55 protein-coding genes (1 of these 55 cut by a window edge) are annotated in these 56731 nt (G+C 65.4%); 23 read left to right on the top strand and 32 right to left on the bottom strand.

Going from position 1 to position 56731, the window contains the following annotated elements:
• The 3 genes in view from HH308_RS12355 to HH308_RS12345 are tightly spaced (at most 31 nt apart) and all read left to right on the top strand, a layout consistent with a single transcriptional unit that may run on beyond the window.
• On the top strand, positions 1-340 hold the final stretch of the coding sequence (locus HH308_RS12355; protein ID WP_170194512.1) for a type 1 glutamine amidotransferase. The gene continues 380 nt to the left of window position 1, outside the view; only the last 340 of its 720 coding nucleotides appear in the window; its start codon lies off the left edge, out of view; the stop codon is at positions 338-340.
• On the top strand, positions 337-1077 hold the full coding sequence (locus HH308_RS12350; RefSeq protein WP_170194511.1) for a gamma-glutamyl-gamma-aminobutyrate hydrolase family protein: 741 nt from the start codon (positions 337-339) through the stop codon (positions 1075-1077). Before HH308_RS12355 ends, HH308_RS12350 begins: the two co-directional genes overlap by 4 nt.
• Positions 1078-1108: 31 nt before the next feature.
• The gene (locus tag HH308_RS12345) at positions 1109-2371 is read left to right on the top strand and encodes a cytochrome P450 (RefSeq protein WP_170194510.1); all 1263 of its coding nucleotides are present in this window, start codon (positions 1109-1111) and stop codon (positions 2369-2371) included.
• 115 nt (positions 2372-2486) lie between these two features.
• On the opposite strand, the gene HH308_RS12340 is transcribed toward HH308_RS12345, so the two are convergent.
• Positions 2487-3953 carry an aldehyde dehydrogenase family protein gene (locus HH308_RS12340; protein WP_170194509.1) on the bottom strand — a complete coding sequence of 489 codons (1467 nt, stop codon included), beginning with the start codon at positions 3951-3953 and terminating at the stop codon, positions 2487-2489.
• A 46-nt stretch (positions 3954-3999) separates the two neighbouring features.
• Positions 4000-4674, bottom strand: a complete 675-nt coding sequence (locus HH308_RS12335; RefSeq protein ID WP_170194508.1) for a GntR family transcriptional regulator — start codon at positions 4672-4674, stop codon at positions 4000-4002.
• 162 nt (positions 4675-4836) lie between these two features.
• Here HH308_RS12335 and HH308_RS12330 point away from each other — a divergent pair, with 162 nt between their 5' ends.
• Positions 4837-6075: an aspartate aminotransferase family protein gene (locus HH308_RS12330; RefSeq protein ID WP_170194507.1), complete on the top strand. Its 1239-nt coding sequence runs from the start codon at positions 4837-4839 to the stop codon at positions 6073-6075.
• 85 nt (positions 6076-6160) lie between these two features.
• Here HH308_RS12330 and HH308_RS12325 read toward each other — a convergent pair whose 3' ends face one another.
• Entirely contained in the window at positions 6161-7300 is a 1140-nt protein-coding gene (locus tag HH308_RS12325) for a CaiB/BaiF CoA transferase family protein (RefSeq protein WP_170194506.1), read from the bottom strand.
• Positions 7301-7445: 145 nt separating this feature from the next.
• On the opposite strand from HH308_RS12325, the gene nrdF reads away from it, so the two are divergent.
• Positions 7446-8447 carry a class 1b ribonucleoside-diphosphate reductase subunit beta gene (gene nrdF / locus HH308_RS12320; RefSeq protein ID WP_170194505.1) on the top strand — a complete coding sequence of 334 codons (1002 nt, stop codon included), beginning with the start codon at positions 7446-7448 and terminating at the stop codon, positions 8445-8447.
• A gap of 70 nt (positions 8448-8517) precedes the next feature.
• Here the strand turns inward: nrdF and HH308_RS12315 are convergent, their stop codons facing one another.
• Complete coding sequence (locus HH308_RS12315; protein ID WP_170194504.1) at positions 8518-9591, bottom strand: ABC transporter permease; 1074 nt, start codon at positions 9589-9591, stop codon at positions 8518-8520.
• 72 nt (positions 9592-9663) lie between these two features.
• On the opposite strand from HH308_RS12315, the gene HH308_RS12310 reads away from it, so the two are divergent.
• Positions 9664-11049: a DUF2252 domain-containing protein gene (locus HH308_RS12310; RefSeq protein ID WP_170194503.1), complete on the top strand. Its 1386-nt coding sequence runs from the start codon at positions 9664-9666 to the stop codon at positions 11047-11049.
• A gap of 31 nt (positions 11050-11080) precedes the next feature.
• Here HH308_RS12310 and HH308_RS12305 read toward each other — a convergent pair whose 3' ends face one another.
• From HH308_RS12305 to HH308_RS12275, 7 genes are all read right to left on the bottom strand, one after another.
• A complete protein-coding gene (locus HH308_RS12305) occupies positions 11081-12007 on the bottom strand; it encodes a VOC family protein (protein ID WP_170194502.1) in 927 nt (308 codons plus the stop codon).
• A gap of 26 nt (positions 12008-12033) precedes the next feature.
• On the bottom strand, positions 12034-13077 hold the full coding sequence (locus HH308_RS12300; RefSeq protein WP_170194501.1) for a quinone oxidoreductase family protein: 1044 nt from the start codon (positions 13075-13077) through the stop codon (positions 12034-12036).
• Positions 13078-13136: 59 nt separating this feature from the next.
• On the bottom strand, positions 13137-14033 hold the full coding sequence (locus HH308_RS12295) for a fumarylacetoacetate hydrolase family protein (protein ID WP_170194500.1): 897 nt from the start codon (positions 14031-14033) through the stop codon (positions 13137-13139).
• Between the two features lie 32 nt (positions 14034-14065).
• Positions 14066-14809, bottom strand: a complete 744-nt coding sequence (locus HH308_RS12290; protein WP_170194499.1) for an SDR family NAD(P)-dependent oxidoreductase — start codon at positions 14807-14809, stop codon at positions 14066-14068.
• 11 nt (positions 14810-14820) lie between these two features.
• The gene (locus HH308_RS12285) at positions 14821-15585 is read right to left on the bottom strand and encodes an SDR family NAD(P)-dependent oxidoreductase (RefSeq protein ID WP_170194498.1); all 765 of its coding nucleotides are present in this window, start codon (positions 15583-15585) and stop codon (positions 14821-14823) included.
• Entirely contained in the window at positions 15578-15946 is a 369-nt protein-coding gene (locus HH308_RS12280) for a nuclear transport factor 2 family protein (RefSeq protein WP_170194497.1), read from the bottom strand. The genes HH308_RS12285 and HH308_RS12280 overlap by 8 nt, the downstream gene beginning before the upstream one ends.
• 161 nt (positions 15947-16107) lie before the next feature.
• Positions 16108-16578, bottom strand: a complete 471-nt coding sequence (locus HH308_RS12275; protein WP_170194496.1) for an SRPBCC family protein — start codon at positions 16576-16578, stop codon at positions 16108-16110.
• Between the two features lie 210 nt (positions 16579-16788).
• Here HH308_RS12275 and HH308_RS12270 point away from each other — a divergent pair, with 210 nt between their 5' ends.
• The 5 genes from HH308_RS12270 to HH308_RS12250 all read left to right on the top strand — a co-directional run bounded on the left by HH308_RS12270 (position 16789) and on the right by HH308_RS12250 (position 22425).
• On the top strand, positions 16789-17883 hold the full coding sequence (locus HH308_RS12270) for an aromatic ring-hydroxylating dioxygenase subunit alpha (protein ID WP_170194620.1): 1095 nt from the start codon (positions 16789-16791) through the stop codon (positions 17881-17883).
• A 19-nt stretch (positions 17884-17902) separates the two neighbouring features.
• On the top strand, positions 17903-18901 hold the full coding sequence (locus tag HH308_RS12265) for a PDR/VanB family oxidoreductase (protein ID WP_170194495.1): 999 nt from the start codon (positions 17903-17905) through the stop codon (positions 18899-18901).
• A gap of 92 nt (positions 18902-18993) precedes the next feature.
• On the top strand, positions 18994-20394 hold the full coding sequence (locus HH308_RS12260; RefSeq protein WP_170194494.1) for an aldehyde dehydrogenase family protein: 1401 nt from the start codon (positions 18994-18996) through the stop codon (positions 20392-20394).
• 7 nt (positions 20395-20401) lie between these two features.
• Positions 20402-21646: a flavin-dependent oxidoreductase gene (locus tag HH308_RS12255; protein ID WP_170194493.1), complete on the top strand. Its 1245-nt coding sequence runs from the start codon at positions 20402-20404 to the stop codon at positions 21644-21646.
• Positions 21643-22425 (top strand): SDR family NAD(P)-dependent oxidoreductase, encoded by a 783-nt coding sequence (locus HH308_RS12250; RefSeq protein WP_211188437.1) that lies wholly within the window; start codon positions 21643-21645, stop codon positions 22423-22425. The genes HH308_RS12255 and HH308_RS12250 overlap by 4 nt, the downstream gene beginning before the upstream one ends.
• 26 nt (positions 22426-22451) lie before the next feature.
• On the opposite strand, the gene HH308_RS12245 is transcribed toward HH308_RS12250, so the two are convergent.
• The 4 genes from HH308_RS12245 to HH308_RS12230 all read right to left on the bottom strand — a co-directional run bounded on the left by HH308_RS12245 (position 22452) and on the right by HH308_RS12230 (position 27424).
• Positions 22452-23201 (bottom strand): GntR family transcriptional regulator, encoded by a 750-nt coding sequence (locus HH308_RS12245; RefSeq protein ID WP_170194492.1) that lies wholly within the window; start codon positions 23199-23201, stop codon positions 22452-22454.
• A 220-nt stretch (positions 23202-23421) separates the two neighbouring features.
• A complete protein-coding gene (locus tag HH308_RS12240; RefSeq protein ID WP_170194491.1) occupies positions 23422-24162 on the bottom strand; it encodes a hypothetical protein in 741 nt (246 codons plus the stop codon).
• Positions 24159-26987 carry a DEAD/DEAH box helicase gene (locus tag HH308_RS12235; RefSeq protein ID WP_170194490.1) on the bottom strand — a complete coding sequence of 943 codons (2829 nt, stop codon included), beginning with the start codon at positions 26985-26987 and terminating at the stop codon, positions 24159-24161. The genes HH308_RS12240 and HH308_RS12235 overlap by 4 nt, the downstream gene beginning before the upstream one ends.
• Positions 26988-27025: 38 nt before the next feature.
• The gene (locus tag HH308_RS12230) at positions 27026-27424 is read right to left on the bottom strand and encodes a PPOX class F420-dependent oxidoreductase (protein ID WP_170194489.1); all 399 of its coding nucleotides are present in this window, start codon (positions 27422-27424) and stop codon (positions 27026-27028) included.
• 54 nt (positions 27425-27478) lie between these two features.
• On the opposite strand from HH308_RS12230, the gene HH308_RS12225 reads away from it, so the two are divergent.
• Positions 27479-28003 carry a DinB family protein gene (locus HH308_RS12225; protein WP_170194488.1) on the top strand — a complete coding sequence of 175 codons (525 nt, stop codon included), beginning with the start codon at positions 27479-27481 and terminating at the stop codon, positions 28001-28003.
• A gap of 222 nt (positions 28004-28225) precedes the next feature.
• On the opposite strand, the gene HH308_RS12220 is transcribed toward HH308_RS12225, so the two are convergent.
• The gene (locus tag HH308_RS12220; RefSeq protein WP_170194487.1) at positions 28226-28930 is read right to left on the bottom strand and encodes a phosphatase PAP2 family protein; all 705 of its coding nucleotides are present in this window, start codon (positions 28928-28930) and stop codon (positions 28226-28228) included.
• Between the two features lie 77 nt (positions 28931-29007).
• Here HH308_RS12220 and HH308_RS12215 point away from each other — a divergent pair, with 77 nt between their 5' ends.
• Positions 29008-30399 carry a sensor histidine kinase gene (locus HH308_RS12215; protein ID WP_312870559.1) on the top strand — a complete coding sequence of 464 codons (1392 nt, stop codon included), beginning with the start codon at positions 29008-29010 and terminating at the stop codon, positions 30397-30399.
• 35 nt (positions 30400-30434) lie between these two features.
• Here HH308_RS12215 and HH308_RS12210 read toward each other — a convergent pair whose 3' ends face one another.
• Together HH308_RS12210 and HH308_RS12205 are read right to left on the bottom strand one after the other, a co-directional pair.
• Positions 30435-31109 (bottom strand): response regulator transcription factor, encoded by a 675-nt coding sequence (locus HH308_RS12210; RefSeq protein ID WP_170194486.1) that lies wholly within the window; start codon positions 31107-31109, stop codon positions 30435-30437.
• 12 nt (positions 31110-31121) lie between these two features.
• Complete coding sequence (locus HH308_RS12205) at positions 31122-32060, bottom strand: ABC transporter substrate-binding protein (RefSeq protein ID WP_170194617.1); 939 nt, start codon at positions 32058-32060, stop codon at positions 31122-31124.
• A 405-nt stretch (positions 32061-32465) separates the two neighbouring features.
• Between HH308_RS12205 and ctaD the strand changes: the two genes are divergently transcribed.
• Genes ctaD through HH308_RS12185 form a run of 4 tightly spaced genes read left to right on the top strand, consistent with a single transcriptional unit; the run spans position 32466 to position 36952 of the window.
• Positions 32466-34166, top strand: a complete 1701-nt coding sequence (ctaD, locus tag HH308_RS12200) for an aa3-type cytochrome oxidase subunit I (RefSeq protein WP_170194485.1) — start codon at positions 32466-32468, stop codon at positions 34164-34166.
• 21 nt (positions 34167-34187) lie between these two features.
• Positions 34188-35435 carry a phosphoserine phosphatase SerB gene (gene serB, locus HH308_RS12195; protein WP_376767218.1) on the top strand — a complete coding sequence of 416 codons (1248 nt, stop codon included), beginning with the start codon at positions 34188-34190 and terminating at the stop codon, positions 35433-35435.
• A gap of 7 nt (positions 35436-35442) precedes the next feature.
• Positions 35443-36210, top strand: a complete 768-nt coding sequence (locus tag HH308_RS12190) for a septum formation family protein (RefSeq protein WP_170194484.1) — start codon at positions 35443-35445, stop codon at positions 36208-36210.
• A 1-nt stretch (position 36211) separates the two neighbouring features.
• A complete protein-coding gene (locus HH308_RS12185) occupies positions 36212-36952 on the top strand; it encodes a peptidyl-tRNA hydrolase (RefSeq protein ID WP_376767217.1) in 741 nt (246 codons plus the stop codon).
• Between the two features lie 272 nt (positions 36953-37224).
• On the opposite strand, the gene HH308_RS12180 is transcribed toward HH308_RS12185, so the two are convergent.
• Both HH308_RS12180 and HH308_RS12175 read right to left on the bottom strand, forming a co-directional pair.
• The gene (locus HH308_RS12180) at positions 37225-38232 is read right to left on the bottom strand and encodes an aldo/keto reductase (protein WP_170194483.1); all 1008 of its coding nucleotides are present in this window, start codon (positions 38230-38232) and stop codon (positions 37225-37227) included.
• A 20-nt stretch (positions 38233-38252) separates the two neighbouring features.
• On the bottom strand, positions 38253-38690 hold the full coding sequence (locus HH308_RS12175) for a MerR family transcriptional regulator (RefSeq protein ID WP_170194482.1): 438 nt from the start codon (positions 38688-38690) through the stop codon (positions 38253-38255).
• Between the two features lie 107 nt (positions 38691-38797).
• Here HH308_RS12175 and HH308_RS12170 point away from each other — a divergent pair, with 107 nt between their 5' ends.
• Entirely contained in the window at positions 38798-39559 is a 762-nt protein-coding gene (locus HH308_RS12170) for an ankyrin repeat domain-containing protein (RefSeq protein ID WP_170194481.1), read from the top strand.
• On the opposite strand, the gene HH308_RS12165 is transcribed toward HH308_RS12170, so the two are convergent.
• Positions 39521-40549: an LLM class flavin-dependent oxidoreductase gene (locus HH308_RS12165; protein ID WP_170194480.1), complete on the bottom strand. Its 1029-nt coding sequence runs from the start codon at positions 40547-40549 to the stop codon at positions 39521-39523. The two genes, HH308_RS12170 and HH308_RS12165, sit on opposite strands and share 39 nt — an antisense overlap.
• Before the next feature lie 114 nt (positions 40550-40663).
• Between HH308_RS12165 and HH308_RS12160 the strand changes: the two genes are divergently transcribed.
• The 3 genes from HH308_RS12160 to HH308_RS12150 all read left to right on the top strand — a co-directional run bounded on the left by HH308_RS12160 (position 40664) and on the right by HH308_RS12150 (position 43779).
• Positions 40664-41512 carry an ABC transporter ATP-binding protein gene (locus HH308_RS12160; protein ID WP_170194479.1) on the top strand — a complete coding sequence of 283 codons (849 nt, stop codon included), beginning with the start codon at positions 40664-40666 and terminating at the stop codon, positions 41510-41512.
• A gap of 43 nt (positions 41513-41555) precedes the next feature.
• The gene (locus HH308_RS12155; RefSeq protein ID WP_170194478.1) at positions 41556-42845 is read left to right on the top strand and encodes an amidohydrolase; all 1290 of its coding nucleotides are present in this window, start codon (positions 41556-41558) and stop codon (positions 42843-42845) included.
• Between the two features lie 130 nt (positions 42846-42975).
• Positions 42976-43779 carry an NUDIX hydrolase gene (locus HH308_RS12150; protein ID WP_170194477.1) on the top strand — a complete coding sequence of 268 codons (804 nt, stop codon included), beginning with the start codon at positions 42976-42978 and terminating at the stop codon, positions 43777-43779.
• A 91-nt stretch (positions 43780-43870) separates the two neighbouring features.
• Here HH308_RS12150 and ligD read toward each other — a convergent pair whose 3' ends face one another.
• The 9 genes from ligD to HH308_RS12105 form a co-directional block, all read right to left on the bottom strand.
• Positions 43871-44824, bottom strand: coding sequence for a non-homologous end-joining DNA ligase (gene ligD / locus HH308_RS12145; RefSeq protein WP_170194476.1), 954 nt, complete (start codon positions 44822-44824; stop codon positions 43871-43873).
• A 622-nt stretch (positions 44825-45446) separates the two neighbouring features.
• Positions 45447-46826 carry a cryptochrome/photolyase family protein gene (locus tag HH308_RS12140; protein ID WP_170194475.1) on the bottom strand — a complete coding sequence of 460 codons (1380 nt, stop codon included), beginning with the start codon at positions 46824-46826 and terminating at the stop codon, positions 45447-45449.
• A 4-nt stretch (positions 46827-46830) separates the two neighbouring features.
• Entirely contained in the window at positions 46831-47559 is a 729-nt protein-coding gene (locus tag HH308_RS12135) for an anti-sigma factor (protein WP_170194474.1), read from the bottom strand.
• On the bottom strand, positions 47552-48130 hold the full coding sequence (gene sigK / locus HH308_RS12130; protein WP_246284563.1) for an ECF RNA polymerase sigma factor SigK: 579 nt from the start codon (positions 48128-48130) through the stop codon (positions 47552-47554). Before sigK ends, HH308_RS12135 begins: the two co-directional genes overlap by 8 nt.
• Positions 48131-48176: 46 nt before the next feature.
• A complete protein-coding gene (locus HH308_RS12125; RefSeq protein ID WP_170194472.1) occupies positions 48177-48962 on the bottom strand; it encodes a DUF1295 domain-containing protein in 786 nt (261 codons plus the stop codon).
• On the bottom strand, positions 48955-50289 hold the full coding sequence (locus tag HH308_RS12120; protein WP_312870556.1) for a class I SAM-dependent methyltransferase: 1335 nt from the start codon (positions 50287-50289) through the stop codon (positions 48955-48957). Before HH308_RS12120 ends, HH308_RS12125 begins: the two co-directional genes overlap by 8 nt.
• A gap of 11 nt (positions 50290-50300) precedes the next feature.
• On the bottom strand, positions 50301-51563 hold the full coding sequence (locus tag HH308_RS12115) for a class I SAM-dependent methyltransferase (protein ID WP_170194471.1): 1263 nt from the start codon (positions 51561-51563) through the stop codon (positions 50301-50303).
• Positions 51560-52306 carry a DUF1365 domain-containing protein gene (locus HH308_RS12110; protein ID WP_170194470.1) on the bottom strand — a complete coding sequence of 249 codons (747 nt, stop codon included), beginning with the start codon at positions 52304-52306 and terminating at the stop codon, positions 51560-51562. Before HH308_RS12110 ends, HH308_RS12115 begins: the two co-directional genes overlap by 4 nt.
• Positions 52303-53613, bottom strand: coding sequence for an NAD(P)/FAD-dependent oxidoreductase (locus HH308_RS12105; RefSeq protein WP_170194469.1), 1311 nt, complete (start codon positions 53611-53613; stop codon positions 52303-52305). The genes HH308_RS12110 and HH308_RS12105 overlap by 4 nt, the downstream gene beginning before the upstream one ends.
• Positions 53614-53672: 59 nt before the next feature.
• On the opposite strand from HH308_RS12105, the gene HH308_RS12100 reads away from it, so the two are divergent.
• Both HH308_RS12100 and HH308_RS12095 read left to right on the top strand, forming a co-directional pair.
• Positions 53673-54461, top strand: a complete 789-nt coding sequence (locus HH308_RS12100) for an enoyl-CoA hydratase/isomerase family protein (protein ID WP_170194468.1) — start codon at positions 53673-53675, stop codon at positions 54459-54461.
• A gap of 36 nt (positions 54462-54497) precedes the next feature.
• Entirely contained in the window at positions 54498-55472 is a 975-nt protein-coding gene (locus HH308_RS12095; RefSeq protein WP_170194467.1) for a class I SAM-dependent methyltransferase, read from the top strand.
• 668 nt (positions 55473-56140) lie between these two features.
• On the opposite strand, the gene HH308_RS12090 is transcribed toward HH308_RS12095, so the two are convergent.
• Both HH308_RS12090 and HH308_RS12085 read right to left on the bottom strand, forming a co-directional pair.
• Positions 56141-56521 carry a type II toxin-antitoxin system death-on-curing family toxin gene (locus tag HH308_RS12090; RefSeq protein ID WP_170194466.1) on the bottom strand — a complete coding sequence of 127 codons (381 nt, stop codon included), beginning with the start codon at positions 56519-56521 and terminating at the stop codon, positions 56141-56143.
• Complete coding sequence (locus tag HH308_RS12085) at positions 56518-56715, bottom strand: antitoxin Phd (protein ID WP_170194465.1); 198 nt, start codon at positions 56713-56715, stop codon at positions 56518-56520. Before HH308_RS12085 ends, HH308_RS12090 begins: the two co-directional genes overlap by 4 nt.
• Positions 56716-56731 lie beyond the last annotated feature (16 nt).

Below are 56731 nucleotides of genomic sequence, written 5' to 3'. Positions count from 1 at the left end.
CATGCTCACCTTCGACGTCGAAGACGGCTGCCCGGTAGCGGCCGGACCATGGTTCTCGTGGCATAGCGACATCGTGTCGATTCCCGACGGCGCGACGCGGTGGGCGTCGAGCACGGTCGGTCCGCAGGTGTTCACCCACGGCACCGCGCTCGGCATGCAGTTCCATCCCGAGGTGTCCCACGAGCTGGCGTTGGAGTGGATCGACGCCTGGCCGAACAGCCTGCCCGACGACGTGTCGCCCGAACAGTTCCGTGAGCAGGTGGCGGCACGCGTGGAGGAGTCCCAGGCGGGGTGCCGAGCGATGCTGGACTGGGCGCTCGACGGCGCACGCGTGTCATGAAACCGCCGCGTACCAGGCCGATCATCGCAATGCCCGGACGCTTCAGCCGTTCGGCGTCGGCGCTTCGCTACGAGGCGGTCGTCAATGCCCGCGCCTTGCTGCAGGCCGTCTACGACGCGGGCGGCGACCCGGTCACGGTTCTGCCGACGCCATTGGACCCCGACGATCCGGCCGGTGACATCGCCGGCCGGCTCGCCGGTTTCGACGGCGTGTTGATGCCCGGCGGCGCCGACGTCGATCCCCATCTCTACGGCCAGGAGGCCGACGGTCACACCGATCCCGCCGACGCCGTGCAGGACGAGTTCGACCTGGCGGTCCTGCGGCACGCCGTCGACACCGCGTTGCCGCTGATGACCGTCTGCCGGGGGACCCAACTGCTCAACGTCATGCTGGGCGGCACACTCGAGCAGGACATGGCCCGGCCGCACCAGCACACCATCGTGAGCCTCGAACTGCCCGCGCATTCGGATCTCACCGCACGGCTCGGCTCGGCCGATCTGGACGTGCCGACGACCATGAACGTCAGCTGCTACCACCACCAGCGGATCGCCGAGCTCGCCACCGGCCTGACCGCGATCGCGACGTCGGACGACGGGACCGTCGAGGCCGTTCGCGCACCCGATCTGCCCGGTTGGGTGCTCGGTGTGCAGTGGCATCCCGAAGACACCGCCGTCGGCGACGTCTATCAGCGAAGGTTGTTGGAGACCTTCATCGCCGCGTGCCGAGCGGCCGCCTGACCTCAGCCACCATCACGACGTAAGGATTGTCATGAAACTCGAGGACATCGACCTCACCGACCTGGACCAGTTCTCCGGCGGCATCCCGCACGAGGCGTTCAAGCTTCTGCGCGCCGAGGAACCGCTGTTCTGGAACGACGAAACCGACGGAAACAAGGGCTTCTGGTCGGTCACCCGGCACGCCGACGTGTGGGCTGTCGACAAGGACCCGGAGACCTTCTCCTCGGCGCAGCAGAACACTCTCGAAGAGCTCGACGAGGAGAACTTGATCATCCGTCGATCGATGATCGACACCGACGGCGCCCGGCACTGGGCGCTGCGGCGACTGTTGATGCGCGAGTTCAGCCCCCGGGCGGTCGCCAAGTACTCCGAGTTCCTACACGCGCTCACGGCCTCGGCGCTCGACGAGGCGATCGCGCTGCGCGAATTCGACTTCGTGGAGCAGGTCAGCGCCGACATCCCGATCCGTGTCTTGGCGCGGATGCTCGACGTCCCCATCGACGACACCGACAAGCTGATCGACTGGGGCAACCAGATGATCGCCAACTCCGACCCGGACTACGCCGACGTGTTGGCCGGCAGCGAGGAATCCGAGAAGTACAAGCACCTGCCGTTCCGGTCGCCCGCCGCGTTGGAGGTGTTCGAGTACGGCTTCCGGCTGGCCGCGCAACGGAAGGGCGGCAACGGCACCGACCTGGTGTCGAAGCTGATCAACACGACGCCCAGCGACGGCATCCCGCTGTCGGATCTGGACTACCAGAACTACTTCGCGCTGCTGATCATCGCAGGCAACGAGACCACCCGCCACACGATCTCGCACACCGTGAAGGCGCTGGCGCAGCACCCCGACCAGTGGGCGATCCTGAAGAAGGACCCGTCGTTGGTCCCGAATGCGGTCGAGGAGTTTCTCCGGTGGGCCTCGCCCATCCAGTACTTCCGCCGTACCGCGACGCGCGACGTCGAATTGCACGGCAAGACCATCAAGAAGGACGACAAGGTAGTCATCTGGTTCTCGTCGGGCAACTACGACGAGCGGGTGTTCGACAATCCGTACGAGTTCAACGTGCTTCGGCAGGACGTCGACCACGTCAGCTTCGGAAAGGGCGGTCCGCACTTCTGCCTGGGCAATCAGCTAGCCCGGCTGGAGATCCGCATCGTCATCGCCGCACTGCTGGAACGGCTCGAGTCGATCGAGCTGCTCGCTGAGCCGTCGCTGGTCCGGGCCAACCTGGTGCACGGCATCAAGAAGATGCCGGTCCGCCTGCACCCGGATCCGTCGTACTCGCCTGCCTGAGGTAGGTGGCGACCCGGCACCCCGCTGGTTGAGCCGGGTCGCCCGCACTGCCAGACGACGATGGCCGCGACCCCGTTCGGGTCGCGGCCATCGTCGTCGGTGCGGGCTGTGCGCCTCAGCGCAGCACGAAGGGGTCACCCACTGGCGAGTCGTCGGCGTTGATCCACACCGACTTCGGCTGCGTGAACTCGGCGAATCCGTCCATTCCGTTGACCCGCCCGTAGCCCGACGACTTGGTGCCGCCGAACGGCATGGCGAAGTTCATCGCGCGGTACATGTTGACCCACGCGGTGCCCGACACGAGCCCGCGGATCACCCGGTGCGCTCGGGTCAGGTCGTTGGTCCAGACGCCCGCCGCCAGGCCGAACTCGGTCGAGTTGGCCAGGCCGACGACCTCGTCCTCGTCGGAGAAGGTGGTGACCGCGAGGACCGGACCGAACAGCTCGGATCCGAAAACGTCCATCTCCGGCGTCACCGATCCCAGAACGGTCGGGGAGTAGAACCAACCCTGTTCGGGAGCTCCGCCGTCGGGACCGCCGGCACGCAGGTCGGCACCCTGCGCGAGTGCCGTGTCGACGCCGTTGCGGACGCCGGCGAAGATCTTCTCCTGCGAGATCGGTCCCATTTCAGTTGCCGGATCGGTCGGGTCGCCGAGGTTGATCACCTTCGCGCGGGCTACGACGGCGTCGACCAGCTGGTCGGCGATCTTCTCGTGGACGAGCAGTCGGGAGCCGGCGACGCAGGTCTGGCCGGCTGCGGCGAAGATGCCCGCGATGACGCCGTTGGTCACCTTGTCGACGTCGACGTCGTCGAAGAAGATGTTGGCCGACTTTCCGCCGAGCTCGGTGACGACCGGCTTGAGGTGTTCGGCGGCGCGCTTGGTCACGATCTTTGCCGAGTCGGGGCCACCGGTGAAGAAGATCTTTCGGACGTCGGGGTGCACGACGATCGCGTCGCCCGCTTCGGCGCCGTACCCGTGGACCACGTTGAGCACGCCGTCGGGCAGGCCGGCATCCTTGGACAGTTCGCCGATCCGGCCCAGCGACAGGCCGTTGACCTCGGGTGTCTTGACGACGACGGTGTTGCCGGCGGCGAGCGCCGGTCCGATGCTCATCGCGCCGAGCAGGACCGGCGAGTTGAACGCGGGAATCACGCCGACGACGCCGAACGGTTCGCGGATCGTGAAGCTGGTGATCGACGGCGAGTCCATGGGCACCTGGCGACCCTCGTTGTGCATCGCGAGCGAGGCGAAGTAGTGGAACCAGCCGCGCATGCTCAGGTGCTGGCCGCGAACCTCGCGGATCACCTTGCCTGCGTCGCGCGATTCGAGGGCGGCGAGTTCGTCGGCGTGGTCGGCGATGAGATCGCCCAGGCGCCACAGCGCCTCGGCGCGCGCCGACGGTCCGGCACGCAACCAGCCCGGTTGTGCTCGTGCGGCGGCGTCGACGGCGGCCGCGACGTCGGCCTCGGTGCCGCGGGCCAGCTCAGCCCAGGGGGCGGTGGTCATCGGGTCGAGGGTGGGCAGGTACTCGCCGGACACCGAGGCGGTGCTCCGTCCATTGATCCAGTGATCCGCGCGCATCGCGGTAAACCTCCGTCAGGTCATGGCGCGCGGGTCTGATCACCGTCTAGGTAGTGAAGTAACCCGCGCTTTCGAGGGCGTCGGCGGCCTTGCGGCCGTTGACGATGAGATGCTGCTCCATCGCGGTACGGGCAGCTTCTGCGTTGTTGTCGGTCAGGGCAGCCAGGACGGCGTCGTGTTGATCGGCGGCGTCGCTGTGCCAGTCCGGGATGAGGTTGCCGAAGTGGTCCATACCGCGGGACATCGGGCGAAGGACCGAGCGCAGCCGGCGAGAACCTCCGATGAGGTTGATCATCCCGTGGAACTCCTGATTGAGAGCTTCCTGTTCCTCGGGGTCGAGGCTGGATCGCATGCGTTCGTTGGCGGTCCGCAACTCGTCGAGCTGGGTCGGGGAGATGACCTCGGCCGCGCGAGCTGCCGCGATGCCTTCGATCTTGCCGCAGATCTCGAAGTAGTCGAGCACGTCCATCCGGTCGATCGTCTCGACGTAGTAGCCGCGTCGTGCCTCGGTGCGGACGAGCCCTTCGGCAGTCAGGGCGATCAGCGCTTCACGGACCGGCAGCTGGCTGACGCTCATGTCGCCCGCGATCGCCAGGACGTCCAAGCGACTCCCTCGGGGGAGTTCGCCGACGAGGATGGCGTTGCGGATGACATCGGCGACCTCTTCGCGCATTACCGGGCGAGGAGGAAGCTTGCGAGCATTGGACAGCGGGCCAGTCATATTTATCAACTATAGGGGGTGGGCGTGCGACGGCCCGGTCAACCCGGCGTGGATTCAACTGTCGGTTCCTTTCAGATCTCCATTGATTTTTTATCGTAGATCAAATAGCGTCGGCTGTCGACGGATTCTTGTTTCGAACAGACGGAAAGTAGGCATGAGCTGATGAGCGATTCGGTTTTGGCCGGCGTGTGGGCCCGAATCACTGACCTGACCATCGAACGCGGTGAGGGAACGTGGGTCGAGACAGCAGACGGCCGGCGCTACCTGGACGCGACCGCGGGGATCGCGGTCTGCGCGACCGGCCACTGCCACCCGAAGGTCGTCGAAGCCATCCGCGAGCAGGCGGGCCGGATCATTCACGCGCAGGTGAACTGTTATCACCACGATCTGCTCGAACCGCTCGGTCGCCGCCTGCGCGACCTGACGCCGCCGTCGATCGAGAAGTTCTTCTTCAGCAACTCCGGCGCGGAAGCGGTCGAAGCGGCGATCAAGCTCGCCAAACAGTTCACCGGCCGAACCAACGTCATCGTCTTCACCGGATCGTTCCACGGACGCACCCACCTGACCGGGGCCATGACGACGTCGAAAGCCACCTACCGGCTCCGCACCCAACCGGTACCGGCCGGCATCTTCGCGGCACCGTTCCCCGACTTCGTCCGCTATCCCGACGAGGACGCCGAGATCGACCGGTGTCTGGAACAGCTGGACTTCATCCTCGACGCACAGTCGGCGCCGTCGGACACCGCCGCGATGATCATCGAGCCGGTGCAGGGTGAGGGCGGCTACCGTCCGGTGCCACAGCGGTTCATGAACGGCATCGCCGAGATCTGCCGGGCGCACGGCATTCTGCTGATCATCGACGAGGTGCAGACCGGCTTCGGTCGTACCGGCACCACCTTCGCCATCGAGCAGTTCGACGTCGAGCCCGACATCTTCCTGATGGCCAAGGGCATCGCCTCCGGCATGCCGATCAGCGCGGTGGGGGCGCGCGCCGAGATCATGGACTCCTGGGTGCCCGGCTCGCACGGCGGCACCTATGGCGGCAACCCGATCGCCTGCGCCGCGGCACTGGCGACGATCGACGTCGTCACCGACCCCGAGGTGATGACCGGCGTCACCGCCCGCGCGGCGCAACTGCGCGGCGCGCTGGACGAACTCGCCGCGCGCTACGACGGCATCGTCGACGTCCGCGGACTCGGGCTGATGCTGGCGATCGAGTTCGCAGATCCCAGCACCGCGCCGACGGTCATGAAGGAATGTTTCGAACGCAAGCTCATCGTGACCACCGCCGGACGCAACGGGGCCGCCATTCGCTGGATGCCGCCGCTGGTCATCACCGCCGCCGAACTCGCGCAGGCGATTTCGATTTTCGTCGACGCCGTCGACGCAGTGCTCGGCTGACCCCAACCAGCCGACGACGCCGGGGCGAGTGGAGAACTCCACTCGCCCCGGCGTTCGCGCGTCCGATTCTGCTATCCGGCTCAGCTCAGGTCAGCTCGACGCCGAGCTCGGCCAACACCGCGTCGGTGTGCTGGCCGATGGCGGGAACCGCTCCTATCGCGTGGTCCAGGCCGTCCATCGTGACCGGCGGGATCAACGCTGGCGCGTCACCGCTCGGCGTCGACACCGTGCGCCACCGGTTGCGGGCCCGCAGCTGCGGGTGATCGGCGAACTCGATCATGTCGCGCATCCGTGCGTTGGCGATGCCGATGGCGTCGAGTCGCGACATCAGGTCGTCGACGCTGTAGCCGCGGGTCGCCGCCGATACGGCCTCCTCGACTGCGGGGCGATTGGCCACACGCTCGGGATTGGAGGCGAACCGTGGATCGTCGGCCACCGATTCGTCGCCGATCAGCTCGGCGCACAGCTTGACCCATTCGCGTTCGCTCTGCACGGCCATGAAGACGGTGCCGTCGGCGGCCGGGAACGGACCGTACGGTGCGATGGTCGCATGCCGCGGGCCCGAACGCGGTGGCTGTCCCATCCCGGTGGCGTAGTACATCGGCTGTGTCATCCACTCGCCGAGTGCCTCGAGCATCGACACTTCGATGGTCGCGCCGTCGCCGGTGCGCGCCTGTCGGAGCAGTGCGGTCAGCACCCCCGAGTACAGGTACATTCCGGCGCAGATGTCGGCGACGGAGATCCCGACCTTCGCCGGCTCTTCTCCGCCGGTCACGCTGAGCAGGCCGGCCTCGCATTGCAGCAGCAGGTCGTAGGCCTTGCGTTGTTCGTCGGGACCGCCGCGTCCGTACCCGGTGAGCGACGCGTGGATCAGCCGTGACTTGCGTGCCCGCAGGGCGTCGGCGCCCAGGCCCATCCGATCCAGCGCGCCCGGCGCCAGATTGCCGACGACCACGTCGGCCCGGTCGCACAGGGCCAGTGCCGCGGCGTGCCCGACGTCGGACTTGAGATCGAGGACCACGCTTTCCTTGCCGCGGTTGAGCCAGACGAAGTACGACGACTCGCCGCCGACGCTGCGGTCGTATCGTCGGGCGAAATCTCCTTCGGCGCGTTCGACCTTGATGACTCGCGCACCGAGGTCGGCGAGCTGCCGAGTCGCGAAGGGCGCCGCGACCGCCTGCTCGAATGTGACGACGGTCAGCCCGGTCAAAGGTAGGTCGGACACTTCTGCTCCCTCAAGTTGATGAACGATAAACTATCGTAAGGCACGCGAGCGGCGGACGGAAGGTGGCCGATGTTGGTGTGGGGAGTCGAAGACCTCGACGGGTAGTGTCGAACGCGAAATCGCACCCAATCTAGATTGAGGGACCATGACTGAATCTGCCCACAGTCCGGCCGGCGGCGCGCCCATCAAGCTGGTCAGCCGGGTGTCGGCCATCAACTGGAATCGCGTCCCCGATGAGAAAGACGCCGAGGTCTGGGACCGGTTGACCGGCAATTTCTGGTTGCCGGAGAAGGTGCCGGTGTCTAACGACATCCCTTCCTGGAACACCCTGACCGAGCATGAGAAGCAACTCACCATGCGGGTCTTCACCGGCCTGACGCTGCTCGACACCATTCAGGGCACCGTTGGCGCGGTGTCGTTGATCCCCGACGCCACGACTCCCCACGAGGAGGCGGTCCTCACCAACATCGCCTTCATGGAATCGGTGCACGCCAAGAGTTACAGCTCCATCTTCTCCACGCTGTGTTCGACCAAGGAGATCGATGAGGCGTTCCGCTGGTCGGAGGAGAGCGAACACCTGCAGCGCAAAGCCCACATCGTCATGGACTATTACCGTGGCGAGGACCCACTCAAGCGCAAGGTCGCCTCGACGTTGCTCGAGTCATTCCTGTTCTACTCCGGTTTCTATCTGCCGATGTACTGGAGCAGCCGCGCCAAGCTCACCAACACCGCCGACCTGATCCGGCTGATCATCCGCGACGAGGCCGTACACGGCTACTACATCGGCTACAAATATCAGCGCGGTCTGGAGACCCAGTCGCCGGAGCGTCGAAATGAGTTGAAAGACTACACCTTTGAACTCCTGTTCGACCTCTACGAGAACGAGACCGACTACACCGAAGCCCTCTACGACGAAGTCGGCCTGACCGAGGACGTCAAGAAATTCCTGCGCTACAACGCCAACAAGGCGTTGATGAATCTCGGCTACGAGGCGATGTTCCCGCGCGACGAGACCGACGTGAACCCGGCGATCCTGTCGGCATTGTCGCCCAACGCCGACGAGAATCACGATTTCTTCTCCGGCTCGGGCAGCTCCTACGTCATCGGCAAGGCCGTCAACACCGAAGACGAGGACTGGGACTTCTAGAGTTCCCGAACTTCAGTTGTAGGTGGCTTGGGCCGCCGGATCCGACCATGGACTCGGCGGCTCGCGGCGTCTAGGTCTTGCGGTACACGATCATCTCCCGATCCACCGCCCGACGCAGCTCCTGAGTCTCGATGCATGCCGCGGCGAAGACGGTGAGCAGCAACCACAAGACGATCGCCGACATCAAGACGAGCACGAATGCCGCCCAGGTGCCGCCGGTGATCTGGTTGCTCGCCGCCTGGCGCGCCCACAACTGCCAGAAGATGATCAGGTTGACGGTGAGGCCGACGCCGTAGGACACCCCGAACGAGACCAGATACGGCAGCCACGTGCCGTCTTTGAGGCGGGCCGACACCGGCTCCTGACGCAGTGGCGATACGACCGAGAGCACGTTCGCGATACCCGTCCAGGTGAACATCATCACCAAGAACTGGTCGATCAGCGGGATGAGCTTCAGATCACTGGGACCCAATGCCAACAGCGCGATGGCGGGGATCCCAGTGATCGACATCAGCCCGATCATCGTCAGATTCTTCACCACCAGAATTCGCCAGACTCGCTCCCCCGACCACAGGAGCAACCGCGTGCGGCCAGCCTCGAAACACAACGCATTGGTGCACACGACGCTGCCGATCATTGCCGAGTAGAGATACAACATCAGTTGTGCCGCAGTGTAATTCGACCATCCGCTGAACTCATAGAAAGCAACCATGCCGACACTGATGCCCAAGGTGATGACCAGCCGGAGCAAGATGGAGTGCGGCTTCTCGGCGACCACGTGACGCAGCTCGCCGCGCATCCGGCGAGGCAGGTCGAGCAGGCCCGCCCAAACCCGTGCGGCGATGGTCTGCAGTTCGACGCTGTGACCGTTGCCGATTCGGGGCGGCTTGCGGGCCGGTGCGTCCGCCGACGGCGGATTCTCCGCCATCGCCACGATCGCACGCGCGGTGGCGACCCGCGCCGCGTGGGCTGCCGCGAACGCTGGATCGTCCGGCCCGTCGAGATCGTCGGACTCGACGACGGCGCGTGCCTCGTCGACGACGGCAGCGAGGTTCGCGAGATTGTTCCACGGCGCTCCGCGTTGCGCGGAGTCGAACCTGTTCGCCAGCGAGACGAGCCGGCGCACCTCTTCGATTGCGGTCATCGGTCGATCTTTTCATGCGCCACACCGCAGTTCGCGTGTCGATGGGCATGGTCGGGGGCGATAATGAACCCCATGAATTTGTGGCAGGGTGACACCGCGTTTGAGTCGCGACCGAACAAGATCGTCACGCTCGACGGCGCGGCGCGGCGCAAGGTGGTCGGGCGGAGCTCGCTCGGAAAGTGGGACCCCGACAAACGCGGACACGATTCGCTGCAAACGATATTGGCGCAGAACAGCATTCGCGATCAGAACCTCTTGCCGCTGCGTCATGGCCGGATGGCGGCGACGCCGTGGACCTACTACCGCGGAGCCGCCGCGGTGATGGCGGCGGACCTGGCGTCGGCGCCGCACACCGGAATCATGGTGCAGTTGTGCGGCGACGCGCACGTGTTGAACTTCGGTCTGTGGAACACCCCGGAACGCAATCTCGCATTCGACCTGCGCGACTTCGATGAGACGCTCCCGGGACCGTTCGAATGGGACGTCAAACGATTCCTGGCCAGTCTGGTGATTCTGGCTCGGGAGAACGGTGTACCCGACGTTGCGCAGACTGCGGTAACCGCTGCCTACGACGGGTATCGGGAATGGATCGGCAAATACGCGACGTGGCCGGAGCTCGATATCTGGTACGACAGCGTCAGCACCGAGCAACTCGTCGGTTACGCCACCACCGACGACGACCACCGCCTCGACGAGCTGATCGAGAAGCGAGCGGCGAAACGGTCCAGCCGCGGCGCTTTCAAGAAGCTGACCAGCGTCGTCGACGGTGTGCGGCGAATATCTGAAGACCCGCCGTATCGTACCCACGCCCTCGCCGAGCATTACGACGAACTCGAGGCGATCGTCAGTCAATATCAGGATTCGATTCCCGACCACATCTCCAGCCTCTGGTCTCGATTCGACCTCGTTGACGCGGTACAGCAGGTGGTCGGCGTCGGGAGCGTCGGAATGCGTGTGTTCCTCACCCTCAGTGAAGAGCGACGCACGCAGGATCCGATCTTCTTGCAGATCAAACAGGCGGGTCCATCGGTCTACGAACAATTCCTCGGCCCCAGCCAGTACGAGAATCACGGATCGCGCGTCATCCACGGCCAACGGATGATTCAGAGCGCGACGGACATGTTCGTCGGCTGGACGTCGATCCACGGTGTCGCCGACGCCGGGCCGCTCGACTTCTACGTCCGCCAGTTCCGCGACGGCAAGGTGATTCCGAAGGGCGACATGATCGCGCCCCGTCTGGCGCAGTTCGCATCTGCGTGCGGGCATGTTCTCGCTCGCGCGCATGCCCGCAGCGGCGACGCCAAAGCGATCGACGACTACCTCGGTAAGTCGGTCAAGGCCGCAGATGCGTTCTCCGCCTTCGCTTTCGCGTACGCCGACCAAAACAATCGCGATCATGCTCAACTGGCGAAGGCTGTCCAAGACGGTGAGGTTCCCGCGGTCGAGGGCTGGCCATGAGTCGGCGGTGGTGTGCAGGCGGCCGGGACCGTCAGTGTTTGATTTCTTCCTCGTTGACCGGGCCCCAAATGTTTATGGTGGCGATGTCGACTTCCCAGGTCCTCGGGTACTGCGGGTAGGTCTCGTGCCATGGGCGGGGTTCCCAATAGCCTTTGGATTCGTCGTGGATGACGTCGAGCTGGGTGAAGAGTTCGATCGTGTTACCGTCGGGGTCTTTGTGATAACTGAATAGGTTGTGGCCGGGCCCGTGCCGGCCGGGCCCCCAATGCAGTCGGAAATTATTCTTGGCGAGGTGATCGATCATCGTGATCAGGTGATTCGGGTCGCGCATTTCGAAAGCTATATGATGCATGCCCGTTTTGATGGTGCTTTGCAAGAAGTTCGCTGCGTGATGGTCTGCGTTGCACCGGAGGAATACGAAGAAATCGCCGATTGTGTCTGACCATCGAAAGCCCAATAGGTCCTGGTAAAACGACTGCATTTGTTCGAGTCCGGTAGTGAACGCGGCAACATGGCCAAGTTTGGTGGGGCGCAAGGTCGCCCGTCCGTCGACACCACTTTCCGTTTGGTTCTCGAATAAGTGGAGGTCGACGCCGGTTGCCGGCTCCTTCAGGACCACTACGTCAGGGGTTCCTGGGGCGATGTCTGATCGTCGTTCGACTTCGTAGCCAGATTCGCGAAGATTCCGGTACGCGTCGTCGAGCGGGCCGCGTACTTCATAGCCCACGTTGCTGCGTGCCTTGGTCTCTCCCTTGCGGATCACAATGCTGTGGTGATCGGCGCCGGTCGTCAGGTATGCATACTCCGGTGACTGCTCGACGACTGCGAAGTCGAGCAAAGATGTGTAATACCAGACCATGCGTTCGACATCAGGCGTGTCAAACGTGACGTAGCCGAGCTTAGACACTGGAGCCGCGGGGCGTGATATCTGCTCGGCTGAACTGCTCTCGGTGGACATAGGGGTGCCTTTCTGGTGGCTGCTGCTTATTGAGTGGGCTCGGTGAGGAGTGCGACTCGGCCCACGTTGCCGCTGGATCCCACGTATTCGTGTGCCAGCGCGGCGTCGGTAAGGGAGAAGGTTCGGTCGACGACGCTGCGGAATCCAGCCCGGACCTCAGCCCACAGTCGTCCCGCGGCGATGAGGTCACCTGATCGAACGCCGATGACCCGCTGGCCGAAGGTATAAAGACGTCGAAGGTCCAATTGGACGAGTCCGCCCAAGAACGCCCCGGAGGTAACCATGGCTCCACGCGGAGCCAAGGTGGACATTCCCTTGTCCCACAATTGTGGATCGCCGAGGTTGTCCACGATCAGATCGGCTCCGTGTCCGCCGAATGCGGCGTGTGCGTCAGCGACGAACGACGGTGAGTCCGAGTCGAGGACCATATCAAAGCCCAATTCGCGCAGCCGTGCACGTTTGACATGGTGCCTCGACGTCACGATTACCTCTGCCCCGAGATGTTTGGCGAGCAGAGCCGTAGTCGAGCCCAGGGCTGAACTCGCGCCCTGAACTACGACACGCTGGCCGGCTTCGAGACCGGCCCGGGTGAACTGATTCATCGCCACCACGCCGGCGAGTGCCAGCGCGACGGCCTCGGCGGGGTCTAGCCCGTCGGGAACAGCGAACACATTCGTGGCCGGAACCGCTATGTAGTCGGCGTCCGCACCGGGTGTATGAGTGCCGATGATACGCGCTGTGGGGGACAGTTCCGCGTAGCCGGATTTCACGTAGGGGCAGTCGGGGTCGGTGATCACCGGGAACGTCGCAACGTGGTCACCGATTGCGAACCCCTGCACATCGGACCCGAGCGCGGCGATGATACCGGTGTGCTCGGCACCAAGTATGTGCGGAAATGTGAACGCCGCATAGGGGTGTTTTCCCGAACGCGCCACCAAATCGAGAAGGCGACCCACACTGACTGCAGCGACCCTGATCAAGACCTCGGCGGGGCCCGGCCGAGGTGTCGGTAGGTGTTCGAGGCGAAGTACCTCAGGTCCACCGAACTCGCGAAGAGTGACGGCACGCATGGTAGAAGGTACCGGGCGTACCGTCGGCCAGGGACGGATTTGGTCTGCTGCAGTTGTGATCATTTGCGCACCACCTTATTTGAGATGCGGCCGATACCTTCGATCTCCACGGCGACGACGTCACCGGGCTTGAGGAAGTCCTTTCGCGGCATCCCAACGCCGGCGGGGGTTCCGGTGAGAACGATATCGCCGGGCTCCAGTGTAAGAAGACGACTGGCCGCAGCAACGACCCGGAATACGTCGACGACCATCTGTGAGGTGTTCGAGTCCTGCTTGGTGACGCCGTTGACGTCCAGCCGGATCGCGAGAGATTGGGGGTCGGGGACGAGCCAAGAAGGAACCAGTCCCGGTCCGATCGGACAGAAGCCGTCTTGACTCTTGTGTCCGAGCCAGTCCCAGTCGAAGGCCGGAAACACCGAGCCGTCGCGATGGAAGACCCCACGGTCAGAGATGTCGTTGGCCACAATGTAACCGGCTATCACGTCAGTGACTTCGGTGTCGGCCAAATCGGCGCACCGGCGCCCGATCACGACGCCGAGTTCGGCTTCCCAATCGACCTGTGAATAGCCGTTGTCAGCGATCGCGATCGTCGCATGAGGACCTACGATCGTCGTCGTCGGGGTCTTGAGGAAGAAGAAGGGCTCAGCGGCCGGGTCTGGGCGTTCGGTACCCATCTCCTCGGCGTGGTCGTAGTAGTTGGCTCCCGCGCAGATTACTTTGTGGGGGTAGGTCAGCGGCGCGGTGACTTGCGCATCCGCTATCTCGGTCAGACTGGTGGGGTCGAGTTGCCGAAGTTCTCGGGACCAACGTTCCCAGTCCTGCACCAGGTCCAGCACGCTGAGCCCGGACATCGGTTCGGGAACACCGAAGGTGCGCCCGTCGACGTGAATCCCGGTAGCCACCGTGTCACCGGGGGTCTCGCGATACTGTACCAATGCCCACGCGGCGGTGATCATTGTTGAACCTTCGGCATGGGGCAAGTGGGTGGTCATGCGGCCAGCCACCCGCCGTCAACAGGGACAACCGCACCATTCAAGTAGGACGCTTCTGACGAACACAGCCACGCAACGACCTTGCCTATTTCGTCGGGTTGCCCGTAGCGACTGAGGGTTGTTCGACTCACCACAGACTCCATGATCTCGGTGGGCACCGACGCCGTCATCGCTGTCGCGATTGGACCGGGCGCGACAGCGTTGACTCGGATTCCTCGTTCGCCGTAGTCAATGGCGGCGGTCCGAGTGAGTCCTACAACTCCGTGCTTACTTGCGCTGTAAGCAGACTGGTTTGGAGCCCCGGCCATCGACCACACCGATGCGGTGTTGACGATGGCCCCGGAAGTCTCCACGAGATGGGGTATTTGGTACTTCATGCACAAGAACACCCCGGTCAGATTGACTGCGATGACCTTGCGGAAATCCTCCTCACTGACGTCGGCCAGAGGTGCCGGACTGAATGTGCCGGCGTTGTTGTGCGCGAAGTCTAAGCGCCCATACTTTTCGAGCACGTGCGCGACCGCCGATTGAACCGATCGGCCGTCGGAGACATCGGTGTGGATTGAAATCGCGGCGCCTCCGCCCCGGCGTATCGCTGCGGCCGTTTCTTCGGCGTCATCGTCGAGTACGTCGCAAATCGCAACTGCCGCCCCGGCATCGGCGAACACCCGTGCTGTCGCGGCACCTATGCCGCGCCCAGCGCCGGTGATCATGGCGACTTTACCAGTGAAGTCGTTCATGTGAGTTCCTTTCACGCGGCACTGTAGCCGCCGTCGACAACCAGCGCGCTGCCGGTTACAAACCCTGACGCCGAGGAGGCGAGCCACAGCACGCTTTCGGCGATTTCGTTGACTTCCGCAATTCGCCCCAATGCATGCATGGAGTACATCTTGTCCATGAATCCCGAATCGGTGGCAGCGACCTCTTCAATCATCGCGGTGCGCACGACGCCGGGACAGATTGCGTTGATCCGGATGCCGAGCGCCGAATATTCAAGCGCTGCGGCTTTAGTCAGACCGATGACGCCATGTTTGGAGGCGACATAGGACGCTTGGAACGGCAATGCGACCTGTCCTAGCGCTGAAGCCGTATTTACGATCGATCCACCGCCGCGTGCCAGTAGGGCCGGTATCTCGGCGCGCATGCACTGCCATACGCCAGTCAGGTTGACATCGATAACGCGTTTCCAGTCGTCATCGGTCATATCGGCTATCGCGCGGCCGGCGGCTTCGACGCCTGCGTTGTTATGTGCGATATCCAAGCCCCCGAAGTTGTCGTGAGCAGCGCGAACCATTGATGCGACCGAATCGGCATCGCACACATCGGTAAGCTGGAAAACCGCGGCCGATCCTGGCGGCAAACCTCGCAGGGTGGCTTTGCCGGCGGCTTCGTCGCGATCGGCGATGACGACTGATGCTCCCTGGGAGACGAAAGCATGCACACAGGCCTGGCCGATTCCGCTGGCGCCACCGGTAACGATCGCTACTTTGCCATTGAGCTCGCTGTACTCAGGCATAGACGGGCGCCAAATCGAAGTAGACTCGGTAGTCATCAATCTTTCCCGTTGGCGTCAGACGCCAAATACTGACGACCGGAATGGTGACTTGCTGACCGTCGAGTCGGTGATAGGTCACGCTGAGCTCGACAATGGTCTGCTCACCGACGGTCCATTCATTGAGGATGGTGTGTGCCAGGGCGCCCACCGTGGCATAGAACTCACGGACACCGGTCCGGATCTGCTCAGGTCCGACCATTGCCGGATTGTTGCCGAATACCAGCGAGCCGTTGTCGGTGAACAGGTCGCCGAGTGTGTCGAGATCCTGCCCGTCGATGACGGCGAACACCTCGGTGGCCGTCGGGTGATGGATGGTGGTCATTTATTCTCCTTCAGTTCCGCGCGAAGCGCTTCGCTTCGAGGGCGTCATCGCCACGCCGGGCACGGCCCAAGCTATAGTGTATTCACTTTGTTGAATGATGTGTGATGTGTGATGTGGAGTTTGGGGTGAGTGCAGCGCTTCGAGGCTGCAATCGCTAGGGGCTAGCTCGGGGCAACCGTGCGCGGAGCGGCGATGCGCTCGCGGACCGCGTCCAGCGTGGAACGGACCGCATCGAGATAGTCCGATTGCATCTGCTCGCCGAAGGCGGACTCTTCCGGGCTCCCATCGTCGAGGCCGTCGACAACCAGTCTGAAAGAGAATCTGAGAATGTCCTGGCCGTCGTCGTCGACGGCGATCTCGTTGTCGATCGTGCCCCGTGCGGCCCCGTGGGTCCGAACGAAATGCACCAACCTCTTAGGGTAGAAGGTCACTACTTCCCGGACTGGCCCTTTGTGTTCGATGTCGCGGATCAGGCCGCCTTCGAAGCGATCCACTACTGTGCACGCGGTGATCGCGGCGACGTACGGCAGGGGATTTTCGGCCTTTTCCACCAATCCGGCCCAGACATCATCGACTGTCAGCGGTGGCTGACTGCCATCGTTCATTGGAATTGTGCGGCTGATCTCGATCACGGTGCGTCTCCTCGGGAAGCCCGCGCAGGGTGCGCGGATGTAAGTGTGACGGGCAACACTGTAGCTCCTTTCGACTCATAGTGTCTACACTTTGGCGGATCTTTCTTGGAGCTGATGCGTGCGGTTGCGGCCGCGCTGTCAATGTGTATACTCTTTGGCATCGTGTTCCAGCTCACAGTGCTGGACGAGCTTCCGGAAAGGATTCACGCGATGCTGAGAGTCGAGTCTCGTACGCAGACGACGATCAAGACCATGCCGGCGCCGAGAAATGCGTGGTACGCCGCAGCCTGGGACCGCGAGGTCACCCGCCAGCCATCCCCCGTACGCGTTGACGGGATTCCGCTGGTTCTCTATCGCACCGAGGATGGCCGACCGGTGGCACTCGCCGATGCGTGCTGGCACCGTCTCGCTCCGTTGTCGATGGGACAGTTGGTGGGTCGCGACGGGATCCGGTGCCCGTACCACGGAATCGTGTATGACTCGGCCGGGCGTTGCGCTGCGATGCCTGCTCAAGAGGTTCTCAACCCGAGCGCGACGGTGCCGTCTTATCCGGTGGTCGAACGGGACCGGTTCGTTTGGGTGTGGCTCGGCGATCCGTATGTCGCCGACCCGCAGACCATCCCGGACATGCATCAGATGAATGACCCGGCATGGGCGGGCGACGGTGAAACCATTGCGCTGAGTTGCAACTACCAGTTAGTGCTGGACAATCTGATGGACTTGACTCATGAAGAGTTTCTGCACACCAGCAGCATCGGTGGTAGAAACATCAGTACCTCTGATTTCGATGTCGCGCACGATGATCGAAGCGTCACTCTCACGCGCTGGATGGTCGATATCGAACCGGTGCCGTTCATGCGGGCTCAGATGCAGAACAAGTTCCCCGGTTTTGAGGGCAATGTCGATCGGTGGCAGATCATCCACTATCAATTCCCTTCCACCATCTGTATCGACGTGGGAGTCGCGAAGACGGGAACTGGTGCTCCCGAAGGGGATCGCAGTCACGGGATCAACGGATACGTGATGAACACTATCACCCCCGAGACCGACACCAGCTGTCGCTATCACTGGGCTTGGATGCGCAACTACTTGACGGACAGTCAGCTCTTGACTACGCAGATTCGCGACGGAATTCGGGGGGTATTCACTGAAGACACCGCGATGCTGAACGCTCAGCAACAAGCGATCGACGCCAATCCCGACTACGAATTCTACAATCTCAACATCGATGCCGGCGGTATGTGGATTCGCCGGCTGATATCCCGCCGGCTCGAAGCTGAAGGCCTGCTGGCCTCGCAAGACTGACCAAAGGACGGACCTGACCATGGCCGCGACCAACAAGGAAGTATGGCAATTCGGAACAGTCGTATCGATCGCTGATGTCGCGACAGATACACGTCGTATCGTTCTGGAAGTATCCAATCCAGCGCCCGCTCAACCCGGATCGCATGTTGACATCGCAGTAGTGATCGGTGGCCACCGCCACATTCGGTCGTACTCGATCGTGGAGTCACTCGGCAACGACCGCCAGCTTGCCATCACGGTGTTCAAGACTGCGCATTCACGCGGCGGCTCAGTGCGCATGCACCAACTCACTGTGGGCGACCGCATTGAGCTTACCCAACCCTTGCAGAACTTCCCGCTACGTGTTGGCGCCCGCCGCTACGTTCTTGTTGCCGGTGGAATAGGAATTACCGCGGTGCTCGAAATGGCCCGGGTCCTCAAGCAGCTTGATTTCGACTACCAGCTAGTGTACGTAGGCCGTTCCAGATCTGCGATGGCATACCTCGAATTGCTACAACAGGTGCACGGCTGTCGTCTGACAATTCACGTCGATGACGAGAACACGTCTCTTGATGTCGGGGTTCTCATCGAAGGCATCGATGAAGACACCGAACTGTATGTCTGCGGCCCTATCAGGTTAATGGACGCGGTGCGCTGCAGTTGGGGAAATGCGGGGCTGCCCGCCGGGAATCTCCGATATGAAACGTTCGGCAACAGCGGCTGGTTCGATGCTGTCGAGTTCATCGTACGCATTCCGCGCCTGGAGGTTGAGGCTCGCGTAGGTGCCGGCGAATCGATGCTTCATGCGCTAGAGCACGCCGGCGTCGACATGATGTCGGACTGCCGCAAGGGCGAGTGCGGCCTGTGTGAAGTGAAACTGCTCGAGGTGAACGGCACCGTCGACCATCGCGATGTCTTCTACAGCGCCCAGCAACGCGGCAAGAGCCGGCGGATGTGCTGTTGTGTTTCACGAATAACCGCTCCCGGCTCGTCGGGCACGCCTGGAGCCACGCCGGTCGTCACGATCGACGTGTCATGACAACACTCAGGAACGGCATGACCACTACATATGAGAACATCGCCCTTCCCATGCTTGTGGGCGGACACGACGTCGCTGGACCGGGCACTCGAGTGCGCAATCCGGCAGTCCTCACCGAAACCGTCGGACACTACGCCACGGGAGATCGGGGTACGGTCGACGCGGCTGTCGACGCCGCCGCTCGCGCGTTTTCGGGGTGGTCGGCGGTCTCCCCGAGATCCCGTGCAGAAGCTCTTTCGGAGGCGGCCGCGGCCATTGACGACGAGCACGCAGAACTGACGCTGCTGTTGACACGAGAGCACGGTAAGGTCACGGCCGACGCGGCGGCCGAAATCACCAACTCGGCGCGAACACTGCGCTACTACGCGGGTTTGGCTGATCGTGTTGCACACGAAAGGGTGACTGAAGACTTCCGGGGCCGGATCATCGAACGGCGGGTGGCCATGGGGGTGGTCGCGGTTATCGTGCCCTGGAATTACCCCGTGCTCCTCGCCACGCTGATGGTCGCTCCGGCGCTGATGGCCGGCAACAGTGTGGTTGTGAAGCTACCCGACTATGCACCACTGGCTTTGTCGCTCGTGCTGAGACACCTCGCCGCTGCTCTTCCGAGCGGGGTTGTCAATGTCGTCGCCGGCACCGGTGAAGAGGTTGGTTTGGCGTTGACCACCCATCGCCGGGTGCGCAAAGTCAGCTTCACCGGCAGTACTGCGACTGGGCGAACCATCATGCGCGACGCCAGCGTCAATCTCAAGAATCTGAGTCTCGAACTCGGTGGCAACGATCCGGCGGTCATCCTCGAAAGCGCCTCCCTCAATTCGATCATGGTCGATGAACTCGTCCGCGGAGCGTTCACCAGCACCGGGCAAGTGTGTTACGCACCCAAGCGTCTCTACGTGCACAGTAAGCATTTCAGCGATTTCGTCGAAGCCTTCTCCGACGCGGCTAACCGGCTCGTCGTCGGTGATGGTCGAGACCCAGACGTGCGAATGGGACCTCTGAACAATGCGCCGCAGCGTCAGGTCGTCACCGACCTCATCGCGACCAGTCTCCGCGAGGGCGCCCAGGTGCGCGAGCTAGGACAGTTCAGCGGAGGAGACATGTCGGATGGGTATTTCGTGCGGCCCACCGTAGTCACAGGTTTGTCCCACGATTCGCCGCTTATGACGCAAGAGCAATTCGGACCGGTTGTGCCGATAATGCCCTTCGACACCGAAGATGACGCTATTGCGATGGCCAACGACAGCGAATACGGGCTCGCCGCGTCGATCTGGTCCGACGATGTGGACCACGCCTTCGACCTTGGCCGGCGCATTGAGGCAGGGTCGGTATTCGTCAACATCCACCGCGTGGGGGCATCGGATTCATCGATGCCGTTCGGCGGATTCAAGCAGAGCGGAATAGGCCGGGGCCACGGCGTAGTGGCACTGGAGGAATCGACTGAGATTCAGGTCCTCGCCGACCGCGTCGACATGCAGCAACAACTGAAAGACTAGGAACGACATGACTACACAACCCATTTCGATCATCGGAGGCGGGATCGGCGGCCTCACCCTTGCGCTTGAACTGCATGCCGCGGGCATCCCGAGCCGGATCTATGAGGCCGCTCCCGAGCTTCGGCCGCTAGGCGTTGGTATCAACATCCTGCCGCATGCCACCGAGGTACTCGCTGAACTCACCGTGCTCGACCGACTAGAACAGGTCGCGGTGCAGACGAAAGAGGCGGTGTTCTTCAATCGTTTCGGCCAGCATATCTTCACCGAACCGACCGGTCGCTACGCCGGCTATGCATACCCCCAGCTATCCATCCATCGCGGCGACCTGCACCGCATTCTCGCCGATGCCGTCCGCGAACGTCTTGGCCCTGACGCGATTGTGCTCGACCACCAGTGCGTAGGTGTGGACAACGGAGCGTCGAACATCACGGCCCACTTCCGGTCGTCCGCCGCGGGTGCGCAACTGCCTTCAGTCACAAGTGAAGTCGTCATCGGTTGTGACGGGGTGCACTCAGCGGTACGCCGGCAGTTTCATCCGACCGAGGGCGCGCCACGCTACTCGGGGGTGCTGATGTGGCGAGGGACGACCGTCGCGCAGCCGTTCCTCAGCGGTGCCAGCATGGTTCGTGCCGGGTGGTTGACCGATGGCAAACTCGTCGTCTACCCGATCCGGGATTACCCCGACGGCACCCAGTTGATCAACTGGGTTGCCGAGATCGAAGCGCCCTCCGATGGTGACCGCGATTGGGGGCGACGGGGCGATCCCGCAGATTTCGCGCCGGCGTTCGCCGATTGGGCCTTTGATTGGTTGGACGTGCCGGCCTTGCTCAGACAAGCAGACATTGTCTTGGAATACCCGATGGTCGACCAAGACCCCCTTGATCACTGGACACAGGGTCGAGCAACGTTACTCGGCGACGCCGCGCATCCGATGGTGCCGAGGGGCTCCAACGGAGCAGGTCAGGCGATCCTCGATGCCCGCAAACTACGGCAGGCGCTCGAATCCGACTCCAACCCCGGCAAGGCGCTGCTCGCCTATGAGGCAGACCGGCGGCCAAAGACCTCTGATGTCGTCCTCGCCAACCGGCGAACACCCCCCGACGCCATCTTGAGAGAGGTGTGGGAACGCACCGGCAACACACCTTTCGACAACCTGGACGACGTGATCTCGCAGGATGAACTCGAAGGCATCTCGCAGCGCTACAAGACAGTCGCCGGGTTCGCACTACGCGAGGAGACGCGGCCAGCATGACTCACATTGACAATGACGGGATGTCGGTCGACGGGTCGGTCGTTATCGTGACTGGCGGAGCCCGGGGTATCGGAGCATCCCTGACCAGGCACCTAGCCCACAATGGGGCTCGGGTGGTGATCGCCGATGTTCTCACTGGCGAAGGTGCCGCGCTGGCCGACGAACTCAGATCGAGCGGACACGACGTGATGTTTCAGTTCACTGACGTCGTAGACCCGGTGTCGACCAAGGACCTCGCGGGGGCCGTGGTGGATCACTTCGGCACAATCGACGCTTTGGTCAACAACGCTGCGATCTACGAAGGTCTTGGCGAGAAGAAGCACTTTTCGGAGATACCTGTCGCCGAATGGGATCGGGTGATGGCCGTCAACACCAAGGGTGTATGGCTTGCCACGACCGCCGTCTTCCCCGTGATGAAGCAGCGAAATTTCGGTCGTGTCGTGAACATCGCAAGTGCGACGGTGCACGCCGGGGTCCCGTTCTTTGCACATTACACGGCGTCGAAAGGAGCGGTCATCGCGCTTACTCGATCGATTGCCAGAGAGGTCGGTTGCGATGGCGTCACGGTTAACGCGATAGCTCCCGGGCTGGTGGACAACGAAGCGTCGGTGGCTTTGAACGACGATTCCTATTTCCCGATTGTTGCGCGCCAGCGTGCCGTGCCTCGCAACATGGTGCCCGCAGATCTAGCGGGATCCGTGAGGTTCTTCTGTTCGGCCGCCAGTGGATTCATCACCGGCCAAACGCTCGTCGTTGACGGCGGTCTCGTATTCTCCTGACAAGCGCGGCGATGCGACTGGCAGCGTCATCGCGCTGCCAGGCAAGTCATACTTAACGCCTGCTGAACCGTCGTGGCATCGAACTCGTCGTCGAGATCCGCGAGGACACTGGTCGCGGTATGGGCGAGGTGGCGCGCCATCAGTGCGCTGCCACCGTCGGCATCACCGCTGGTCAGAGCGGCAAGGATTCGCTCGTGCTCATCCTCCGCGGCTGCGAACGCATCGGGATGTGATTGCTGAACAAATCGAAGATAGCGTTCGGTGCGTTCCGAGTACGACAGGATAATGCGTGCCAGAGGTTCGTCTGCTCTGGCGGTGCACAGGGTATGAAAGTGTCGGTGTACCGAAATCCATTCGGACATGTCCTGAGACCGTTTGGTCTCGCTCATCCGCTTCAAACACTCCCGCGATTCGTCGATTTCGGCCTTGGTCAAGTACCCGGCCGTTATCCGCACTCCCAACGCCTCCAGCGCGATCCGAACACCGTATAGCTGATCCACCTCGCGCGAGTCCAACGCGCGCACCGTTGCGCGCTGATTCAGCTCGACATTGATGAGCCCTTCCTGTTGCAACATTCGGAAGGCTTCGCGCATGGGAATGCGACTCACTTGAAATCGACGAGCGAGGTCGGCTTGGTTCAACTCGGAGCCCGCGGGGATGACGCCGTCGTTGATCAATCGTCTCAGGTGGCGATGAACATCGGAACTCAATTCGCGGCGATTGACGAATTCCGGAATGGTTAGGTTATCGAGTGTCGAGTCAACGCGAACGGGCATCGGCAACTTCCTGTTGATCGGTCTGTGGGACAGGTGTGACAACTCTTGTGTATACACTCTATCGCACAACTGACCCAGGATGTTGTTGCGAATTCTGACACCACACCGCAGGCGGTGTCACTCGCCGCGCTGTACCGCCGGTCATTCGGGGTGCCAGCACTCCAGAACTTGTCGCCGTGGGAGAGTCCGCGTGAAACAGCACAGGGCAGCCGATCCCGAGTCAGTGGCCCGTGATCCGTTCGTACAGCTCGGCCAGCTCGTCGGTCGCCTCGGTGACGTCGAGTGCCCCGACACCGCTGGCGCGCAACGCAGTTCGCAGCGCCCCGGCGTCGAGCTCGGTGAAGACGCGAAACGGCGGCGGTGTCGGAACGGCCGGTAGCGTCCGTCCGTCGCCGAAGTAGTCGACGAGGTGCAGCGGGTCGCGCGGCTCGTCGACCCCGTCGGCGTCGTGCGCGCCGGTCTGCTTCGCGAGCAGCTCCGCGAGGTCGGTGCCCATCACTGTCAGCAACGTGGTTGCGCGACGGTCGATTTCGGCCGCGACCTCGAAGGCGACGGCGAGTATGTGAATGCAGGTGTCGTCGATGGGGCACGTGCAGGCTGCGACGACGTCAGCCGACTCGGTCGGTGCGATCAACGCGCCCAGAGTGGTCGGCTGCTCACCGCGAGCCAGCGCCATCAGGTCGTCGATCGCATGCTGGCCCCGCAGCAGGTCGACGACGGTCGCGGCGTCGACCGTGCGGGTGCGCAGCGTCGTCTCGAACGGGTCGAGCTGGCTGCCGTCGACGGTAGCGCTGATCAGACCCTTGCCGATCGTCAACCGGTGCACGTGGCGGTCACGAAAGTAGCTGCGCGCCTTGGTGACTCGCCGATGTTGGGATTGGTCGACGACCGACAGGAAGGCCTGCCCCCACGGCGTGACGCCATACGCGCGCACCGGTGCACGTTTGTTACGTGTGGTCACTGGCTCACCGCCTCGTCGCGCAGTCGGAACAGTTCGAACAGCTCGTCGTCGCCGACGTCGCCCAGCCAGTGCTCGCCCGCGCTGACGGTGAGCCCCGCGAGTTCCTTCTTGGACGCGATCATCTCGTCGATGCGTTCCTCCAGGGTGCCGATGCAGACGAACTTGCGTACCTGGACCGCTCGCTGCTGCCCGATCCGGTATGCGCGGTCGGTTGCTTGTTCTTCCACGGCAGGATTCCACCACCGGTCTACGTGCACAACCTGATTGGCGGCGGTCAGGTTGAGGCCGGTGCCACCGGCCTTCAGCGTCGCCAGCAGGACCGGTGGTCCGCCGCCGGACTGGAAGTCGGCGACGAGCTCATCTCGGGCGGTGCGTGGCAGCCCGCCGTGGAGCACGGGGATCTCGGCTCCGAGCTGTTCCGAGAGCCACGGGGCGAGAAGTTCGGCGAATGCCGCGAACTGGGTGAACACGAGGGTGTGGTCGCCTTCGGCGGTGGCGGTGGTCAGGATGTCGGTGAGCAGTTCCACTTTGCCGGAGCGATGCTCGTTGCGCCGCAATATGGTTGAACCGTCGGCGAGGTAATGGGCGGGGTGGTTGCAGACTTGCTTGAGGCGGGTCAGCGCCGCGAGGACGGTCCGGCGTCGAAGCGCACGCTGCTGGGCGTCGCGCAACGCTTCCATCAGGTCGTCGATGATCGCTCGATACAACGCCGCCTGCTCGACGGTCAGGTTGGTGCGGATGGTCAGTTCGGTCTTTGCGGGAAGGTCGGCGACGATGGTCGGATCGGTCTTCTCGCGGCGCAGGATGAACGGTCGGGTGATCGCGTTGAGTCTGCGCAACGCGCCGCTGTCACGTTCGCGCTCAATGGGATCGGCGAAGCGCGCTCGAAACACCGATGGCGTGCCGAGCAGTCCGGGGTTGACGAAGTCGACGACGGCGCGCAGGTCTTCCAGGCGGTTCTCGACCGGGGTGCCGGTGAGCGCGACGCGATGATCGGCCCGAAGCAGTCGCAGCGCCTTGGCCTGGCGCGTGGCGACGTTCTTGACATGTTGCGCCTCGTCGACGATCACTCTGCGCCAATGGAATCCGGTCAACAGCGCGTTGTCCCGCGCGGCCAGCGCGAATGTTGTGATGACGACGTCGGCGTCGGCGACGGAGGCAGCGAATTCGTCGCCGCTCGAGCGGGCGGAGCCGTGATGGACGACGGTGCGAACCGACGGCGCGAACCGTGCGAACTCGCGTTCCCAGTTGCCCACCAGAGACATCGGGCAGACCACCAGCGAAACACGCGGGGCCTGTGACGCCGGGTCGGCGGTGAGAATCTCATGGCAGGTGAGCGCGATCACCTGAATCGTCTTGCCCAGCCCCATGTCGTCGGCCAGCACCCCGCCGATGCGGTGCGCGGCGAGGTAGGCCAGCCATTCGAATCCGCGTTGCTGGTAGGGGCGCAGGTCCGCGATGAGCGTTCGGGGCGCGGAAAGGTCGTGCGGGACAAGTGATCCGTTGACGGCGTCGTCGAGCCAGGACAGTCCGCTGACCGAGGTCACCGGAGCCGGAAGTGCGTCGTCGGTGAGCAGTCCGAATAGTTCGCCGAGGTCGGCGGGATGGTCCGACGAGGCTTGAGTTCGTTGTGCCGCAATGAATTTTGCGGCTCGAGTCAGGGCGGAGTTCTCGGCGGTCACCCACCGCCCGCGAATGCGTACCAGGCTGCCCTGTTGGTGGACGAGTTCGTCGAGGTCCGACTGGCTCAACAACGCGGCGTCGGGCGAATCACCGAGGGCCAGTCGCCATTCGAACTCGCGGACGTCGTCCAGGCCGACCATCGTATTGACGGCCGAGCTCAGGCCGACCGGGAGAGCGCGGACCGCGAGAGTGGGACGGACCGTCGCGATGGTGCGCGGCAGCAGAAGCTGAATACCCGCCTCGGCCAGGATCGTGGCCCCGGCGGTCAAGAGTTCTTCGGTCAGCGGCGTCGGCAGCAAGAAGTCGAGGTTGTGCGGGTCGTGGTCGGCGTCCGCCAGTTGCGGCCATGCCTTGACCGCACCGGCGAGATCGGTTGTCAGAGAATCTAATTCGGTTGGGTCCAGGTGGTGTGGCACGACGGCTTCGATGCCGCCGTCGACGAGCCGGCGGCACACCTGCAGGCGCCAGCGTTCGGGGGTCTCGATCGGTTCGAAGGCGGGGTCGTCGAAGGTGAGTGCGTCTGCGGGCGACTCCGGCTCGTGCAGACGCAACAGCAGCGTCGAGTCCGATGCGGCGGCGCTGCCCGACCACGCCGACCACGCCGATGACGCCTTGCCCGCGGGAAAGGGGAGGTCGTCGACGGCGTCGGGCAGTAACGCCCGTAGGGCGGGTGTGCCGATCGTGTCGATGTCGCGCAGGCGATTTCGGCATTCGTGGTCGACGAGTTCGGCGGCGAAGTCGGCGACTGCGGCGAACCCGCCGTTGGCGTCGAGCGCCGGGGACAGTGCATGTTCGACCGCGGCGAACCAGCCTCGCCAGACCGGCGTCGGAATGATCTGCCAACGCAGCAGCGGTTCGTCGGCGACGACTACGACCGCCGGTGCGACGGCGCCCGAGGAGACGAATGCGCGCACGCCGGTGAGCAGGTTCCGGTAGTAGCGCACCTCGCCCGGCGGTTCATCGGCGTCGGCGAAGGCGTCCAGAAAGGCGACCGCACTGGTGATGCCGAGCGTCGCCGATGTCACGAAGGTGCGCTTACCGTCGGCGTCGACGAACGCGACCTTGTGCCGAAAACGCTTGGTGCGCAGTGCATCGTCGATATGCGGCGGCAGCGCCGACTCCGTCTGGCGCCATACCGACATGCCGCTGCCAGGGCGCCATAGGGCGTGCAGGTCCAGTGCTACTTCTTTCCGAAGTAGGTCGCGTCGAGGGTGAGGATCACGCGATCGGCCGAATCCGGCGGCGGTGCCTGGTCGGCGTTGCCGTAGCGCTTTCCGAGGGTGACGTACATCGATCCGGTGGGATCGGGCTCGACCGAGCCGAACGTCCCGCGCACCTCGAGGTAGCGGTAGGGATTGTCAGGGTCGGTGATGGTGAACGAGAAGTTCGGGTTCGACTGCAGATTCTTGATCTTCTTGCGTGCGTTGGTGTGGGTGAACTTGAGCTGCGACGTCGCCGGATCCCAGAGGAACCACATCGGCGTCGAGTTGGGTACGCCGTCGGGAGAGACCGTAGTCAGCACCGCGACGATGGGGCGTTCGAGGAGGTCTTCGTAACCGCTGGGGACTGTGGTTGCCATGACTGCCACCCTACTTGCGGGCACTGACAAGTTTGCAAGGGTTACCCTGCCTTCGTGGATATCGAACCGGACATCAAAGACTGGACCTGGGTGCTTGAGCGCCGGTGCCCCGACTGCGGCTTCGATGCGTCGGCGATCGACGTCGGTGGGGTGCCGGACCTGCTGGTCGAGGTGGCCGACAAGTTCGCGGAACTGCTGACGACCGGCGCCGCGGTCGGCGTTCGGCCCGCGCCGGGTACGTGGAGCCCGCTGGAGTACGGGTGCCACGTGCGCGACTGCACGATGGTGTTCGACGAGCGGCTCGAACTGATGCTGACGCTCGACGATCCGCCGTTCCCGAACTGGGACCAGGACGCCGCCGCGGTGGAGGGCCGCTACGGTGAGCAGGACCCGGTGGCCGTGGCCGGTGAAATTCGTTCGGCGGCGGCCGGTCTCGCCGAACGCTTCGCGAGTGTCGAAGGCGCACAATGGGATCGGACGGGACGTCGGAGCAACGGGTCGTTCTTCACGGTGGAGACGTTGGCGCGCTACTTCATTCACGATCCGGTACACCACTGGTGGGATGTGGGCGGGGTGTGAGGATAACTGCCGGCGGCGATCCGGTCTCGTTGGGTGAGCGTCGCTCATCAAGCCCCCGACACGACCACCGGGTTTCGACTCGCTGCGCTCGCTCAACCAGCGGGTGGAGGGTTTCGACTCGCTGCGCTCGCTCAACCAGCGGGTGGAGGGTTTCGACTCGCTGCGCTCGCTCAACCAGCGGACGTACCGCCGCCTCCCGGCCCACCAGCGGGAGCACACCCGTCATGCCGCGCACTGGACCTCGCTTCGTTCCGGACGCGGGGATCGCGCCCCACGCAGTAGTGGCCAGCGTCGTTCCAGGACGCCGGCGAACCACGGCACCAGCACGGATGCGACGAGCGCGGCGGCGAGGCCGACCATCAGTCCGGCGAGCACGTCGGAGATCCAGTGCACTTCCAGGTAGACGCGGCTGGCCGCGACGACGACGGCGAGCAGGCCGACGCAGAGCAGCACCACGCGTCGCGCGGCGCGGGACGCATGCACCGTGAACGCCAGCGCGAGTGCCATGAGCAGGGCCGTCGAACCGGAGACATGGCCCGACGGGAACGACATTCCGGTCTCGACGTCGAGTTGTCCCACATACGGCGGACGGGGCCGGGCGACGAGAATCTTGAGCGCCTCGCAGAGCGCGCCGCCCAGCGCCACCGAACCGGCGACCAGGCCGGCGCGCCGCAGATCCCGGTCTTTGACGAGCAGCCACAGTGCGACGACGGCGGTCACCGCCGACACCGCGAGCGGACCGAAGAGGTTGCTGAACACTTCGACGGCACGCATCGCCGCCAAGTTCTGGTGCGCCGACGTGGCGTCGAACACGGTCTTGTCGAGATGCGTCAACGGGTCGTGGCCGAGCGCGATCAACACGCCGCCGACACAAACGACGCAGATGAGCACGAGCGCGGCGATGAGCGGCAGGCGGCTGGACTTCATGATCCAACGGTGACGGTGACCGGCTTAGGGGATGCTGAGTCCATCGTGGCGCCCCGGTGCACGGCTAGGCTGCACACGTGCTGACCCAACTGCGCCAGGCGGTCCGATGGCTCGGCAGGCAGCGCCGACACATGCGCGTCCGCCTGACCCTGCTCGCTACCGGACTGCTCGCGATCGCGCTGATCATCGCCGCCGCCATCGTGCTGCTCGTCCTCAACAACTCGCTGAAGTCGGCGTCGGACGCCGCGACGTCGGCGCGAGCCGCGCTGATCGCCGACTCGATCGCCTCCGACGACGTCGGGGGCCTCGACGCCGAACTCCTCAGCGCCACCGGTGACGTCGACGTCACGCAGATCCTCGACGCCGGGGGCAACGTCCTGCGGACGAGCCGGCACGGGGACAGGCACGCGCTGGTGCCACCGCTGCAGCCGGGCGTCCGCAAGACCGTCGAGGGTGTGACCGACGCGGACGGAGCCGACTATCGCGTGTCGATGATGGGTGTCCGGGTCCGCGGCCAGGCGCTCACGATCGTCGTCGGCGCACAAGAGAATCCCATCCACGACGTGGTGCTCACGGTGGCGCTCGTGTTGTCGCTCGTCTTCCCGATCCTGCTGCTCATTCTCGCGATGGCCACCTATTTCGTCGTCGGGCGGGCGTTGGCGCCGGTGGAGCATATCCGGTCCGGCGTCGCCGAGATGTCGCACCGCAAATCCGTCGGCCGGGTGGCGATACCAGACACCGACGATGAAATCGCCACGCTGGCGACGACGATGAACGACCTTCTCGCGCAGATCGATTCGTCGCGGCAACGACAGCTGCAGTTCGTCGGCGACGCGTCGCACGAGTTGCGCAGCCCGCTGGTCACGATCGTCGGGCTGGCCGACCTCTCGCGGGTCACCGGTGAGGGAATGGACGCCGACACCGTCAGCGACATCCTCTACCCGGAGGCGATGCGCTTGCAACGGATGACCGAAGACCTCTTGCTGCTCGCCCGCGCCGACGAGGCGGGACTGTCGGTCGACCTCGGCGACGTCGACCTCGACGAGTTGCTCACCGACGAAGCGGTGCGCGTCGCGGCGCTCGGCCAGGTGAAGGTCACCGCCGACCTCGAGCCGGTACGTGTCCGCGGAAGCCGGGACATGCTCATCCGCGCGATTCGCAACGTCGTGGACAACGCTGTGCGACACGCACATTCGTCGATCGAGCTGGGGCTCATCTCCGACGGTGTCACCGCGCAGCTCACCGTCGCCGACGACGGCGGGGGCATCTCCGACGCCGACAAGCAGCGCGTCCTGGAGCGATTCGTCCGGCTCGACGGATCGCGTACCCGGCGTGGAAGCGGCGCCGGGCTGGGGCTCGCGATCGTCGCCGAGATCACGCGCGCGCACCGTGGCGACATCCGGATCGGCGACGCCCCTGGCGGCGGCGCCCAGGTCACGATCGAGTTGCCGATCGACTCGCAGGACTGAGCGCGGCCGATGGCGACGTCGGGTCACCGGACCGGCTACGACCCCGACGTCGCCCGGTAGCCCGCGCCGCGCACGGTCTGAATCGTGTTGCGGCCGAAGGGAGTATCGACCTTGCGACGCAGGTAGCTCACGTACACCTCGACGACGTTCTCGTCGCCCTCGTAGTTGACGTCCCAGACCGATCGCATGATCTCGGCCTTGCTGACAGCTTGGTCGACGTGCCGGAGCAGCATTTCAAGGATGCCGAATTCCCTTGGCGTCAAAGATAATTCGGTGTCGCCGCGGCGGGCGGTGCGCGCGCCGGGGTCGAGTGTGAGGTCGTCGCAGACCAACGTGGCCGGCCGAGCCGGGGCACCGCGGCGGACCAGGGCCCGCAGGCGCGCGGAGAGGACGTCGAAGGAGAACGGCTTGATCAGATAGTCGTCGGCGCCGAAGTCGAAGGCGTCGATCTGGTCGTAGTCGCCGTCCTTGGCGGTGAGCATCAGCACCGGCGCCCATACTTCGCTGCGGCGCAGATCGCGTACCACCTCGTAACCGTTGCGGCCCGGCATCATGATGTCGAGGACGATCGCATCCCACGGTTCACTGACCGCCAACTCGAAACCGGCGTCGCCGTCGTGCGCGACCTGCACGACGCCACCCTGGGCGACGAGCATGCGCCGCAGGGTTTCGGCTCCGTTGACGTCGTCGTCGACGACGAGAATGCGCATGCCGGTCCGGACTCAGAACGGCGCGGAGTTGCCGTCGAGCGAACCCTTGATGTCATTGAGCACCAGCCAGCCGGCGGCCAGGCCCGACGAGTTGTACCAGATGTCGTCGTTGACGATCAGCACGCGTTTCCAGGTCGGGGCGCCCATGTCCAGCCAGCGATCCGACAACAGCACTTCTTTGCCGTGAGCCAGGCCGTCGGCGCCTTGGAAACTGACCAGGATGAGGTCGGCGTCAGCGTTCTTGAACGTCGAATCGGTGAGCGTCGTCTGCTGCGGTTGCCGTTGACTGACGGGTCGCTGGGCTCCGACCATCGACAGGATCTGCCCCCCGAACGACGCAGTGCCCGCGACCATTTCCGAGTCGGCGCCGAATCGGACGAGCGAAACCTCGTCGTGCGAGGCGTCCATTCGTTTGCCGGTCTTGGCCGTCTCGGTGGCGAACTCGTCGAGCAGGGTCTTACCTGCCTGGGTGCGGCCGAGTGCCGTCGCGACGGATTGGAACTGTTCCTGCCAGGTGCCGGGCGCGATGGTTTCGGTCTTGGCGCCGCCGAAGGCCTTCGCCGACGCGGCCGTCGCCGGGGTGGTCAGTACGACGTCGGGTTTGGCGGTGGCCACCGCCGCGGCGTCGGGGGAGGAGCCGATGGTGGGCACGCTGCCGAGTTGAGGTCCTAGATATTTGGGGATCGTTGCGGCGTCGGCCGTCACGGCGACGACTTTCGGCCCGATGCCCAGGCCGCACACGGCGTCGAGCAGGGCCGGATCGGTCACGACGATCCGCGCGACGTCGGGCTTGCCCGGATCCGTTGCGGTCGGCGCGAGGCAGGTGCGCGCGTAGTCCCGGTCGGCGGATACGACATTGACCTCCGCGATGCGTGTCGTCGACGTCGAGATCAGTTTGCCGTCGGGCGTCGTCAGCGGGGGATCTTCGCTGCAGCCACTCAATACCCCCATCGCGACGACGCCGGCGAGTGCGGTGCCGACCACGACTCGGCGGGGCGAACGGGCCGCGGTGAAACGGCGAGGAGACGGTTTGCGCAGCACTCGATCACGCTAGCACCCGGCGTCGGGCGGGCCGTCGACGCGCGCTTGCGGCGGCCGGATGCACGACGTCGCGGGGACCGGCGCGTCGCGCGACGTCGGTCCGATGCCCGCGACCGGGCAAAACAGCTCAATCCAGAATCAATTACGACAGTTCGTAGGACCCGCTCCGCTTTGTCCTCAGGAAGGGTTTAGGATCATCTCATCGGGTGTGGCCTGTCCGTGTGCGAGTCGAAGTCCCCAGCGGACGAAAACGCGTGCGCCACAGGGTGCACCAGCAAGTTCGATACTGGGATTTGTGAACTTCAGGAGGATGTGTTGACTGCGGTAGACCAGCCCACCCCAAAGGTGGCAGTGGAGCGCCCGTTCCCCGAGCGCTACCAGCCCAAGGGGTCCTTCCTCTATAAGCTGCTGACCACGACCGATCACAAGCTGATCGGCATGATGTACATCGTCGCGTGTTTCGCGTTCTTCCTCATCGGCGGCCTGATGGCGCTGCTGATGCGCGGCGAGCTCGCACATCCGGGCATGCAGTTCCTCTCGACCGAGCAGTTCAACCAGTTGTTCACCATGCACGGCACGGTCATGCTGCTGATGTACGCGACGCCGATCGTCATCGGCTTCGCGAACTTCGTGCTGCCGCTGCAGATCGGCTCGCCCGACGTCGCCTTCCCGCGCTTGAACGCCTTCGGATTCTGGCTGTTCGTGCTGGGCTCGTCGATCGCCGTCTCCGGCTTCCTCACCCCCGGCGGCGCCGCCGACTTCGGCTGGACCGCCTACACTCCGCTCACCGACGCGATCCACTCGCCCGGCGTCGGCGGCGACCTGTGGATCATGGGCCTGGCCGTCTCGGGTCTGGGCACCATCCTCGGTGGCGTCAACATGGTGACCACCGTGATCTGCCTGCGCGCCCCCGGCATGACCATGTTCCGCATGCCGATCTTCACGTGGAACATCCTGATCACCTCGCTGCTGATCCTGCTCGCGTTCCCGCTGCTCACCGCCGCCCTGATGGGCCTCGAGGTCGATCGCCAGTTCGGTGCTCACCTGTACGACCCGGCCAACGGCGGCGTCCTGCTCTGGCAGCACCTGTTCTGGTTCTTCGGACACCCCGAGGTGTACATCATCGCCCTGCCGTTCTTCGGCATCGTGTCCGAAGTGTTCCCGGTGTTCAGCCGCAAACCGATTTTCGGCTACAACGGCCTCGTCTACGCGACCATCTCCATCGCCGCGCTGTCGGTCGCGGTCTGGGCGCACCACATGTACGTCACCGGCGCCGTGCTGCTGCCGTTCTTCTCGTTCATGACATTCCTCATCGCGGTGCCGACCGGTGTGAAGTTCTTCAACTGGATCGGCACGATGTGGAAGGGGCATCTGACCTTCGAATCACCGATGTTGTTCGCGGTCGGCTTCATCGTGACGTTCCTCTTCGGTGGCCTCACCGGCGTCCTGCTCGCCAGCCCGCCGCTCGACTTCCACCTGTCCGACTCGTACTTCGTCGTCGCGCACTTCCACTACGTGCTCTTCGGCACCATCGTGTTCGCCACCTACTCGGGCATCTATTTCTGGTTCCCGAAGATGACCGGCCGCATGCTCGACGAGAAGCTCGGCAAGGTGCACTTCTGGCTGACCTTCATCGGTTTCCACACCACCTTCCTGGTGCAGCACTGGCTGGGTAACGAGGGCATGCCGCGCCGCTACGCCGACTACCTCCCGTCGGACGGCTTCACCACGCTGAACATGGTGTCGACCGTCGGTGCGTTCATCCTCGGCCTGTCCACCCTGCCGTTCCTGTGGAACGTCTTCCGCAGCTACCGCTACGGCGAGGTCGTGACCGTCGACGACCCGTGGGGCTTCGGCAACTCGCTCGAATGGGCCACCAGTTGCCCGCCGCCGCGTCACAACTTCACCGAGCTGCCCCGCATCCGTTCGGAGCGTCCCGCGTTCGAGTTGCACTACCCGCACATGATCGAGCGAATGCGCGCCGAAGCACACGTTGGGCCGGGTGGCGGGCACTAGTCCTTCCCACTCACACGAACAGTGACAATCAACTCAACAGATCCCACCAACGTCCTCATCACCGTCAGCGGCCCCGATAAACCGGGCGTCACCTCGGCGCTGATGGGGGCGTTGGCGGTAGCACAGGTCGAACTACTCGACGTCGAACAGGTCGTCATCCGGGGCCGACTCACGCTCGGCGTGCTCGTCACCGGCACCGACGACCCCGAAGAACTCCAAGACTCCGTCGAACAGGCGATGGCAGCGGGCGGACACGTCAGCGCGGGCATCACCGTGCACGTCGAAGTGGGACACGACCACGCGACGTCGCGGCCGTCGTCGCATGCCGTCGTCGTGCTGGGCAGCCCGGTCACCGCGCGGGCGTTCCGCGCGCTGGCGTCGGAGCTGGCGAGCCAGGGCGGCAACATCGACGCCATCCGGGGCATAGCCGATTATCCGGTCACCGGGCTGGAACTGCTCGTCAGCGTCGCACGCGACGACGTCGCCGGCGACGCGGCGCTGCGCAAGGGGCTCTCGGCGGTCGCCGCCAAGCACAACGTCGACGTCGCCGTCGAACGAGCCGGACTGGCCCGGCGGGCCAAGCGGCTGATCGTTTTCGACGTCGACTCCACCCTGATCCAGGGTGAGGTCATCGAGATGCTCGCCGCCAAGGCAGGTAAGGAAGCTGAAGTGGCCGCGGTCACCGAAGCGGCCATGCGCGGGGAACTGGACTTCGAGCAGTCGTTGCACCAGCGCGTGAAAGCCCTTGCCGGACTTGATGAATCGGTCGTCGACGAGGTCGCGGCGTCGCTGCAGCTGACCCCCGGCGCGCGCACGACGATCCGTACGCTGCATCGTCTCGGCTACCACTGCGGCGTGGTCAGCGGCGGCTTCCGGCAGGTCATCGACGGCCTGGCCCACGAGCTGGAACTCGACTTCGTCCGGGCCAACACGCTCGAGATCGTCGACGGCAAGCTCACCGGGCGCGTGGTCGGCGAGATCATCGACCGCGCGGCGAAAGCACGCTCTCTACGGACCTTCGCCGACGAGGTCGGGGTGCCGCTGGAGCAGACCATCGCCGTCGGCGACGGCGCCAACGACATCGACATGCTGACCGCTGCCGGCCTCGGAATCGCCTTCAACGCCAAGCCGGCGTTGCGCGAGATCGCCGACACCGCGCTGAGTCACCCGTTCCTCGACGCCGTGCTGTTCATTCTCGGGGTCACCCGCGACGAGATCGAGGCGGCCGACGCCGTCGACGGAACATTGCGTCGGGTACCGCTGGAGTGAGGTTCTGATGACGCAACCGCCGCCCGGGTGGAATCAGCCTGCGGGGCCGTACCCGCAGGGACCGTATCAACAGCCGGGATATCCCGCGCCCTATCCTGGCGCCCAGCCGCCGACGGCTCCGTACGGGTACCCGGGACCGGCGCGCCCGCAGTCGACCAACGGGCTCGCGATCGCCGCGTTCGTGTTGAGTCTGATTCCGGCTCTGGTGTTTCTTCCGCTGATCCTGGGCATCGTCGCGGCCGGGCAGTGCAGACGTCGGGGACAGCCGGGGCGGGGTCTTGCGCTGGCCGCGATCTGGATCAGTGTCGGCTGGGTTGTGGTGGGACTGGTCGTCGTCGGGCTGTCGGCGGTGTTCAACGCTTCCTCGACCAGCAATACGATCACCGCTCCGACGACGTCGACGATTGATGTCTTCAGCGCCAAAGTCTCGATCGGGGACTGCATTTCGTCGCTCGATCTGTCCGCACGTGATTCCTCCGGTGCGTCTACCGTCGGCGATCCCGACATCGTCGCGTGTAGCAGTGCCCATCATGCGGAAGTCTTCGACAAGTTCACCACCACCGAGACGACTCTGCCGAGTGACTCCGAGATGGAGCGGCTGGGAAATCAGTGCGTCGAGAAACTCAAGACCTATTCGCCGGCCTCGTACAGTGATCCGGCCATTGACGTGAAGTACGTCTACCCGCTGCCCCGGACCTGGGCAGAAGGCGACCGCACCATCGTCTGCGTGGCCACCGTCAGCACCGCACGTACGTCGTCGCTGAAGGGTAACTAGCTTGACCGCATTCGACGACGATTGGCGTCGTCTGCACGACTACATCGACGACGCCAGGGTGCCGGTCGACGCCGACGACCCGGCCGACGTGCTCGCCATGCAGGTGGCGCTGCGTATCGAGAAGGCCGATCCGCCGGATCGTACGGATCTGCTGATCGCCGCGGCACGGGCGGTGGCGTTGCTGTGCCTCGACGACCGAGCCGGAGCCGACGGCCCGTGGGCCGCGCCGATGGATGCCTGGTGCGACGCCCGCATCCGCAAGATCGCACGACGCGCCCGCGGGGCGCATTGGCAAGCGGCACAAGAGGTTTGGGGCGTCACCGCGTCCCACGGCGACGCGCAGGCACGTGCTTTCGTGCCCGGCCGCGTCGGCGGCGTCGACGCACGAGTCAGACGGCTGCAGATCGGCGGCACCGACGTCGACGGCGAACTGCCGTCGGCTCCGTCTGGTGCCGTGGGAACCCTGGTGCTGTGGATCAATCCGACGCTGGAGATGACGGTCGGAAAGGTCGCCGCACAGGTGGGGCACGGGTCGATGCTCGGCGTCGCACTGATGTCGCGCGATGAGGCGCGGGCGTGGTTCGACGCCGGGTGCCCGATCGACGTGTGCGCCGCAGACGAGGACCGGTGGGCAGCGTTGCTCGAAGGCGACCGCCGCGGATCGGCGATCGCCGTACGCGACGCGGGGTTCACCGAGATCGCGCCGGGGTCGGTGACAGTGATCGCCCAGTGGGCCGCTTGAGCAGTGGGCTGTTCACCCTGTTGGTTGAGTCGGGATTTGCTGCCTGCGGGCCTTCTCCGCTGGTTGAGCGAGCGCCTTCCCGCCGGTTGAGCCTCTCCGCTGGTTGAGCCGGGCTGGAGCGCTAGCGAAAGCCCGTGTCGAAACCTCGCAAGACGACGTTGCCTGCCCGCAGAATGCCTTGAAACAGTTGGCAATTCGGCTCACCATAGGTTTCGACTCGCTGCGCTCGCTCAACCGGCGGGAAGGGGCCGCGGGATGACGCTCCGCTCGCCTCACTCTCGTCCCGCGGAGATCCACGTGGGGTCGGCGGCGATGTTGCGGGTGCCCGCGACGGCGTCGGCGACGGTGTCGAGGTCGGCGATCGCGTCGTCGTCGAGCAGGAGGTCGACGGCAGCCGCGTTCTCGACGATCCGCGCGGGATTTCGCGTTCCCGGGATGGGGACGGTCGCGAGTCCGGCGCGACGACCCGCCGCGTACAGCCAGGCCAGCGCCACCTGCGCATTGGTGGCGCCGAGGCGATTCGCGACGTCGCCGACGATAGCGAGTGCCCGTTGATTGGCGTCCCAGTTGTCGCCCATCCGCGACGTGCGGCCGCGGATGTCCGACGCCACCTGCTCGCGGGTCAGCGTGCCGGTCAAGAAGCCCCGCCCGAGCGGCGAGTACGGCACGAATCCGATGCCGAGTTCGGCGCACGCGGGAATCACATGCGCCTCGACGTCGCGCGACCACAGGCTCCACTCACTCTGCACCGCCGCGATGGGGTGAATCGTCTGTGCCGCACGGAGTTCGGGCGCCGTGACCTCAGACAGCCCGAGGTGACGGACTTTGCCCGCTTGCACGGCGTCGGCCATCGCTCCGACGGTCTCTTCGATCGGCACGTCGGGATCGCGGCGGTGCATGTACCAGAGGTCGATCACGTCGGTGCCGAGTCTGCGCAGTGACGCGTCCAGCACCGTGCGGACATACTCCGCATCGCCCCGGGCGGGCTTCTCCGGGCGACCGGTGATACCGAACTTGGTCGCTAGCGTCACCTCGTCACGACGCTCGGCGAGCAACCGCCCGACGAGTTGCTCGTTCGTTCCGGCGGGGCCGTCGGCGCCGGGAGCAGGTGTGCCGTAGACGTCCGCGGTGTCGATGAAGGTGATGCCGGCGTCGACCGCGGCGTTGAGGACTCCGAGCGCGGCGTCGTCGTCGGTGCCTCCGTAGACATGAGTGACACCCATGCCGCCGAAGCCGAGGGCGGAGGTCACGAGGCCGTCGCCGAGTGAAGTGGTCTGCATCTGTGCTCCTGTTCTCTGTTCTAGCTTTCGGAAAGACGTTGTTGCTCAAGGACATCGGGGTCGGCTATCTCATCTTCGGAACAGTCGAGCCCGGCGTCGATGAGGCGACGATAGTGGCCGATCTTGTCGTCCACGGCGCCGAGGTCGTCGATCAATTCGCGGATCCGTGACTCGATCTCCTCACGGTGATCTTCGAGCAGCCGCATCCGGCGCCCGTGGGTGCGCGCGCCCTGCGCGACCATGGTCACGAAGTCGCGCATGACGGCCACCGACATTCCCGTGCGTCGAAGACGAACCAACAATTCGATCATTCGGACCGTGGCGTCGTCGTAGCTGCGTACACCCGCCGACGTGCGCGGAACCGGGGGAATCAGGCCTTCAGACTCGTACCAGCGCAGGGTGTCGCGGGTGAGTCCGGTCCGGGCGGAGACTTCGGCGATGCGATGTTCAGCGGGCATGAGGCCACCGTAGAGGTTGGAGTGCACTCCAACGCAAGTACCGTCGTGCCGGATGTTGCGCAGAACTACTCATCCCGTCGACGCCGCGCGCGGCTAGCGTTCGACGTATGCGTGTGTTATCCGCTTTGCTCAGCGTCGTCGTGGCAGTGGGCGTCGTGTCCGGCTGCTCCCTGATCAATCGCCTGACCGGTCCCGATCCGCGCGAGTACTTCGACGATCCTCGGCAGGTGCAGGTGATCGAAGCCGCGGAACGATTCGACGTCGATCGCATCCGCGCGTTGGCGGCGTCGGGCGTCGATCTCAACGGCGTCGGCAACACACACGATCCGCGGCGGTCGAGACTTCCGCTGCTGTTCTTCGTCGTCGAGTACTCCGGGGCGAACGCCGTGACCGCGATGCTTCGGGCCGGCGCCGACCCGCTGCGTCGCGACTCGGGCAACTACAGCCCGGCGGGGTACGCAATACTTCGTGACAAGATTTCGTCCCTGCGCGCGATTCTCGACTACGACGCCAAGCTGGTGGAATCGCCGGACCGATTGGGCGGCAACATTCTTCACACCGCGACGTTGTATTCCAACCGCGATGCGATCACATTGTTGCTCCAACGACACGTAGATCTGAACACCAGAGAGTCGGTGAGCGGCGAGACGCCACTGTTCGTCGCCGCGACCGAACGGCAGATCGACATCTGCATGACACTCCTCGACGCCGGAGCCGACGCGTCGATCCGCAATCGGCGCGGTCGTACCTTCTCCTACCCGCTGTACATGGCGAATGAGAAGATCCTGTCCGCTGATTTCAAACGTGACCGGAGCAGGCTCGAAGACGAGCTACGACGCCGCGGGTTCCCGGTCGAGACCGGTCGATGAGGCCGACGGCGGGGCGTCGGGTGCCAGCGCCCGCACCGTGTTGTGCCAGATGCCGCGGTCGAGGGCGGTGGGCGCGATGATCAGTTCATCGGCCCCGGTGTACTCGGCGAATTCGTCGACGGCGGCACGCGCGACGTCGGGGGTGCCGACCGCTGAATACCGCATCATGTCGGCGATGGCGGCGCCGTTGGGCGTCGACAGCAGCGCATCGATCTCCTCGTCGGAATAGGTGCGCCCGGCGGGAAGTTGGCGGCGCACGCGGCTGCGCACGACGCGGCGTCGTTGATCCTCGGCGACTTCTCCTTCGTCGGCGACGATCGCGGTCATGCCGGCGATGAGATACGGTTCGGCCAAGGCGTCAGACGGTCGGAACTCGTTGCGGTAGAGCGCAATCGCTTGTTCGAGCGCTTGCGGCGCGAAGTGTGACGCGAATGCATACGGCAGGCCCAGCTGGGCGGCGAGTTGGGCACCGAACAACGACGACCCGAGGATGTAGAGCTCGACGTCGGTCGGCTGCCCGGTCAGTGACTGCACGCCGGTGATGCGGGATTCACCGCGTAGGTAAGCCTGCAGCTCGACGACGTCGCTCGGGAAGCGCTCGGCGGAGGCGACGTTGCGTCGTAGGGCGGCGAAGGTCTGCTGGTCGGTGCCGGGGGCGCGGCCGAGACCCAAGTCGATGCGCCCGGGGTGCGCGGCGGCGAGAGTGGTGAACTGCTCGGCGATGGTGAGCGGTGCGTGGTTGGGCAGCATGACGCCGCCCGCGCCGAGACGGATCGTCGACGTCTGGGCGGCGACAATCGCGGTCAGCACCGCGGGCGCCGCCGATGCGATGGTCGGCATGTTGTGGTGCTCCGCGTACCAGATACGTTGGTAACCAACGGATTCCGCGGTCTGCGCCATCGCCACGCTCTGCTTGATGCTGTCGGCGAGAGTCTCACCCGCGTCGAGGTTGACAGGCGCGAGGTCGAGGAGTGAAAGAGGTAAAGCCACGTACGAGACCAACGGCGTCGCTGCCCGAAACTATTCCCCCGCCGCGCCGGTGCGGTGACACGACTGCTGCGACACGACCGCCGGTGCGGCCCGCGGTGTGAGCGGGCCCATACTATGGACCCCGTGACTACGGCTGACTCCTCGGCGTCCAATCCCGACCTCCTCGTCGACCTGCGAGACGTGACCGTCGTGCGCGACGGCCGGACCCTGCTCGGGCCGGTGTCGTGGCAGGTGGAACTCGATGAACGCTGGGTGATTCTGGGCCCGAACGGCGCGGGTAAGACCACCTTGTTGTCGATCGCCGCGGGACGCCTGCACCCGACGTCGGGGACGGCACGCCTGCTCGACGAACAGTTGGGCACAACGGAATTGCGTGAACTGTCGCTGCGGATCGGAATCTCTTCGCCCGCGCTGGCCGCGCGGATTCCGCGTGACGAGATCGTCAGCGACGTCGTGATCTCGGCGGGCTATGCGCTCGTCGGGCGGTGGCGCGAACGCTACGACGAGATGGATCGCGAGCAGGCCATCGACACGCTGGAGTCGATGGGCGCCGAACACCTCGCCGACCGGCGCTACGGCACGTTGTCGGAGGGCGAACGCAAACGTGTCCTCATCGCGCGGGCGCTGATGACCGACCCCGAACTGCTGTTGTTCGACGAGCCCGCCGCGGGACTCGACCTCGGCGGGCGGGAAGAGCTCGTGGAGCGGCTCGGCGTGCTCGCTCAGGACCCCGACGCGCCGGCCACAGTGCTCATCACCCACCACGTCGAAGAGATTCCGGAGGGGTTCACCCACGCGATGCTGCTCGCGGAGGGGCAGGTCGTCGCGCAGGGCCTGCTCGATGAGGTGCTCACCGCCGAGAATCTCTCGACCGCGTTCAGCCAGCGCATCGCGCTCGACCGGATCGACGGCCGCTTCTTCGCGCGGCGGCAACGTCGAGCCGGCGGCCATCGACGCGCCTAGAACCGACAGCTGCACCGTAGGTAACCACCGAAGGGAATCGAAGATGTCCGCTCAACCGACCGCCCTGCCCGCCGACCTCGTCGAGGCCATCGACTCGGCCGTGGACGCCGACACGACGCGGCTCACCGACATCTTCGTCGACCTTCACCGACATCCCGAGCTCGGCTTTCACGAGACGCGAACGTCGGGAATCGTGATCGACCAGCTGACGTCACTCGGGTTCGAGGTGCACACCGGTATCGCCCAGACCGGTGTGGCGGCCATTCTGCGCAACGGCGACGGCCCGACGGTCGCCTATCGGGCCGACATGGACGCACTGCCGATCGAAGAGAAGACCGGGCTGCCGTATGCGAGTACGGCCACGACCACCTCCGACGACGGCAAGACCGTACCGGTCGGACACATGTGCGGCCACGACGCGCACGTGACCTGGATGCTCGGTCTGGCCAAGCTGCTCGTCGACCTGCGTGAGTCGTGGTCGGGCACAGCCATTCTCGTCGGGCAACCCGCCGAAGAACCCATCGAAGGCGCCCGGGCGATGGTCGCCGACGGACTGTACGACCAGATCCCGGTACCCGACGACCTCGTCGCGCTGCACACCATGCCCGCGCCGGTGGGGTACGTGCTCGCGGTGCCGGGCACGCGGATGGCCGGCACCGACCAGATCGACATCCAGTTCCACGGCGTGGGCGCGCACGGATCGATGCCGGAGGCCGGCAAGGACCCCGTCTTGATGGCGGCCGAGGCCATCGTCGGCTATCAGTCGATCGTCAGCCGGATGATCTCGCCGTCGGCGACGGCGGTGCTGACCGTCGGTGCGGTGCATGCCGGCAACGCCAACAATGCCATTCCCGATTCGGCGCTGGTCAAAGCGAATATTCGCTGGTTCGACGCCGGGGTGCGCACGACGATGATCGACGGCATCAAGCGGATCTCGGACTCCGCGGCGACGGCCGCGGGCATGCCCGCCGACCGCCTGCCCGAGTACACGATGAAGGGGTCGTCGACGCCGCTGGTCAACAACGATGCACTGGTGACTCAGCTGGGCGCCGACCTGGCGTCGTTGCTCGACGAGCAGCACGTGATCACCGCGGCGCCGCCGGTCAACGGATCCGAGGATTGCCACGAACTGGTCGGTCCGCACGAGTCGATCCGGGTGGGCTACCTGCTCGTCGGGGTGGCGAGCGAGAAAGTCTTCACCGACGCGAGCGAGCACGGAACGCCGGTGCCGTCGCCGCATTCGCCGTTCTACGCGGTGGACCTGGCGGCGATTCCGTTCGGCACCCGGGTGGCGGCATATCTGATGTTCGACCTGCTGGGCGTGCGTCGCTGATCTGTCGCTGATCCGTCGTCGGTCGGGTGCGCTCGGATCTCGATATTCACGCCGGTGAGCTCGCGGGTCGGCGGTCGATCAGTCAGGGGCTGCGATGGTGGCGTCGACGTCGGCGGGTAACGTTCGCCACATGAGTGAAAACGTTGTGCCGCTCAAGGATGCGTCGACGGTCGTGCTGGTCCGTGACGGGTCGCAGGGGATCGAGGTGTTTCTCCAGCGCCGGGTCAAGCAGATGGCCTTTGCCGGCGGAATGACCGTGTTCCCCGGCGGTGGCGTCGATCCGCGCGACGGCGATGCCGACGTATCGTGGACCGGTCCTGGAAAGGATTGGTGGGCAACACAATTCAACGCAACTGAGGAGACGGCGCAGAAGCTCGTGTGCGCCGCCGTACGGGAGACCTACGAGGAGTGCGGGGTGTTGCTGGTCAGCAACACCGACGGATCGGAACCCGACGTCGGCGCGCTGGCGCCCCAGCGTGCCCTGCTGGAGGACAGAACCCTGTCCCTGGCCGAGTTCCTCGCGAACAACGATCTGACATTGCGGACGGATCTGCTTGTGCCGCTCGCACATTGGATTACGCCGAAGAACGAGAAGCGCCGCTACGACACCCGCTTCTTCCTCGCCGCACTGCCCGCCGGGCAATCCGCCGACGATCGCACCACCGAAGTGGAGGAGGCCTACTGGCGCAACGCGGCTGACGCGCTTGACGATTGGGCCGCCGGCCGCTGTTTCCTATTGCCGCCTACCTGGTCTCAACTGCGGGACATCTCGCGGTTCGAGACCGTCGCGGATCTGCTTGCCGCGCAACGGGTCATCGAACCGATCGAACCCGCGGTACCTTCCGACGGCTCCTTCAGCGGGCTCGGCTTCGCCGGGTCGGCGGACTATTTCGCGACCCTGTCCGAAGAGAACAAGCAGCGGTTCGCGTTCTAGAAGAATCGGGAGACCCTACTAGCCGCCGCCGGCGCCACGTTCGACCACCGGACAACGATTCCCCAGCGCCCGCCCACCGGCGAGACGCACCCTAATCGCCGTCCTCGCCGTCCTCTGGCAGGTCGTCACGGTCGGCCCACTCCAGCAGTGTGTCGAGACGGTAGGCGACGTCGTCGATGGTTGCGTGCAGATCCCCGAGCTCGGCGTAGCGGGCGGGCATGGTGGCGATGGTGAAGTCGTCGGGCGCGACGTCGTCGATCTCGGTCCAGGCGACCGGCGCCGACACCGTGGCCCGCGGGTTGCCACGCACGGAGTACGCCGACGCCATCGTGTGATCGCGGGTGTTCTGATTGAAGTCGACGAATACCGCGGCGGGATCGCGATCCTTGCGCCACCACGTGGTGGTGACCTCCGACGGCGCCCGCCGCTCCACCTCGCGTGCGAACGCGAGGGCCGCGCGTCGGACCTGCGGAAATCCCCACTCGGGCGCGATCCGCACGTAGATGTGCAGACCGCGGCCGCCCGACGTCTTCGGGAAGCCCTCCATCCCGAGTTCATCGAGGATTTCGTGCACCACATGCGCCACCCGCTGAATGCGGCTGAACGGGCAGTCGGGCATCGGGTCGAGGTCGATGCGCCACTCGTCGGGAACTTCGGGGTCGAATCGTCGCGAATTCCACGGATGGAACTCGACCGTCGACATCTGTACCGCCCAGATGACGCTGCCCAGCTCGGTGACGCAGAGCTCGTCGGCGGTGCGACCGTAGCGTGGGAAGTAGATCTCGACTGTCTCCAGCCAGTCGGGGGCACCGGATGGCACGCGCTTCTGATGTACCTTCTTCTCGGCGACACCTTTCGGGAATCGGTGCAGCATGCACGGCCGGTCCCGCAGGGCCCGCACGATCCCGTCGCCGACCGACAGGTAGTAGTTCACCAGGTCGAGTTTGGTCTCGCCGCGCTCGGGAAAGTAGATCCGGTCGGGGCTGGAAACGCGTATCGTCCGACCGGCCACCTCGATGTCGACTGCCTCGCCGTTGTTGGCCACGACGTCGAGCTTAGCCGCCCAGACCCGGATACACCGATGATTCCGGGTCCGGGCCCTGTCGCCGGTTGAGTGAGCGTAGCGCGTCGAAACTGCTGCAGCACAATCGATTTCGTCAGTGGATGGTGTCGATTCGGGCGTGTCGCGCGAGGGTGGTTCCGAGTTCCGAAAGGCGCAGACGAGCAGGTCGCCGGCGCCCACGGCAGCAATCTCCTCCCGCGGCAGGTAGCTACCGCCGTGTTTGCGGATTACCGCCGTAAGTGTTCGACGAACGCTGCGCGAAGGAACCACCGCAGTGAGAAGCCAGGATGCGCGGTGCAAATCCCAGGCCGAGCTCGGCTTCGTCTCGCTCGACCGGCGGGGGTTGCTTCGTCTGTCGATCCCCTTCGCTGGTTGAGCGAGCGCAGCGAGTCGAAACCTTGGTGATCCTTCGGCTGGTACCGTATGCCACGGTCGTCGTGGTCACGCTGAAATCCGTAGTGTCACAGTGGTTTCGACTCGGCTTCGCCTCGCTCAACCGGCGGGGGCCGGGGGTACTGCTCGGTCGGCCTGGGCTCGGCTTCGCCTCGCTGAACCGACGGGTTGGGGTCGGTCACGACGCCCGAGCGAGAGTCGTCCCGCGAGGCTACAGCGCGCCGTAGCGCTCAAGTGCCGTACGACGTTGCGTCGCATGGTCGACGATGGGCTGCGGATATCCGGCGGCCTCGTCGAACAGCGCGCCCTGCGTCCACGGACGGTGTACCGCCTTGCCGTCGATGTGGCGCAACTCGGGTATCCATCTGCGGACGTAGTCGCCGGACGGGTCGAATCGCTCGCCCTGGGCGACCGGGTTGAAGATCCGGAAGTAGGGCGCGGCGTCGGTTCCGGTGCCCGCAGTCCATTGCCAGCCATGCTGATTCGACGCGAGATCGCCGTCGACGAGATGCGTCATGAAATGTCGTGCGCCCCACCACCAGGGCAGGTGCAGGTCCTTGGTGAGAAACGACGCGACGATCATCCGTACCCGGTTGTGCATCCAGGCCTCGGCCAGCAGCTGACGCATCCCGGCGTCGACGATGGGGTAGCCGGTCCGGCCGGTCTGCCACGCCTCGAACGCCGCTCGTGCGCCGGGGCCGCTGTCGTGCACCAGTGCGTCGAACTTGGGGTTGTAATTGCGGCGGGCGGTCTCCGGGCGATGATGCAGGACGTCGGCGTAGAAGTCCCGCCACGCGAGTTCACTGCGCAGAGTCCGCGCGTCGACGTCGGTGCGCGAGCGCATGTCGTGCAGCATCGTTCGCGGGTGGATGCAGCCGAACTTGAGATAGGGGGACAAGCGGGTCGTCGCGTCCGCGTCCGGGCGGTCGCGCAGGCTGTCGTAGCTGTCGAGGTCGTCGTCGCGGTACTCGCGCCAGCGTCGAAGTGCTGCGGCCTCGCCTGCGTCGGGTAGTCGTGGACCGAGAGCGGGCAGGTCGAAGGCGGTATCGAGGTCGACCCGACGTGCCGACGTGTCGGCATCCAGCCAGGTGAGCGTGCGCGCACTGGTCTGCGCGGGAGTATGCCAACCGTGATCGAGCCAGGAGCGACGATAGGCGGTGAACACCCGATACGGCTCGCCGGCCTTGTTGAGAATCCGGCCGGGAGACACCGCGTACGGAGAACCCGTCGCGATCAGCGGCACCGAGTCCGCCTGCAGGGCCGCCCGAACGGCGTCGTCGCGTCGCGTTCCGTACGGGCCGAAATCCGCGCTGACGTGCACCGACTGTGCCCCGACGTCGCGCACAAGTGCGGGCAACACCGATTCGGGTGCACCGCGTAGCACCAGCAGCCGCCCCGACAAGTCGTCGTTCAGCGCGCGCAGACATCCGGCCAGGAACGCCAGCCGGGGGTTTCCCGAGGGGCGCAGCAACGCGTCGTCGAGCACGAAGACGGCGATCGCGTCGTCGGCGCAGTCGGCTGCCGCCAGCAACGTCGGCAGGTCGGTGAGTCGTAGGTCTCGGCGGAACCACACGATGGCCGGCCGACTCATCAGCTCACCCTCGCAGCGGCACCGACACGACGATGCGGGTCGGGGCGGACGACCCGCCGGGCGGTTCGACGCTGACCGCGATCGACGACGTGCCGTCGACGTGCTGCAGCGGCACCCGCGTCGACGGCCCGATGTCCGCGGCACCCATCACGCCAAGGGACCTCGGCCGCCCGGCGTCGGGGACCTGCCACATCTGATAGGCGGTGGCGCTGGCGGGTGCGGCGACGCCGTTGAGGATCACGACTCCGGCGTCGACCTTGCGTGAGTACAGCACGGTCATGCTGCCGCCGCCGGGCACCGCCGCCGACGACGACTGAAGGTCGGCGGCGGTGAGCAGTTGATCGGCGGCCGACGGTGCCGGTGGCTGACGGAACTGGGTCGCGACGCCGACACCGACGACCGCGACGATCACCGCAGCGGCAGCGGCGGCGACGGCCAGCCACAGGCGCCTGCGCCGCGTCGCGATCGAACGCACCTCGTCGGTGCCGTCAGACGGTGAGACCTGGTCCATCAGCGCGTCGTGTACGTGTGCGGGTGGCTCGACAGCGTCGACGGTCGAGTGCTCGGCGAGCGTCTGACGCACCTCGGCGACGACCGACTCGAATCGGCGACGCACCGCGGGCGGCGCCGACGCCAGTGCAGCCACCACGTCTCGTCGCTCGTCGTCGTCGAGCGCGTCGAGCGCGAACACCTCGGCGAGGTCGAGGAGCTGTTCGGAGGTCAACTCAGACATCGTCGTTCACCTCCGTTACACAGTCGCGCAGCCGTCGCAGGCCGTCGCGGATGCGTGCCTTGACCGACGGCAGACTCAGGCCGAGATCGTCGGCGACTTCGCGATAGGTCCGCCCGCCGTAGTAGGCCGACTCGACCGCCACCCGTTGCGCCGACGTCAGAGTGTCCAGGCAGTCGACGACCCCGGCGGACTCGGAGCGCCGCACCACCGAATCGGCGACGTCGTCGCGCGGCGGCACATACGTGGACACCGAATACTTGGCGTCACGGGTGCTCGCCGACTGTTCGCTGCGCACCCGGTCGACCGACCGCCGGTGCGCGATGGTGAGCAGCCAGGCGATCGCCGATCCGGTTGACGAGTCGTATGAGCGCGCCGAACGCCATACGTCGAGGTAGACCTCCTGCAGGACCTCTTCGCTGTACCCACCGTCGCGCAGCACGCGCAGAATCAGACCGTAGGTCCGCGCCGAGGTGTGACGGTAGAACTCGCTGAACGCGTCGGCGTCACCATTGCCGACCCGGACGAGCAACCGTGCCAGCGTCGGCGTATCGGCCGGGGCCGGCTCATCCATGCCTGTCCTCTCCGGGGTTCTCGGGGCGCCGCTGGTGGCAATCATGTCAGACCTTCGGCGGCCAGGGCACGAAGAAGCTGGTGCGTCGCCGATAGTCGGCGTAACCGGGACGCCGCGCCATGTGCCGTTCGAGAAGCCGGGCGCCGGTGGCATAGACGAGGAAATACGTCATCGCCACCGGAGACACAATGGTGAGTACGCCCGGCCACTGCGCTGCGGCCACGACATAGACACCCCACCATACGCACGCGTCGCCGAAGTAATTCGGGTGGCGTGTCCACGACCACAGACCTCGATCCATGATCTTGCCGCGGTTGGCCGCATCGGCTTTGAACCTGCGCAACTGTGCGTCGCCGACGGCCTCGAAGACCACTCCGACGACTGCCAGCACCACTCCCACGACGATCAGCCACCACCCCGCGCCGCGCACCGGCCCGCCGACCGCGGATACCTGAACCGGCAACGAGATGACCCACTGTGCGATCGCCTGCGTGAGAAAGATCCGGGTGATCACAGTCACCACCCGATTCCCGCCCCGCCGCTCCAACATCTCGACGTATCGGGGATCCTCGCCCGCGCCTGCGCTCTTGCGCCACATGTGCCAGGACAACCGCAGTCCCCAGACCACGACGATGAGCGCCAGCGCGGTCGAGCGCGCCGGATCACCGCCGCCGACGACAGGCGCCACAACCGCGACGGCCGCCAACCCCACGCCCCATGCGACGTCGACTACGTTGTACCGGCCGATACGACGTCCGATCCCGAAGGTCACCGCCTGCACGACCGTCAGGACCAGCGCGGACGCGATCGCGACCACCGCGAAATCACCCATTGACGGCCTCCTCGTCGACGGCGCGGCGCGGCATCGACGACAGGTCGCCGAGCACCGGCCGCACCGCGAGGATCTGATCGACGCCCATCCGTCCCTCGGCGAAGCTCAGGCGCCCACCGGCCAGGTACAGCTCCCAAACCCGGGCGACCTCCTCGCCGACCAGGTCCACCACGTGTGAGCGATTCCGCTGGAACCGCTGGATCCATGCGTCGACGGTCCACACGTAGTGTTCGCGCATCGCCTGGACGTCGCGAATCTCCAGCCCGGAGCCGGCGAGCAAGTCGATGGTCTGCCCGACCGGTCGCATCGTCATGTCCGGTGCGATGAACGACTCGATGAACGGCCCGCCACCCTGATGGCGTCCCGAACGGGACATCTGCTGAATCAGGACGCGCCCGCCCGGACGAACCTGATCGTGCAGTACACGCGCGTAGATCCGGTAGTTTCGCTGCCCGACGTGCTCACCCATCTCCAGTGACACCACCGCGTCGAATCCGCCGGTAGTATTCGGCCCGCTCGCTGCGCTCCCGGCGCCGCTCGTCTTGAGTTCGCGGTAGTCGCACAACCTGATCTCCACGACGTCGGCCAGGCCCCGACGTCGGAGCATCTCATCCGCGTAGGCCTTCTGCTGCACCGACAACGTGATCCCGACGACCCGGCACCCGTAGTGCTCGGCGGCGTGAGCGGCAAGGGCGCCCCAGCCGCACCCGACGTCGAGCAGAGTCATCCCCGGCGCCAACCCCAGTTTCGTGCAAACCAGGTCGAACTTGTCGCGCTGCGCGTCGGCGAGCCCGTATCCGGGCCGGCTCGGCGCGCCGGGCACATTCCCGGTGAAGTATGCGCACGAGTACGCCATCTGATCGTCGAGGACCAACGAATAGAACTCGTTGGACAGGTCGTAATGCGAGGCGACGACGTCGCGGTCGCGTCGCCTGCTGTGCAGTCGCCCGCCGACGCGGATCTGGCTGTCCGGTATCGGCGGACGTCGCAGGCTGCCCCAGCGGGACCCGACGCGCACGGCTGCGAGCGATGCGAGGGCGGTCTGCGCCGCTCGCCCCGGCTGAAGACGACGTTCCCGGGCGGCGGCCCACACCCGAGCCAGTGCCTCCGACAGGTCTCCGTCGACGTCGAGTTCGCCTGCGACGAAGGATTGCGCGGCACCGAGTTCGCCCGGTGCCCACAACTGCCGGGCCAGCACCCGCGCGGTGTTCAACCGAATCGCGGGCACATCGGCCGGTCCGGTACTCGAACCGTCCCACGCGTGCAGCCCGATGGGCAGCTCTTCGCCGGCGACCGGTCGCAACACGCGTGCAAGCTGCGCGGCCACGGGCGACGGGCTCACTGCGGGCCCCCGACACGGAACGCGAACTGTTCGACGTCGAGGTACGCCGACCGGAAACCCGCCTCGGAGTAGGCGAGGTAGAAATTCCACATCCGGATGAACACGTCGTCGGCGCCCGGCGGCAGCGCAGCCGCTCCGACGGTTCCGAAACGGCGTCGCCACAGGCGCAGGGTCGCAGCGTAATGCGGTGCCAGGCTCATCCGGTCGGTGACGTGCAGGCCAGCTACCCATGCATGCGCCAGAACTGCCTCGGTCGACGGCAGGAGGCCGCCGGGAAAGATGTATTTCTGGATCCACGTATACGTGTTCCGGCTCGCCAGCATCCGATCGTGCGGCATGGTGATCGCCTGCAGGGCGATCTGTCCGCCCGGCCGCACCAACTCGGCGAGCCTGCCGAAGTACGTCGGCCAGTGTGCGTACCCGACAGCTTCGATCATCTCCACCGACACCGCGGCGTCGTAGCGACCGGTGATGTCGCGATAGTCGGTCAGCGTGATGTCGACGCTGTCGGTGAGTCCGGCGGCGGCGACGCGGGCGCGGGCGGCATGCAGTTGTTCGCCAGACAGCGTCACCGAGTGGACCCGCGCCCCGCGCGCTGCCGCGCGTATCGCGAGTTCGCCCCAGCCCGTGCCGATTTCCAGCAGGCGGGTGCCGTGCCCGACGCCCGCTCGGTCGAGCAGCCGATCGATCTTGGCGGCTTGCGCGGACGCGAGATCGTTCCAGCCGGCGGTGTCGGGATCGTCGAACAATGCCGCCGAATACGTCATCGTGTCATCGAGGAAGCCCGCGAAGAACTCGTTCGACAAGTCGTAGTGGCGTGCGATGTTGCTGCGCGCGGCGTGCGAGGTCCGCGGGTCGTCGACGTCGGGCACGGGTGGGAGGTGGATCGACCGAAGTCGCTGCAGCGGTGCCGGAACAGCGGTGGAGATCACCCCGGCCAGGCGGGTCAAGACACCGACGAGGTCGGGCGAATCCCATTCGCCGGCCATGTACGACTCGCCGAGACCGATGAGGCCGCAGCTGCCCACCCGCCGCGCGAAGGCTTCGGGGTCGGCGATCAACATGACGGGACCGTCGATCTGACCGGCGACATCGGTGGCGATCTCGACTCGGACGTGTGCGCGTTCCGCGGCCCGGCGCAGCAGTGCCATGGTGAGGGGTGCGGCGGCGCGGGCACGCAGGCTCCGGGGAACGGTCGCGATGTCCGGCCAGACGTGGTCGTCCACGACGGGCCGTCGCAGGTGCAGTTCCAGGGTCATCGGCTTCTCCTTACTGAGTGCGGATCTCGGGCGGGTCGGGGAACGATGGCAAGGCCCTTGCGCCACAGGGCGATTCCGTGTCTGCGGATGCGTGCGGACACGACGAGCGGGGCCAGCGGCGTCTGAAGTTGTGCGGCTAGGACGGCGCGGGTGCTGACTTCGACACGTGTCCCGCGCATGCGGGCGTGGAATGGCAGGTCGTCTTCGGGATGCCAGGTGATGTCTATGTGTAGGGCGTCGTCGGGTTCGCTGACCCGCATCGAGTAGCGGCCGTCGACGGTGTTGAACGGCGAGACGTAGAAGCCCTTCGGCACCTGGGCACGCCCGGCGTCGTCGGGTACCACCGCATAGCAATGTCGCCCGCCGTAGGTGTTGTGCACCTCGGCGAGCACCGCGTAGACGGTTCCGTCGCGGCGGTGGCACCAGTACAGCGTGAGCGGGTCGAACACATAGCCCAGCGAGCGCGCGTTGAGCAGCACGGTCACTCGGCCGGGTTGTGGCGCGATGGCGTGCCGAGCGAGTTCGGCATTCACCCGGCCGCGCAGCGTGTCCGGCCCGACGTCGGGGCGGAACAGATGGTCTTCCGCGCGGAAGCTGACCAGCGGGCGCAGCCACTTCGACACCGGCGCGAGGTCGTCGGCGTCGATGAACCAAGACAGGCTCCGATGCTCGAACCGGTAGGTGACCGGCGACCGGCGCTGATGGGTGATCTCGGTGCGATACATCGCGGGGGCGCGGCTCATGGGTGCACCCCCGCCGGTTGCGGTGTCGGTATCCACGCCACGCCCAGGCGCCGCGCCGCGCGCACGCCGGAAAGGGCACCGTCCTCGTGAAACCCCCAACCTCGATACGCTCCGGCGAAAACGACTGTGTCGGAGTCGATTTCGTCGAGGTCGGCCGCCGCGCGGACGCCGGCCGCGGTATACAGCGGGTGCTCGTACTCCATCTCGTCGACGATTCTCGAGGGGTCGACGAGACCCTCGCCATTGAGGGTGACCAGCATGCGGGGCGTCTGCGGCAACCGCATCAGACGCGTGACGTCGTAGGTCACGACGACGCCGGAGGACTGCCGATCCGGTTGGGGCACAAGGTAATTCCACGACGCGCGGGCATTCGGTGTCCGCGGCAGCACCGACTCGTCGGTGTGCAAGAGTGCGCGGTTGGGGGAGTAGGTGATCGCCGAGAGGAGTTGCCGTTCCCGCGCGCTCGGGTCGGCGAGCATTCGCAGCGCCTGGTGCGGGTGGGTGGCGATGACGGCGGCGTCGAACTCCTCGGCCGGCCCCGTCGTCGACGCTACGGTCACCCCGTCGGGGCGGCGGAGCACCGAGGTGACCGGGGTGTGGAGCCGGACGTCGGTCAGACGAGCGGCGACGGCTTCGACATATCGACGTGAGCCGCCTTCGACGGTGCGCCAGGTCGGCGAGCCGGAGACCGACAGCATTCCGTGGTGGTCGAGGAAGGTGAACAGGTAACGCGCCGGATAGTCCAGGGCGTCGTGCGGATCGCAGGACCACACGGCCGACACCAGCGGGGTGAGGAAGTAGTCACAGAAGTCGGCGCTGAACCGCTCGGCGTCGAGGAAATCACCCAATGTCGTTGTGGTGTCCGACGTTTCGGCGAGCAGTCGGCGGGCGCCGCGGTGAAACCGCGGCACCTGCGCGATGAGTCGGAGATATCGGGTGTTGCGTAGAGCGCGCGACGACGGGAGCAGACCGCGAATGCCCTTGCCGCCCGCGTATTCGAGTCCGGCCGCCGCAGCGCTGATCGACATCGACATGTCCGACTCGCGCGTGGCCACACCGAGCTCGTCGAAGAGTCGGATGAGAGTGGGGTAGGTGCGGCGGTTGTGCACGATGAATCCGGTGTCGACCGCCATCGTCGAGCCCGACGGCAGTGTCACGTCGTGGGTGTGTGCATGGCCGCCGAGGCGGCCGTCCGCTTCATACAGGGTCACCTGATGGGAACGCGCGAGCACGTGGGCGGCCATCAGTCCGGAGATTCCCGACCCGATGACCGCGACGCGCCGGCGGACCCCGGTTGGTTCAGTCATGCCGGGTATTCGGAGCCGTGCCGCGTCCGGATAGGCCGGGCCCCGTTAGGGTTGTGGGCATGCCTGAGTTCGTGACCCTCGAAACCCATGATGAGCACCCCGGCGTCGGAACCATCCGGCTCGACCGGCCGCCGATGAACGCGCTGAACCGGCAGGTGCAGACCGAGCTGCAGGCCGCCGCGGAAGAGGCGTCGGTGCGTGACGACATCAAGGCCGTCGTCGTCTACGGCGGGCCGAAGGTCCTCGCCGCGGGCGCCGACATCAAAGAGATGACCGACATGTCCTACGCCGACATGGCCAAGGTCGCCGGGCGCCTGCAGCGCGCGCTCGGCTCGATCGCCGAGATCCCCAAGCCGACGGTCGCCGCGATCACCGGGTTCGCACTCGGCGGCGGGCTGGAGGTTGCACTGGGCGCTGATCGCCGGATCGCGGGCGACAACGCCAAGCTCGGCGTGCCCGAGGTACTGCTCGGCGTGATCCCCGGCGGCGGCGGCACGCAGCGTCTCGCCCGACTGATCGGACCGGCCAAGGCCAAGGACCTGGTCTTCACCGGACGTTTCGTCGGAGCCGAGGAAGCGTTGGCGATCGGGCTGGTGGACGAGGTCGTCGCACCCGACGACGTCTACGACGCCGCGGTGCGGTGGGCCGCGCAGTTCGCCAACGGAGCTTCGGTGGCGTTGCGCGCCGCGAAGGCGGCGATCGACCAGGGCGGCGAGGTGGACCTCGCGACCGGTTTGGCCATCGAGGCGAGCGTCTTCGCAGGTCTGTTCGCCACCGACGACCGCAAGATCGGCATGGACTCGTTCATCGCGAACGGCCCGGGCAAGGCGCGATTTACCGGCAAGTAAGATTGCCACGAGTTCTACCAACCGGAAGCGAAATCGATGACTGCAAATCTCACGCCCGAGTCCGACCCCAAGCCGAACCCGCATGCCACCGAGGAAGAGGTGGCCGCGGCGCTCAAGGACACCAAACTCGCCCAGGTCCTCTACCACGACTGGGAGGCCGAGACCTACGACGAGAAGTGGTCGATCTCCTACGACGAGCGCTGCATCGACTACGCGCGCGGCCGCTTCGACGCCGTCGTGCCCGATGCCACGCTGCCCTACGGGCGGGCGATGGAGTTGGGCTGCGGCACCGGATTCTTCTTGCTCAACCTGATGCAGTCGGGCATCGCGGAGAAAGGGTCGGTCACCGACCTCTCCCCGGGCATGGTCAAGGTGGCGCTGCGCAATGCCGAGGGCCTCGGACTCGACGTCGACGGCCGCGTCGCCGACGCCGAGAAGATTCCCTACGACGACAACACCTTCGACCTCGTCGTCGGGCATGCCGTGCTGCACCACATCCCCGACGTCGAGCAGTCACTGCGTGAGGTGCTGCGCGTCCTCAAGCCCGGCGGACGTTTCGTCTTCGCCGGTGAGCCGTCGACGATCGGTGACTTCTACGCACGCTGGATCTCGCGCGCCACGTGGTACGCGACCACCAACATCACCAAGCTGGGTCCGCTGCAGAGCTGGCGCCGCCCGCAGGCCGAGCTCGACGAGTCGTCGCGCGCGGCCGCACTGGAGGCCGTCGTCGATATCCACACCTTCGACCCCGACGAGCTCGCCGGCATCGCCCGCTCGGCCGGTGCCGCCGACGTGAACACCGCCACCGAAGAGCTCGCCGCGGCGTTCCTCGGCTGGCCGGTCCGCACCTTCGAGGCCGCGGTTCCCCCGGAGAAGCTCGGCTGGGGCTGGGGACGGTTCGCCTTCGGCGGCTGGAAGAAACTCAGCTGGCTCGACGAGAACGTGCTGCGCAAGATCGTCCCGCCGAAGTACTTCTACAACGTCATGGTGACCGGCACCAAGCCGGTCTAACGGCAGGTCATCCCTGTTGGCCGGCTGCCGCGGTCCGCACTAGCAGGGTGTCGCACTTAAAGAGTTGTATGACGTCGCGTTCCTCTGTCGGTTGAGCGAGCGGAGCGAGTCGAAACCCCACCGGCCGGGCAATGATGAAACCGGCAGCGTCACGGTGGTTTCGACTCGGCTTCGCCTCGCTTAACCTGGATTCACCGGCCGAAGCGCCCCTCTGCTGGTTGAGCCGGGCGAGGCGCTAGCCGAGTCCGTGTCGAAACCTCTCAGCCACAACGACTTTCGACGGTCCGCGCCAATTCCGGCGATGACACCCGGTAAGTGACGCGTGTGCACCCGTACGGGTGCACACGCCTCGATATTCGATACCATCACAGTTCGACAAGCGCGCTACCATCAAATGCATTGTGGTACAGGGGTTTCGACACGCTCGTCGCTAGCGCTCCTCGCGGCTCAACCAGCAGATGTAGTGCCCCGACCGGTGAAACTAGGCTTAACCAGCAGGATGCGGCGAAGCAGGGTGCGCGTAAGATATCAATACCATTAGACGCGACATACCACCGGATTCACTCACCATGACCTTTGCGGTCTTGCGGGTTGATCCGCGGTCGGCAACAGGGGCGAGCAGGTCGTCGCGGTTCTTGCTCCGCGTGGGCACGTAGGCCTAGCCGGGCCTAGCCGTAGATATCTTTGATCCCCGACGCGATGGTCTCCCAGTCGGACAGGCGTCCCTCGGCGACGTCGAGAACGAACTTCTCGGCCCAGTCGACGTCCATGGGTCCGCCGGGGCGGAATCCGTTCAGGTCGAGAAAGACAACGGCCGACGCCCACGCCGTGCGCTTGTTGCCGTCAACGAACGGACGATTTGTCGCGAGGGAATGCATCAGAGCCGCAGCCTTGTCCCACACGGAGGGATACGCATCGAGCCCGAATGCGCTCGAACGCGGGCGAGCGACCGCTGACTGAAGCAGTCCTTCGTCGCGAACGGTCAGCTGTCGTTCAGTAGCGATCGAACCCGAGGTGACAACAGCGTCGCGATCCAGAAAGACCGTCATTTGAGTCTCTGGTTGAGCTCCGCTGACCAGACAGCCGCCCGGTGCGCGGCCTCCAACACCGCTCGCCGGTAATCGCTCGTGGCGTCCACCACGACGTCGTGAGCGAACGGCTTGAGCGCCTTGCCGGCGCGCTTTGCCGCCTCCTGCAGTTGAGCGTGCTCCTCGTCGGTGAAGGTGATGTTGAGTGAGGGCATGGCGTTTCCCGTTCAG

Origin of the sequence: Gordonia asplenii (genome assembly GCF_012933505.1) — a bacterium.
GTDB classification, from domain to species: Bacteria; Actinomycetota; Actinomycetes; order Mycobacteriales; family Mycobacteriaceae; genus Gordonia; species Gordonia asplenii.
This window is presented reverse-complemented; position numbering and strand designations above follow the sequence as displayed.

What these genes read in the sequence shown, in the direction of transcription:
- HH308_RS12350 (WP_170194511.1), top strand. Translation starts at nt 337, where the DNA reads ATGAAACCGCCGCGTACCAGGCCGATCATCGCAATGCCCGGACGCTTC.
- HH308_RS12345 (WP_170194510.1), top strand. Translation starts at nt 1,109, where the DNA reads ATGAAACTCGAGGACATCGACCTCACCGACCTGGACCAGTTCTCCGGC.
- HH308_RS12340 (WP_170194509.1), bottom strand. Translation starts at nt 3,953, where the DNA reads ATGCGCGCGGATCACTGGATCAATGGACGGAGCACCGCCTCGGTGTCC.
- HH308_RS12335 (WP_170194508.1), bottom strand. Translation starts at nt 4,674, where the DNA reads ATGACTGGCCCGCTGTCCAATGCTCGCAAGCTTCCTCCTCGCCCGGTA.
- HH308_RS12330 (WP_170194507.1), top strand. Translation starts at nt 4,837, where the DNA reads ATGAGCGATTCGGTTTTGGCCGGCGTGTGGGCCCGAATCACTGACCTG.
- nrdF (WP_170194505.1), top strand. Translation starts at nt 7,446, where the DNA reads ATGACTGAATCTGCCCACAGTCCGGCCGGCGGCGCGCCCATCAAGCTG.
- HH308_RS12315 (WP_170194504.1), bottom strand. Translation starts at nt 9,591, where the DNA reads ATGACCGCAATCGAAGAGGTGCGCCGGCTCGTCTCGCTGGCGAACAGG.
- HH308_RS12310 (WP_170194503.1), top strand. Translation starts at nt 9,664, where the DNA reads ATGAATTTGTGGCAGGGTGACACCGCGTTTGAGTCGCGACCGAACAAG.
- HH308_RS12305 (WP_170194502.1), bottom strand. Translation starts at nt 12,007, where the DNA reads ATGTCCACCGAGAGCAGTTCAGCCGAGCAGATATCACGCCCCGCGGCT.
- HH308_RS12300 (WP_170194501.1), bottom strand. Translation starts at nt 13,077, where the DNA reads ATGCGTGCCGTCACTCTTCGCGAGTTCGGTGGACCTGAGGTACTTCGC.
- HH308_RS12295 (WP_170194500.1), bottom strand. Translation starts at nt 14,033, where the DNA reads ATGATCACCGCCGCGTGGGCATTGGTACAGTATCGCGAGACCCCCGGT.
- HH308_RS12290 (WP_170194499.1), bottom strand. Translation starts at nt 14,809, where the DNA reads ATGAACGACTTCACTGGTAAAGTCGCCATGATCACCGGCGCTGGGCGC.
- HH308_RS12285 (WP_170194498.1), bottom strand. Translation starts at nt 15,585, where the DNA reads ATGCCTGAGTACAGCGAGCTCAATGGCAAAGTAGCGATCGTTACCGGT.
- HH308_RS12280 (WP_170194497.1), bottom strand. Translation starts at nt 15,946, where the DNA reads ATGACCACCATCCATCACCCGACGGCCACCGAGGTGTTCGCCGTCATC.
- HH308_RS12270 (WP_170194620.1), top strand. Translation starts at nt 16,789, where the DNA reads ATGCTGAGAGTCGAGTCTCGTACGCAGACGACGATCAAGACCATGCCG.
- HH308_RS12265 (WP_170194495.1), top strand. Translation starts at nt 17,903, where the DNA reads ATGGCCGCGACCAACAAGGAAGTATGGCAATTCGGAACAGTCGTATCG.
- HH308_RS12255 (WP_170194493.1), top strand. Translation starts at nt 20,402, where the DNA reads ATGACTACACAACCCATTTCGATCATCGGAGGCGGGATCGGCGGCCTC.
- HH308_RS12250 (WP_211188437.1), top strand. Translation starts at nt 21,643, where the DNA reads ATGACTCACATTGACAATGACGGGATGTCGGTCGACGGGTCGGTCGTT.
- HH308_RS12245 (WP_170194492.1), bottom strand. Translation starts at nt 23,201, where the DNA reads ATGCCCGTTCGCGTTGACTCGACACTCGATAACCTAACCATTCCGGAA.
- HH308_RS12235 (WP_170194490.1), bottom strand. Translation starts at nt 26,987, where the DNA reads ATGTCGGTATGGCGCCAGACGGAGTCGGCGCTGCCGCCGCATATCGAC.
- HH308_RS12230 (WP_170194489.1), bottom strand. Translation starts at nt 27,424, where the DNA reads ATGGCAACCACAGTCCCCAGCGGTTACGAAGACCTCCTCGAACGCCCC.
- HH308_RS12220 (WP_170194487.1), bottom strand. Translation starts at nt 28,930, where the DNA reads ATGAAGTCCAGCCGCCTGCCGCTCATCGCCGCGCTCGTGCTCATCTGC.
- HH308_RS12210 (WP_170194486.1), bottom strand. Translation starts at nt 31,109, where the DNA reads ATGCGCATTCTCGTCGTCGACGACGACGTCAACGGAGCCGAAACCCTG.
- HH308_RS12205 (WP_170194617.1), bottom strand. Translation starts at nt 32,060, where the DNA reads ATGGGGGTATTGAGTGGCTGCAGCGAAGATCCCCCGCTGACGACGCCC.
- HH308_RS12190 (WP_170194484.1), top strand. Translation starts at nt 35,443, where the DNA reads ATGACGCAACCGCCGCCCGGGTGGAATCAGCCTGCGGGGCCGTACCCG.
- HH308_RS12180 (WP_170194483.1), bottom strand. Translation starts at nt 38,232, where the DNA reads ATGCAGACCACTTCACTCGGCGACGGCCTCGTGACCTCCGCCCTCGGC.
- HH308_RS12175 (WP_170194482.1), bottom strand. Translation starts at nt 38,690, where the DNA reads ATGCCCGCTGAACATCGCATCGCCGAAGTCTCCGCCCGGACCGGACTC.
- HH308_RS12170 (WP_170194481.1), top strand. Translation starts at nt 38,798, where the DNA reads ATGCGTGTGTTATCCGCTTTGCTCAGCGTCGTCGTGGCAGTGGGCGTC.
- HH308_RS12160 (WP_170194479.1), top strand. Translation starts at nt 40,664, where the DNA reads ATGGACCCCGTGACTACGGCTGACTCCTCGGCGTCCAATCCCGACCTC.
- HH308_RS12155 (WP_170194478.1), top strand. Translation starts at nt 41,556, where the DNA reads ATGTCCGCTCAACCGACCGCCCTGCCCGCCGACCTCGTCGAGGCCATC.
- HH308_RS12150 (WP_170194477.1), top strand. Translation starts at nt 42,976, where the DNA reads ATGAGTGAAAACGTTGTGCCGCTCAAGGATGCGTCGACGGTCGTGCTG.
- HH308_RS12140 (WP_170194475.1), bottom strand. Translation starts at nt 46,826, where the DNA reads ATGAGTCGGCCGGCCATCGTGTGGTTCCGCCGAGACCTACGACTCACC.
- HH308_RS12135 (WP_170194474.1), bottom strand. Translation starts at nt 47,559, where the DNA reads ATGTCTGAGTTGACCTCCGAACAGCTCCTCGACCTCGCCGAGGTGTTC.
- sigK (WP_246284563.1), bottom strand. Translation starts at nt 48,130, where the DNA reads ATGGATGAGCCGGCCCCGGCCGATACGCCGACGCTGGCACGGTTGCTC.
- HH308_RS12125 (WP_170194472.1), bottom strand. Translation starts at nt 48,962, where the DNA reads ATGGGTGATTTCGCGGTGGTCGCGATCGCGTCCGCGCTGGTCCTGACG.
- HH308_RS12115 (WP_170194471.1), bottom strand. Translation starts at nt 51,563, where the DNA reads ATGACCCTGGAACTGCACCTGCGACGGCCCGTCGTGGACGACCACGTC.
- HH308_RS12110 (WP_170194470.1), bottom strand. Translation starts at nt 52,306, where the DNA reads ATGAGCCGCGCCCCCGCGATGTATCGCACCGAGATCACCCATCAGCGC.
- HH308_RS12105 (WP_170194469.1), bottom strand. Translation starts at nt 53,613, where the DNA reads ATGACTGAACCAACCGGGGTCCGCCGGCGCGTCGCGGTCATCGGGTCG.
- HH308_RS12100 (WP_170194468.1), top strand. Translation starts at nt 53,673, where the DNA reads ATGCCTGAGTTCGTGACCCTCGAAACCCATGATGAGCACCCCGGCGTC.
- HH308_RS12095 (WP_170194467.1), top strand. Translation starts at nt 54,498, where the DNA reads ATGACTGCAAATCTCACGCCCGAGTCCGACCCCAAGCCGAACCCGCAT.
- HH308_RS12090 (WP_170194466.1), bottom strand. Translation starts at nt 56,521, where the DNA reads ATGACGGTCTTTCTGGATCGCGACGCTGTTGTCACCTCGGGTTCGATC.
- HH308_RS12085 (WP_170194465.1), bottom strand. Translation starts at nt 56,715, where the DNA reads ATGCCCTCACTCAACATCACCTTCACCGACGAGGAGCACGCTCAACTG.